At 47.4% G+C, this 57,671-nt stretch carries 50 protein-coding genes (2 of these 50 cut by a window edge); 13 read left to right on the top strand and 37 right to left on the bottom strand.

Features of this window, described 5'->3' with window-relative positions; translation table 11 throughout:
* From AOT11_RS10465 to AOT11_RS10450, 4 genes are all read left to right on the top strand, one after another.
* A protein-coding gene (locus tag AOT11_RS10465; RefSeq protein WP_026050281.1) for an amino acid permease crosses the window boundary here: on the top strand, positions 1–944 show its 3' portion. It extends 490 nt beyond the left edge of the window; the window shows 944 of its 1,434 coding nt (coding positions 491–1,434); its start codon lies off the left edge, out of view; its stop codon occupies positions 942–944.
* Between the two features lie 161 nt (positions 945–1,105).
* On the top strand, positions 1,106–2,542 hold the full coding sequence (locus AOT11_RS10460) for an amino acid permease (RefSeq protein WP_017428717.1): 1,437 nt from the start codon (positions 1,106–1,108) through the stop codon (positions 2,540–2,542).
* A gap of 65 nt (positions 2,543–2,607) precedes the next feature.
* Entirely contained in the window at positions 2,608–4,971 is a 2,364-nt protein-coding gene (gene ygjK / locus AOT11_RS10455; protein ID WP_017428716.1) for an alpha-glucosidase, read from the top strand.
* A gap of 145 nt (positions 4,972–5,116) precedes the next feature.
* On the top strand, positions 5,117–6,508 hold the full coding sequence (locus AOT11_RS10450; RefSeq protein ID WP_017428715.1) for an O-antigen ligase family protein: 1,392 nt from the start codon (positions 5,117–5,119) through the stop codon (positions 6,506–6,508).
* On the opposite strand, the gene AOT11_RS10445 is transcribed toward AOT11_RS10450, so the two are convergent.
* Positions 6,505–7,410, bottom strand: a complete 906-nt coding sequence (locus tag AOT11_RS10445) for a LysR family transcriptional regulator (RefSeq protein ID WP_017428714.1) — start codon at positions 7,408–7,410, stop codon at positions 6,505–6,507. The two genes, AOT11_RS10450 and AOT11_RS10445, sit on opposite strands and share 4 nt — an antisense overlap.
* A gap of 101 nt (positions 7,411–7,511) precedes the next feature.
* On the opposite strand from AOT11_RS10445, the gene chrA reads away from it, so the two are divergent.
* The gene (chrA, locus tag AOT11_RS10440; RefSeq protein WP_127446323.1) at positions 7,512–8,654 is read left to right on the top strand and encodes a chromate efflux transporter; all 1,143 of its coding nucleotides are present in this window, start codon (positions 7,512–7,514) and stop codon (positions 8,652–8,654) included.
* 191 nt (positions 8,655–8,845) lie between these two features.
* Here the strand turns inward: chrA and AOT11_RS10435 are convergent, their stop codons facing one another.
* The 16 genes from AOT11_RS10435 to AOT11_RS10360 all read right to left on the bottom strand — a co-directional run bounded on the left by AOT11_RS10435 (position 8,846) and on the right by AOT11_RS10360 (position 23,110).
* Positions 8,846–10,282, bottom strand: a complete 1,437-nt coding sequence (locus tag AOT11_RS10435; RefSeq protein ID WP_017428762.1) for an IS1182 family transposase — start codon at positions 10,280–10,282, stop codon at positions 8,846–8,848.
* Positions 10,283–10,425: 143 nt separating this feature from the next.
* Complete coding sequence (locus tag AOT11_RS10430; protein WP_017419824.1) at positions 10,426–11,466, bottom strand: tetratricopeptide repeat protein; 1,041 nt, start codon at positions 11,464–11,466, stop codon at positions 10,426–10,428.
* Positions 11,467–11,476: 10 nt separating this feature from the next.
* The gene (locus AOT11_RS10425) at positions 11,477–12,421 is read right to left on the bottom strand and encodes a type II secretion system F family protein (RefSeq protein ID WP_026050222.1); all 945 of its coding nucleotides are present in this window, start codon (positions 12,419–12,421) and stop codon (positions 11,477–11,479) included.
* A gap of 1 nt (position 12,422) precedes the next feature.
* Positions 12,423–13,388: a type II secretion system F family protein gene (locus AOT11_RS10420; protein ID WP_017419822.1), complete on the bottom strand. Its 966-nt coding sequence runs from the start codon at positions 13,386–13,388 to the stop codon at positions 12,423–12,425.
* A gap of 12 nt (positions 13,389–13,400) precedes the next feature.
* Positions 13,401–14,888: a CpaF family protein gene (locus AOT11_RS10415; protein ID WP_017419821.1), complete on the bottom strand. Its 1,488-nt coding sequence runs from the start codon at positions 14,886–14,888 to the stop codon at positions 13,401–13,403.
* Positions 14,889–14,923: 35 nt separating this feature from the next.
* Complete coding sequence (locus tag AOT11_RS10410; RefSeq protein ID WP_011151040.1) at positions 14,924–16,174, bottom strand: CpaE/TadZ family protein; 1,251 nt, start codon at positions 16,172–16,174, stop codon at positions 14,924–14,926.
* Positions 16,152–16,667 (bottom strand): TadE family protein, encoded by a 516-nt coding sequence (locus tag AOT11_RS10405; protein ID WP_172840609.1) that lies wholly within the window; start codon positions 16,665–16,667, stop codon positions 16,152–16,154. Before AOT11_RS10405 ends, AOT11_RS10410 begins: the two co-directional genes overlap by 23 nt.
* A complete protein-coding gene (locus tag AOT11_RS10400) occupies positions 16,667–17,119 on the bottom strand; it encodes a TadE/TadG family type IV pilus assembly protein (protein WP_017419819.1) in 453 nt (150 codons plus the stop codon). The genes AOT11_RS10405 and AOT11_RS10400 overlap by 1 nt, the downstream gene beginning before the upstream one ends.
* A complete protein-coding gene (locus tag AOT11_RS10395) occupies positions 17,106–18,326 on the bottom strand; it encodes a pilus assembly protein TadG-related protein (protein WP_017419818.1) in 1,221 nt (406 codons plus the stop codon). The genes AOT11_RS10400 and AOT11_RS10395 overlap by 14 nt, the downstream gene beginning before the upstream one ends.
* Before the next feature lie 19 nt (positions 18,327–18,345).
* Entirely contained in the window at positions 18,346–18,600 is a 255-nt protein-coding gene (locus tag AOT11_RS10390; protein ID WP_011151044.1) for a hypothetical protein, read from the bottom strand.
* Between the two features lie 10 nt (positions 18,601–18,610).
* On the bottom strand, positions 18,611–20,077 hold the full coding sequence (locus tag AOT11_RS10385) for a type II and III secretion system protein family protein (protein ID WP_013571202.1): 1,467 nt from the start codon (positions 20,075–20,077) through the stop codon (positions 18,611–18,613).
* Between the two features lie 10 nt (positions 20,078–20,087).
* Positions 20,088–20,834 (bottom strand): Flp pilus assembly protein CpaB, encoded by a 747-nt coding sequence (gene cpaB, locus AOT11_RS10380; protein WP_013571201.1) that lies wholly within the window; start codon positions 20,832–20,834, stop codon positions 20,088–20,090.
* A complete protein-coding gene (locus AOT11_RS10375; protein WP_017419817.1) occupies positions 20,831–22,177 on the bottom strand; it encodes an ATPase AAA in 1,347 nt (448 codons plus the stop codon). Before AOT11_RS10375 ends, cpaB begins: the two co-directional genes overlap by 4 nt.
* A 27-nt stretch (positions 22,178–22,204) precedes the next feature.
* The gene (locus AOT11_RS10370; RefSeq protein ID WP_017419816.1) at positions 22,205–22,723 is read right to left on the bottom strand and encodes an A24 family peptidase; all 519 of its coding nucleotides are present in this window, start codon (positions 22,721–22,723) and stop codon (positions 22,205–22,207) included.
* A 34-nt stretch (positions 22,724–22,757) separates the two neighbouring features.
* Positions 22,758–22,925 carry a Flp family type IVb pilin gene (locus AOT11_RS10365; RefSeq protein ID WP_011151049.1) on the bottom strand — a complete coding sequence of 56 codons (168 nt, stop codon included), beginning with the start codon at positions 22,923–22,925 and terminating at the stop codon, positions 22,758–22,760.
* A gap of 11 nt (positions 22,926–22,936) precedes the next feature.
* Positions 22,937–23,110 (bottom strand): Flp family type IVb pilin, encoded by a 174-nt coding sequence (locus tag AOT11_RS10360; RefSeq protein WP_011151050.1) that lies wholly within the window; start codon positions 23,108–23,110, stop codon positions 22,937–22,939.
* A gap of 444 nt (positions 23,111–23,554) precedes the next feature.
* Here AOT11_RS10360 and AOT11_RS10355 point away from each other — a divergent pair, with 444 nt between their 5' ends.
* The gene (locus AOT11_RS10355) at positions 23,555–24,283 is read left to right on the top strand and encodes a helix-turn-helix transcriptional regulator (protein ID WP_017419814.1); all 729 of its coding nucleotides are present in this window, start codon (positions 23,555–23,557) and stop codon (positions 24,281–24,283) included.
* 119 nt (positions 24,284–24,402) lie between these two features.
* Positions 24,403–26,088 (top strand): AMP-binding protein, encoded by a 1,686-nt coding sequence (locus AOT11_RS10350; protein WP_017419813.1) that lies wholly within the window; start codon positions 24,403–24,405, stop codon positions 26,086–26,088.
* Between the two features lie 142 nt (positions 26,089–26,230).
* On the opposite strand, the gene fusA is transcribed toward AOT11_RS10350, so the two are convergent.
* The 5 genes from fusA to radA all read right to left on the bottom strand — a co-directional run bounded on the left by fusA (position 26,231) and on the right by radA (position 33,660).
* Positions 26,231–28,318, bottom strand: a complete 2,088-nt coding sequence (gene fusA, locus AOT11_RS10345) for an elongation factor G (RefSeq protein ID WP_011079653.1) — start codon at positions 28,316–28,318, stop codon at positions 26,231–26,233.
* A gap of 124 nt (positions 28,319–28,442) precedes the next feature.
* On the bottom strand, positions 28,443–29,366 hold the full coding sequence (locus AOT11_RS10340) for a haloacid dehalogenase-like hydrolase (protein WP_017419812.1): 924 nt from the start codon (positions 29,364–29,366) through the stop codon (positions 28,443–28,445).
* Complete coding sequence (locus AOT11_RS10335; protein WP_017419811.1) at positions 29,367–30,578, bottom strand: hypothetical protein; 1,212 nt, start codon at positions 30,576–30,578, stop codon at positions 29,367–29,369.
* The gene (locus AOT11_RS10330) at positions 30,568–32,103 is read right to left on the bottom strand and encodes a diguanylate cyclase (protein WP_017419810.1); all 1,536 of its coding nucleotides are present in this window, start codon (positions 32,101–32,103) and stop codon (positions 30,568–30,570) included. Before AOT11_RS10330 ends, AOT11_RS10335 begins: the two co-directional genes overlap by 11 nt.
* Before the next feature lie 177 nt (positions 32,104–32,280).
* Positions 32,281–33,660 carry a DNA repair protein RadA gene (gene radA / locus AOT11_RS10325; protein ID WP_011151055.1) on the bottom strand — a complete coding sequence of 460 codons (1,380 nt, stop codon included), beginning with the start codon at positions 33,658–33,660 and terminating at the stop codon, positions 32,281–32,283.
* 134 nt (positions 33,661–33,794) lie between these two features.
* Between radA and AOT11_RS10320 the strand changes: the two genes are divergently transcribed.
* On the top strand, positions 33,795–36,143 hold the full coding sequence (locus AOT11_RS10320; protein WP_017419809.1) for a PilZ domain-containing protein: 2,349 nt from the start codon (positions 33,795–33,797) through the stop codon (positions 36,141–36,143).
* A gap of 92 nt (positions 36,144–36,235) precedes the next feature.
* On the opposite strand, the gene serB is transcribed toward AOT11_RS10320, so the two are convergent.
* Positions 36,236–37,216 (bottom strand): phosphoserine phosphatase, encoded by a 981-nt coding sequence (gene serB, locus AOT11_RS10315; protein WP_017419808.1) that lies wholly within the window; start codon positions 37,214–37,216, stop codon positions 36,236–36,238.
* 106 nt (positions 37,217–37,322) lie between these two features.
* Between serB and AOT11_RS10310 the strand changes: the two genes are divergently transcribed.
* On the top strand, positions 37,323–37,934 hold the full coding sequence (locus AOT11_RS10310) for a YtjB family periplasmic protein (protein ID WP_011079646.1): 612 nt from the start codon (positions 37,323–37,325) through the stop codon (positions 37,932–37,934).
* Between the two features lie 104 nt (positions 37,935–38,038).
* On the opposite strand, the gene deoD is transcribed toward AOT11_RS10310, so the two are convergent.
* The 9 genes from deoD to AOT11_RS10270 form a co-directional block, all read right to left on the bottom strand.
* On the bottom strand, positions 38,039–38,758 hold the full coding sequence (gene deoD / locus AOT11_RS10305; RefSeq protein ID WP_011079645.1) for a purine-nucleoside phosphorylase: 720 nt from the start codon (positions 38,756–38,758) through the stop codon (positions 38,039–38,041).
* A gap of 80 nt (positions 38,759–38,838) precedes the next feature.
* Positions 38,839–40,059, bottom strand: a complete 1,221-nt coding sequence (locus tag AOT11_RS10300; RefSeq protein WP_026050224.1) for a phosphopentomutase — start codon at positions 40,057–40,059, stop codon at positions 38,839–38,841.
* Between the two features lie 54 nt (positions 40,060–40,113).
* Positions 40,114–41,442, bottom strand: coding sequence for a thymidine phosphorylase (gene deoA, locus AOT11_RS10295; RefSeq protein WP_011079643.1), 1,329 nt, complete (start codon positions 41,440–41,442; stop codon positions 40,114–40,116).
* An 88-nt stretch (positions 41,443–41,530) separates the two neighbouring features.
* A complete protein-coding gene (gene deoC, locus AOT11_RS10290) occupies positions 41,531–42,307 on the bottom strand; it encodes a deoxyribose-phosphate aldolase (RefSeq protein ID WP_011151059.1) in 777 nt (258 codons plus the stop codon).
* A gap of 558 nt (positions 42,308–42,865) precedes the next feature.
* Positions 42,866–44,128: a NupC/NupG family nucleoside CNT transporter gene (locus AOT11_RS10285; RefSeq protein ID WP_017419805.1), complete on the bottom strand. Its 1,263-nt coding sequence runs from the start codon at positions 44,126–44,128 to the stop codon at positions 42,866–42,868.
* 205 nt (positions 44,129–44,333) lie between these two features.
* Positions 44,334–45,131: a TatD family hydrolase gene (locus tag AOT11_RS10280; protein WP_026050225.1), complete on the bottom strand. Its 798-nt coding sequence runs from the start codon at positions 45,129–45,131 to the stop codon at positions 44,334–44,336.
* Positions 45,118–45,255, bottom strand: coding sequence for a DUF5363 family protein (locus tag AOT11_RS23590; RefSeq protein ID WP_157839697.1), 138 nt, complete (start codon positions 45,253–45,255; stop codon positions 45,118–45,120). Before AOT11_RS23590 ends, AOT11_RS10280 begins: the two co-directional genes overlap by 14 nt.
* Before the next feature lie 130 nt (positions 45,256–45,385).
* Positions 45,386–46,975 carry a peptide chain release factor 3 gene (gene prfC, locus AOT11_RS10275; RefSeq protein ID WP_017419803.1) on the bottom strand — a complete coding sequence of 530 codons (1,590 nt, stop codon included), beginning with the start codon at positions 46,973–46,975 and terminating at the stop codon, positions 45,386–45,388.
* 132 nt (positions 46,976–47,107) lie between these two features.
* Positions 47,108–48,196: a GGDEF domain-containing protein gene (locus AOT11_RS10270; protein WP_017419802.1), complete on the bottom strand. Its 1,089-nt coding sequence runs from the start codon at positions 48,194–48,196 to the stop codon at positions 47,108–47,110.
* A gap of 286 nt (positions 48,197–48,482) precedes the next feature.
* Here AOT11_RS10270 and AOT11_RS10265 point away from each other — a divergent pair, with 286 nt between their 5' ends.
* Positions 48,483–50,546: a putative bifunctional diguanylate cyclase/phosphodiesterase gene (locus AOT11_RS10265; protein WP_017419801.1), complete on the top strand. Its 2,064-nt coding sequence runs from the start codon at positions 48,483–48,485 to the stop codon at positions 50,544–50,546.
* Here the strand turns inward: AOT11_RS10265 and rimI are convergent.
* From rimI to ubiT, 4 genes are all read right to left on the bottom strand, one after another.
* Positions 50,518–50,970, bottom strand: a complete 453-nt coding sequence (gene rimI, locus AOT11_RS10260) for a ribosomal protein S18-alanine N-acetyltransferase (protein WP_017419800.1) — start codon at positions 50,968–50,970, stop codon at positions 50,518–50,520. The genes AOT11_RS10265 and rimI overlap by 29 nt on opposite strands.
* Positions 50,971–50,976: 6 nt before the next feature.
* A complete protein-coding gene (locus tag AOT11_RS10255; RefSeq protein WP_026050226.1) occupies positions 50,977–51,378 on the bottom strand; it encodes a DNA polymerase III subunit psi in 402 nt (133 codons plus the stop codon).
* A 141-nt stretch (positions 51,379–51,519) separates the two neighbouring features.
* Positions 51,520–52,023 (bottom strand): GNAT family N-acetyltransferase, encoded by a 504-nt coding sequence (locus tag AOT11_RS10250; protein WP_011079634.1) that lies wholly within the window; start codon positions 52,021–52,023, stop codon positions 51,520–51,522.
* Positions 52,007–52,534, bottom strand: coding sequence for a ubiquinone anaerobic biosynthesis accessory factor UbiT (gene ubiT / locus AOT11_RS10245; RefSeq protein WP_011079633.1), 528 nt, complete (start codon positions 52,532–52,534; stop codon positions 52,007–52,009). Before ubiT ends, AOT11_RS10250 begins: the two co-directional genes overlap by 17 nt.
* A gap of 267 nt (positions 52,535–52,801) precedes the next feature.
* Between ubiT and AOT11_RS10240 the strand changes: the two genes are divergently transcribed.
* From AOT11_RS10240 to AOT11_RS10230, 3 genes are all read left to right on the top strand, one after another.
* Positions 52,802–54,841, top strand: coding sequence for an EAL domain-containing protein (locus AOT11_RS10240; protein ID WP_011151066.1), 2,040 nt, complete (start codon positions 52,802–52,804; stop codon positions 54,839–54,841).
* A 126-nt stretch (positions 54,842–54,967) separates the two neighbouring features.
* Positions 54,968–55,981: a ubiquinone anaerobic biosynthesis protein UbiU gene (ubiU, locus tag AOT11_RS10235; RefSeq protein ID WP_011151067.1), complete on the top strand. Its 1,014-nt coding sequence runs from the start codon at positions 54,968–54,970 to the stop codon at positions 55,979–55,981.
* Positions 55,982–55,998: 17 nt separating this feature from the next.
* Positions 55,999–56,877 carry a U32 family peptidase gene (locus tag AOT11_RS10230; protein ID WP_049797940.1) on the top strand — a complete coding sequence of 293 codons (879 nt, stop codon included), beginning with the start codon at positions 55,999–56,001 and terminating at the stop codon, positions 56,875–56,877.
* Between the two features lie 90 nt (positions 56,878–56,967).
* On the opposite strand, the gene AOT11_RS10225 is transcribed toward AOT11_RS10230, so the two are convergent.
* Positions 56,968–57,671, bottom strand: partial view of an MATE family efflux transporter gene (locus tag AOT11_RS10225; RefSeq protein ID WP_049797942.1) — the 3' portion only. It continues 628 nt past the right edge of the window; 704 of the gene's 1,332 nt are visible here — the last part of the coding sequence; the start codon falls outside the window, past its right edge — the gene reads right to left on this strand; the stop codon is at positions 56,968–56,970.

Below are 57,671 nucleotides of genomic sequence, written 5' to 3'. Positions count from 1 at the left end.
CACTCTCTTACATCTTGCTCTCTGGTGCTGCGCTGCTCGGTGGCGTGCAACCGGCGGACCCAATCACAGTGGAAGCGATGGTGCCAGAATTGAGTTGGGCCTTCCTCGGCATTACTACTTGGATCTTCATGGCTGCCGGCGGCGCTGAATCGGTCGCGGTCTACGTGAACGATGTGAAAGGCGGCTCAAAATCGTTCGTTAAAGTGATCATCGTGGCTGGCATCTTCATCGGTGTGCTTTACTCGGTTGCTTCCGTGTTGATTAACGTGTTTGTTTCCAGCAGCGAGCTGAAATTCACTGGCGGCTCAGTGCAAGTGTTTGAAGGGTTAGCGAGCTACTTTGGCTTACCTGAAATTATGATGAATCGCTTTGTTGGTTTGGTCTCATTCACCGCGATGTTTGGCTCGCTACTGATGTGGACTGCAACCCCGGTTAAGATCTTCTTCTCTGAGATTCCAGAAGGCATCTTTGGTAAGAAAACGGTGGAACTGAACGAAAATGGCGTGCCAGCGCGTGCCGCTTGGATTCAATACGCCATCGTTCTACCGCTCATGGTGATCCCAACATTGGGCTCAGACACCGCGCAAGATCTGATGAACACCGTGATCAACATGACCGCAGCCGCATCGATGCTACCACCGCTGTTCATCATGCTGGCGTATCTGAATCTGCGTCTGAAACTCGACCATCTCGAGCGCGATTTCAAAATGGGCTCTCGTATGACGGGCATTGTCGTGGTTTCGATTCTGATTGGCATCTTCACGGTTGGATTCTTGGCCTCCACCTTCCCAACCGGAGCCGACATCATGACCATCATCTTCTACAACGTTGGCGGCATTGTGATTTTCCTTGGCTTTGCTTGGTGGAAATACAGCCAGTACGAAAAGTCACTCAACAGTGAAGAACGCGCGAAAGAGGCCAGCCCAAGCGCCGTCCTTCCATAAATGACGCTCAACCATTCTAGGTTGATGACCGAAAACTTGGGCAGAGAAAAACGCTCTGCCCTTCACCCTGCCCGCCCCCATAACAACTCTAATGGCTGGCAGATTATTTTCATTCACTGATCCATTTTTTTGTTTTACTGCAGACGGATACGGGAGGAACTATGTCTGAATCACTGCGTGGCACCATAGGCAAATTTGCCTTGCTGTCGATGACCTTTGCGGCGGTTTTCAACGTGCGCAATATCGTCAACAACAACATCGAACTGGGGCTCAGCTCTGCCCCCATTTTTCTCTTAGCAACCGTGGTCTATTTCATTCCATTCGTGTTTATTATTGCCGAATTTGTTTCTGCTAATAAGAACTCAGAATCCGGCATGTATGACTGGTTGAAAAAGCCCTTAGGCAGCAAAGCCGCTTATTTGGGCTCCTTTCTCTACTGGTTTGTGAACCTGTTCTGGTTTGTTTCCTTACTGCCTAACGTCATTGCCTATGCGTCTTACGCCATGTTGGGTTACGAATACAGCTTCTCACCCATGGTGACGTCACTCATCTCGATTGTGTTGTTTGCCTTCGCCACTCACATCTCTACCAAAGGCGCGAGCTGGCTGGGCAAGATCTCTGAAATTGTCGCCTATGGCGTGTTTGCTTTGTTTGCCATTTATGTGTTGGGTGCGCTGATGGCCCTCGGTGGTGATCACACCCCCGCCGAGCCCATCACGTTACAAGCGATGACCCCAACCATCAACTGGGCAACCCTTGGCATCATGTGTTGGATTTTCCAAGCTGCCGGTGGTGCGGAAACCGCAGCCGCTTACCTTAACGACGTCAAAGGCGGCCATAAATCCTTTATCAAAGTGATCATCATCGCCGGTGTAGTGATCGGCGCGATGTACGCCATCGGCTCGCTCTTGGTCAACGTGTTTGTTGCGCGTGAAAACCTCACTTACGCAGGCGGCATGGTGGAAATTTTCACCGGCATGGCGAATTACTTTGGCATCTCACAAAGCTTGGTTGGCCGTTTCGTTGGCATCATTTTGTTCATTGCGATGTTTGGCTCAATGATGATGTGGACCGCCGCTCCGGTGAAAATTCACTTCTCTGAAATTCCAAAAGGCGTGTACGGCGAGAAAACCACGGAGCTGAACGAACACGGTGTTCCTGTACGCGCCGCGTGGTGGCAATTTGCCTTTGTGTTCGTGATGCTGGTGGTGAATGGCTTTGGTTCGGAATCGGTGCAAGACATGATGAATCAAGCCATCAACCTCACCGCAGGAACGGCGATGCTTCCACCCATCTTCATCATGGTGGCGTACTTTGTCTTCCGATTGAAGTTCGACGATACGCCACGAGATTTCCGTATGGGCTCACGCAAAGTGGGAATGAGCATCGTATCCGTGCTGATTGCCATCTTTGTTGTCAGCATGACGGCGTCTGCCTTCCCAACCGGTGTTGACTTGGTGAGAGCCTTCTTTATCAATGTCTTCATGACCGCGGTGTTCTCTGGCCTTGCTTGGTGGTGGATCTCTCGCTTTGAGAAAAAGCAGGCGATGAACTCCCATGAGCCAGAGGCCAAACACACCGCCTCGCAAACTCAATAACGTTAATAACAAAAGCGCCAATATCCTTTGGCGCTTAACCGTTTTCTCCTACCAGAGACTTTTCTATGAAGATGAAACCCCTTATTACTGCTATGACTCTGGCGATGCTAACAGCCGGCTGCTCAACCACCAACGACGCACCAACACGTGCTTCGCAGTTTAAAAACGTGATCGACCGCAGTGGTTCCCCTGAATACATGCGCGATTATGACTTTGATGATCACCAGCGCTTTAATCCATTTTTCGATATGGGCGCATGGCACGGCCACCTATTGCCTGACAATGCAGAAGGCATGGGCGGCTTTCCCGGCGCAGCACTGCTGACCGAAGAATACATCAACTTTATGGCCAATAACTTTGACCGCTTGAGTGTGTTTAAAGATGGCAAGCGAGTTGAATTTACGATGGAAGCCTATAGCCTTCCGGGCGCGTTAGTGCAAACACTGACAGCCGATGAGGTGACCGTCGAAATGACGCTGCGCTTTGTATCAAATCGCACCTCACTGCTAGAAACCCACATCATCACGGATTCGCCCCTCGAACTGGTTTGGGATGGTCAATTGTTGGAGAAATACCATGCCAAAGAGGGCCAATCGCAATCCGCTAAAACCATCGACGAGCAATACCCAGATTACAACCGCACCCTCGTTGCCACCGATGACGGATTAACCGTGACATTTGGCAAAGTGCGCTCAACCTGGGATCTGCTGACCTCTGGCGAGTCTGAGTACCAAATCCACAAATCCGTGAAGATGAACACTCAAGTAAATGGCCACCAATTTACCTCGACGGCAAAAATTGACGCGTCTACCAAGATTTACACCACCTACTCTCACGTCCTAACCGCAAAAGAGAACCAAGCTGAAAAAGCGAAGATTCAAGATATTTTGGCCAATCCACAAGCGTACCTTTCAGCTTCTGAGCAACGTTGGGAAGAATATCTCACCAAGGGCTTAACCAACCCGCACGCCACATCAGAGCAAGAACGCGTGGCGGTGAAAGCAATGGAAACGTTGAACGGCAACTGGCGCGGCGTTGCTGGGGCGATGAAGTTTGACTCCGTGACGCCATCGGTGACCGCACGTTGGTTCTCTGGAAACCAAACTTGGCCTTGGGACAGTTGGAAACAAGCCTATGCCATGGCGCATTTCAACCCTGATGTGGCGAAGAACAACATCCGCGCGATGTTCGCTTACCAGATACAAGCTGATGATGCGGTTCGTCCTTGGGATGTTGGCTATGTGCCCGATTTGCTCGCGTATAACCTTAGTCCAGAACGCGGCGGTGATGGCGGTAACTGGAATGAGCGCAACACCAAACCCAGCCTTGCAGCATGGGCGGTAATGGAAGTGTACAAGACGACCCAAGACAAAGCATGGCTTGAGGAGATGTACCCGAAATTGGTCGCTTACCACGATTGGTGGCTACGTAATCGAGACCACAATGGTAATGGTGTTCCTGAGTATGGCGCGGCGCGCGACAAAGCCCACAATAACGCCGCTGGAGAGATGTACTTTGAGGTCATCAAAGGCGATCGCACCACCACCATCACTGGCCAAGCGGCGTATGAGAAAGTGCTCAAGCAAGGCGATTACGATCGCATTGAAAGCCCTGCACAAACGGCGGCCTCTTGGGAGTCAGGTCGAGACGATGCGGCGGTATTTGGCTTCATCGACCAAGATCAGCTCGAAGCCTACCTTGCCAACGGCGGCCAGCGCTCAGATTGGGTGGTGAAATTCGCGCAAAACCGCGCTAAAGATGGCACCTTGCTGGGTTACTCGCTACTGCAAGAATCGGTAGACCAAGCCAGCTACATGTACAGTGATAACCAATATCTGGCGCAAATGGCCGATCTTCTTGGCAAGCCAGAGCAAGCAAAAACGTTTCGCGCCAAAGCAGACAAGCTCGCTGCCTACATCAACACTTGTATGTTTGATGAGAGCACGGGGTTCTTTTACGACATTCGCATTGAAGACCAACCGCTGGCTAACGGCTGTGCGGGCAAACCCATTATCGAGCGTGGCAAAGGGCCGGAAGGTTGGTCCCCCCTCTTTAATGGCGCAGCAACCCAAACGCACGCCGATGCGGTGGTGAAAGTGATGAAAGATCCGCAAGAGTTCAACAGCTATGTGCCATTAGGCACGGCAGCACTTTCCAGCCCGGCATTTGGCCCAGACATATACTGGCGTGGACGCGTTTGGGTCGACCAATTCTACTTTGGCTTAAAAGGCATGGAACGATACGGCTATCGCCAAGATGCGGTGGAGATGGCCAGCGCCTTCTTCAACCATGCTGACGGCTTAGTGCAAGACGGCCCAATTCGTGAGAACTACAACCCACTCACGGGGGAACAACAAGGCGCACCAAACTTCTCTTGGAGTGCGGCGCACTTATACATGCTGTACAACGATTTCTTTACTGCTGAATAAGCCTTACTGCTCAGTTAAAACCAACCAGCGACAATGCCCTTGATTGCCAAAATTAAGGGCGTTTTTGTATAAAAAACCAAGCAAAACCAGTCACTAAGACTAGACTCTAAATATCGCTGATCGTTTTAAAGGGCTCTATGGAGTGATGCCACCTTCGCCATTTTACACGCGCGCCTTATTGACACTGATCCTGTTAGGATTGGTGGTGTTTAGTTTTAATCCATTTCTCGATCGCAACGATCTGCTGCCACTTTACGACAGCAAACGCCTGTTTGTGCTGTTTCTGTTGCAAATCACCGCGCTCATCGTGCTGTTCTCCACTCAACAGCGGCAGCGTATCATCGATCATTGGTGCTCTCTCACGCTCCTCCACCGAGGTTTACTAAGCCTTTTTATTGCTTCGAGCTTACTGGCTACGTGGCTTGCTCGCTATCCACTGGCCGCTGTTTTGCAATGGTTTTATTTGGCAGGATTGGTTTTGATGCTGTTTGTACTGCGTGATGTGGTGAAAAAGCAGCAAGCCCGATGGTTTGAATACTCTCTTTGGCTCAGTGCGTTTCTATTTTTGAGCATTGCGCTGGCGTTTTGGATCCGCATTGTGCACCAGTTGAACGTCAACAACTTCACCCTGTTTGGCTTTGCCAACCCTCGTTTTCTCAACCAGATCCATATTTGGCTCATCTTCCCTGTCGTTTATCTTGCCGCTCTAGCGATGAAACGCGGCAAACATGGCGTTGTACCAAGAGCGATCCTCGCGATCGATTTCGCCATTTGTTTTGCCACCGATGCGCGAGGACCACTGGTGGCCATATTGGGTGGATTCACGCTGCTGATGTTTTGCGCCAGAGATCTGCGCTCTATTTGGTGGAAACTGTTGTGGCAAAGCGCTGTGGCCGGTGCACTGGTGAAACTCGCGCTGCTTTCCCCACTTCCCAGCATGATTTTTGGTGGGCCGATTGAGTGGCTCAACATTCGAACAGACAGCCCTGGACGCTTAGCGCTGTGGCGACACTCTTGGCAAATCTTCACCTTTACCGGATTGGGCGGGGATGCGTTTGTCTGCGAAGAGGTCAATCACGGCCGGCCACACAACTCTCTTCTCAACGTGTTGGTGCATTGGGGCGTGGTGGCCACTCTGTGCTACCTAGCGTTGATCGCTTCACTGTTGCGCCTCACCATCAGGCAGCGTTCGTTACGCACTAAGTTGCTTGGCGTCAGCCTGCTCTGCGGCATCGCGTACAGCTTGGTGTCTGGGGTGCTCGATTCACCTTTAAGTCAACTGATGGCGGTTGTCGCCTGCGCACTGTTTTGGTCACGTTGCTCGCTTGCGTCTGCCTCATTACCATTGCCAGCCAACAAACCTGGCCCATGGTGGGCGCACAGCGTGATACTGATTGTCGCTATCGGTTGTAGTGTGTCGGCCGGTTATCGCACCTTGGAGCGATTGGACAATTATCCGGTCTACCGCAGCGAGGTGATCATCAAAACGCAATTCTGGTTGGGGTATAACTGTTTAGCGAAACCTTGGCAGCCTTAATGGATTTGCTGGCGAATCACCTCACGTAACCACATGCCCTTTTCGCTGTTGCCAGTGGCGCTATGCCACACCAACGAGATATCAAAATCCGCCACCTCAATCGGCGGTTCAAACGAGGTTAGGCGATCATCAAAACCTTGTGCCAGCGCCATTCTCTCCGGCACGATGGCAATCAAAGCACGATGAGATAACAGGCTGCGGATGGTAAGAAAGTTGCGCGAGGCCACCGTCACTCGGCGGCTTAAACCTTGGCTGGCGAGCAGCTTATCCACTTGAGTGGAGAGCTGACCATCTGGGCTCACTAACGCCTGCTCAATAGCGGCAAACTGTTCGATGTTCATCCGCGTCACATCCACTTGCAGGGGATCGCACAAACACACGTGCTTTTCGGTGTATAAGCGTTGCGCCTCAAATGGTTCTTCCAATACAGGCATCGAGCCAATCACCACATCCAGCTTTTCCTGTTCAATCAAACTGACGTAGTTATTGCGATTGACGTTGATAAAGCTGACCTGCGCTTTAGGGGCTTGCTGGCGAATCGCATCATACAGCTTAGGGGCGAAAATAAACTCTGCGTAGTCCGTCATCCCAATGCGGCACACACCGTCAAACGCCTGAGGTGAAAAGGGCTGCTTTGCCAACAACTCACCCGAAATCACGCTTAGCAGTTGATGAATCTGTGGCGCAACCTGATGCGCTCGCTCACTGGGCTCCATCTTGTGGCCCTTACGGACAAACAGCACATCATCAAACAAACCGCGCAGACGATTGAGACTGTGGCTCATCGCCGATTGGCTGACAAAGCTTTTTTCCGCCGCCACGCTGACACTGCGATAACGGTATAGATAAGAGAACACCACCAGCAAATTGAGGTCGATATTCTTCCAATTAATCTCGTCCACACTTCATCCCATATGATTCATATAAATCATGAAAACTATCAATTTGAATCATTATAGGTTCTTTCGTAGAGTGAGCTCACCTTTTTGTTGAGATGTACAACATGCTGCAAATTTTTAAGACTTTTTTCTGGCTCGGCTGGATCAGCTTTGGCGGTCCTGCTGCGCACATTGGCTATTTCCGCCACACCTTTGTTGAAAAATTGAAATGGATTAGCGACGAAGAATACGCTCAGTTGGTTGCTCTAAGCCAGTTTCTGCCGGGCCCAGGCTCAAGCCAAGTCGGCTTTGGTTTAGGCTACAAAAAAGGCGGTCTGCCAGGCGCTTGCGCGGCATTCTTAGGCTTTACCCTGCCTTCAGTGGTGATCATGTTGCTACTGGCGCTGGTGAGTAGCCAAGTGACCGACACCGCACTGTTTCAAAATGTCGTACACGGCTTAAAACTGCTCGCCGTGGTGGTCGTGGCCGATGCCGCTTGGGGCATGTACAAAAACTTTTGTAAAACACCGCTGACCGTTGGCATCAGCGTTGCCACTGCTGTCGCCTTGTTAGTGTTCTCAGGCATCGCAACACAAATGGTCGTGCTGATCATAGCGGCGCTGATTGGGGTGATTGCGCTCAAAGGTGAAAACAAAGCCACTGAGCACAGCTTTAAACCATCACTAACCCCACTACTGACCTTTGCTGCTCTGTTGCTGCTGTTACCGCTACTCGCCACTGCTCAGCCGTTGGTTCAACTGTTCAATGAGTTCTACCAAGCTGGCAGCTTGGTGTTTGGCGGCGGGCATGTGGTGCTGCCTTTGCTGCAAAACATCGTGGGAGAGCAAATCAGCCAAGATGCGTTTCTAACTGGTTACGCTGCTGCCCAAGCAGTTCCAGGGCCGATGTTTACCTTCGCCACTTATATTGGTTATGTACTGCATCCAAGTTCGCCCATTCTTGGCGCAGTTGTCGCCACTTTGGCGGTGTTTTTGCCTGGATTCTTGTTGATGCTCGGCGTGCTGAAAAACTGGCAGCTGTTAGCCGCTAATCCTCGCGTTTCGGGAGCGTTGCAAGGCGTGAATGCCTCGGTGGTTGGCTTGCTGGTCGCCGCGTTGTATCAACCAGTGTTTACCAGCGCCGTGAGCAGCGGGCTGGATGTGGGTTTGATTTTAATTGGTTTCTATCTGCAAAAGCAGATCAAAGTGCCAATCTTGGCTCTGGTGCTGTTTTTCATGCTCTCAGGAGCCACGCTGGGCATGCTGTAATTGCTGCATGCACCACTTCGAATACCACGTTTTTAGAGACTACTGTTTCTAAATACTGCTGTTTCTCGGTACAAGCGTTCTAGATAAAACAAAGCGAGCCTGAGCTCGCTTCAGATTGATGACGAACCCCGCTTTTTAAGTGGGGTTCTTTTTTGGAAGCGACCGTAGGTCGCGATCGTGATTTTTTTTTGTTATATCGTGCGCAGAAGTTCCCATTCATTACATGGGTATACAGAAGCAAGTATCTGCCTTATTTCTGCCATATTTAAGCCCATTTTTCGTAGATAGTTCACCACCAACGCTATCTTCTTGATGTTTTGGGCTGCCGCTGCCAACCAACATTGCATTTGCACGTTGGCTAGACCTCGGAAGCGAGCATAACGATGACCATGATGTTGCTTGGCATCTGCAAAGCTCCGTTCTACTGTTTCACTTCGACGTCGATAGGTCTTCTTACCATAGGAAGAAAGCCGCATTTGATTTGCTCTCTCTACGGCATCGCTATAGATATGCCGAGTAATCACTTTCTTCATGTTTTTGCTTTGAGTACAGTCATCCCTCATTGGACAGAACGCACACTCTTTCGGGTCTGAGTGGTATTCTCGGTAGGCATCGCGTGACGTGGTTTTATAAAGCAACGCCTGACCATTCGGACACTGGTAGCAGTCTCTTTGCGCATCGTAAGTAAAGTGTTTCTTTTTGAACGCATTTTTCGTTCTCGATGGACGTCGATAACCGAACACGCCAAGAATACCTCGACGTTCAAGTGACTCCGCCACTGGAGCGGTAAAGTAGCCCGCATCCAGTCCAACGGCTATCGGGTTCAATTGGAATGTAGCAAGCGTGTAATCTAAGCGTTGAACGTAAGGCTGTGAGTCATTGATGTTGCCCGCGGTGGTATAGGTATCGAGGATAATTCCATGTTGACCATCAACGGTTCGATGGTCGAGGTAGAAGAAGCCTTGTGGCTTATTATCACGAGTCATGAAGCCACTCTCTGGGTCAGTGGTGCTGGTTTTGGTATTCTTTGTTTTTGACTCTGATTCACGAGCCTTAAGAGGCTTCTTACCCGCTTTTTCTCGGTCTAACGCGACGTCGTCATCCAGCATATCAAGATAGGCACTCGCGCGAACCGCCGTGACTTTATTGGTGTGTTTATTCTTGTTGGCGTTCGCTTTGAGATGAGTACTGTCCGTAAAGAGCTCTTGACCCGCGACCAAGCCTTTCGTCATGGCTTGCTCTACGATATTGATAAAAATACGTTCGAATACATCCGTGCCATTAAAGCGACGAATGCGGTTTTGGCTTAGAGTCGAAGCGTGGATGACTTTCTCTGTTAATGACATCCGTAAGAACCAACGGTAAGCGACATTCACTTCAATTTCTTTAACGAGCTGACGCTCACTTTTTATACCAAAGATATAACCAAGCAAGATGATTTTGAAGAGACGAACAGGGTCAACAGGTGGACGCCCATTATCTTTACAATAAAGATGAGCGACTTCATCACGAATGAATTCAAAGTCGATAGCATTATCGATTTTGCGCACTAAATGGTTTTTAGGAACTAACTGTTCCATCGTCACCATTTCCAGTTCGTATTGTTGCGGAGTCGGTTCTTGAAGCATATCGGAGTATCCATATTTCGATACCCCTATTAGATCAAAGGTCTAGCTCGAAAGCTAGACCTTTGTCAGCAGTCTGAAGCGAGCCTGAGCTCGCTTTGTTGCTTGACGATGACCATTATGGCACGAAATCTCAACGCTTCTTGCTAAGGTTTCACCATGGTCGTCGAGACCTCACCTTGCGTTTTTTCTTGCTCTTCACGAACCATCGCCAGAGCACGCTCTAAGTTTTCATTCGCCAGCTTGTAATAGGACGGTTTTTTATCAATCGCTTGTTGCAAGTAGGGAATCGCTTTGTCCGGCTTGCCTTGCAGAATCAAGAAGTAACCAACATTATTCAGCGCTTCTGGAGCCCCCATGCTGCGCATGAAAATGTTGATCGCTTTCTTCACTTCGTTCTTGCCAAGATAGATCAGAGCTAAATTGTTTTGCCCTTTTTGGTTATTGGGATCTTTTTCCAGCGCCGCTAAGGTGTAGCGCTCGGCTTTGCCATACTCGCCACTCATGTAATAGGAATAACCGAGATTCATCATCCCTTTCATCGAGTTGGGTTTGATCTCTAGCGCTTTGAGATAATAGGCTTCCGCTAACTTATGTTGTGAATCAACGTCGGAGAGCACGCCAAGCCCCATGTAAGCCATGGCGGGCGAGGCTTTGTCCACCTTCAATTGATTGATGTCTTGCACCATGACCAAACCACCCGCCAAGGTCTTGCTGTTTTTCAAGCGTACTTGGTCAGCATTCAAGGCTCGTAAGAAATAGCTTTTTCCTTCATCCACTCGCCCCTGTTTGCTGTAAATTGCCCCCAATTGCTCCAGCGCTTTCACATTGTCTGGGTTGTATTCCACCGCCATGGTGTAGGCTTTTTCCGCCAAAGCGATATTGCCGCGCGATTCATGAATACGGCCGATGTTGTACAAGGCTTTGTCTTGATATTGTGCATCGGGGAACGACAGCGCTCGAATGTATTCATACAGCGCTAAGTCGTTATTATTGTTGCGCAGAGCCACATCACCTCGTGTGATCGCCTCTTTTTCAGACACTGGCATCACGTCAGAGCTCAACGTATCAATCGGCCGGCCATCGTACAAACTGAGGTCATACTGTGGGCCTTGCGGCTCCTGGCTCGCACAACCATAAAGTGTTATGGCCACCAGCAAACCCAATAGCGTTTTTGTCATTTTCATTCCTTCCCCCTTACCCCAGCGCATCCGATAGCGATAGCAACGCAGGCCCAACGGCGACAATAAAGAAACAAGGCCATATAAATAACAGTAGTGGAAAAATCATTTTTGTCGGGATTTTTGCTGCAATTTCTTCCACTTCCTGATTGCGTTTATCGCGAAAATCTTCTGTGTAATCACGCAATGTTTGCGACAAACTACCACCAATTTTGGAGGCATGAGAGAGCATATTAACCAAGCCGTTGATCTCCGACAGACCCGTTCGCGTTACCAACTCTTCAAACGCCGTCGACATCTCAACCCCGGCTTTGATTTTGGCGCAAACCGTATCTAACTCATCGGCAAATTCCGGATGAGAAATGGCCAGCTCATCGGCCACCTTTCTCAGCGCAGCGTTAAAACCCAAACCAGACTCCGTACACACCACCAATAAATCCAGCGCATCTGGCACACCGGCCCGAATCATACGTTGACGCTTTTTCACAAAATGATTCAAACCGATGTTGGGGATGTATAAGCCCCCCGCAACGGCAACCACCATCACCAACGTACTGTTATCCATATCAGGCAATAAAAAGAACACCGCCGCTGCACCGCCAAAACCCAGCACCGCAAAAAAGGTTTTGATTGCGTAGAACACCGTCAACGCGTCACGGTTGTGAAAACCCGCATGCATTAACTGACTACGAATGCTCTCCCTTTCTTTCGAATCCTTGCCGACCACGATCGGCGCTAACGACTCCAACGTGTTTTCCACTTTGCGGCTTTTTTTCTTCAGCGCCTTACCCGACACTTCTTTGTGGATCTGTTCTAGTTTTTTCTTCACTGGCGCTCGGTTGCCAGAAAAGACCACAGCAACCGTGACCACCAACAAGCTGGTGGAGATCAGAATCAGTGCCAACAACACCCACTGTTCGTTCAACTGGATATCCCCAAAAGAAGCCAATAACTCGTCCATATCACACCTCGAAGTTGATGATATTGCGAATCCAAATAGCGCCAAAGAACAGGCTCACGATCCCCATGGTGACCAGCTCCATTCCCCGTTCATCTTGGTACAAGGGCTTCACGTATTCGGGGTTAATGAACATCAACCCCACAAACAGTACGAAGGGAGAGAGCACCAAAATCCATGCGGAAAGGCGACTTTCCGCGGAGATGGTTTTGATTTTTCGCGTCAATTTGAAGCGTTGACGCAGCACTTTCCCCACTTTTTCTAGGTTTTCAGAGAGATTACCACCCGTCTCTTTTTGCAATAACACCGCACTGGAAAACGCCAGCATCGATACGGTCGGAGTGCGTTCCGCCATCTGCATAATGGCCAAACGCATGTCGTAGCCGTAATTAAGCAGGTTGAAGGTGTTTTTGAACTCAATACCGATCGGCGGAGCCATCTCGTTGCCCACTTCATTGAACGCTTGAGTCACAGGCTGACCGGCTTGCAACATACGGCGAATAATATCGAGCGCATCAGGCAATTGTTCTTCAAAACGATTGAGGCGATCGGTAATGCGTTTTTGCAGGAAGAATTGCAAGGCAAACCAAATTGCAGAGCCGCCCGCAACGGCGATATACCAAGGTTGAGCCAGAATCACCATAGTGACAATGGTGGTCAAACTGATGATTAAACAGACCATTAATGTCTGCGCCAAAGACCAGTCGAGCCCAGAGAGTTCGATCGATTTTTTCAGCGAAGCAAAGGCCGCCACTTTGACCAAACTACGATCTAACGGAGATAAGCTTTTTAAGTAATGCTCTTGGAGTAAAGAACGCGCCTCTTCATCCAAGTTCATCTGCGTCTCTTTCAAACGCTGAGAGAGCTCTTTATGTTTTGCCTTGCTGCCTGCCGCTGGCAGGATCAGGGCTTGCGAAATAAAGACAACAGCAAAAAAGAGCAGGACGAAGAAATAGGTAATGTCATCCATGCTTGCCTCCCGCTATGAAAAGCTTTCGTTAAACAGTTCGAAGGGCAAATCTAATCCACGCTTCGTTAATTGATCATGACACGCGGGCACCACTCCCGTTGCGGTGTAAAAACCAAGGATATTGCCATCGGCATCGAGCCCTTGACGTTTAAAGTGAAAAATCTCCGACATGGTGATGATTTCCCCCTCCATGCCGTTGATCTCTTGAATACTCACCATGCGGCGCTTACCGTCTTCTTGGCGCTCCATTTGCACCACTAAGTGAATCGCAGAGGCGATCTGCGCACGCAAGTTTTTGGTCGAGATATTCCAGCCAGCCATGGCAAACATGTTTTCCACCCGACTCAACGCATCGCGCGGGGTATTAGCATGGATAGTCGCCAGAGAGCCATCGTGACCGGTGTTCATCGCCGCTAACATATCCACCGCTTCAGCGCCACGCACCTCCCCCAGCACAATGCGATCGGGGCGCATCCGCAGCGCATTTTTCACCAAATCGCGCTGAGTAATTTCGCCTTTGCCTTCCAAGTTGGGCGGGCGCGTTTCCAATCTCACCACATGCGGTTGTTGCAGTTGCAGCTCTGCCGAGTCTTCAATGGTGATAATGCGATCGTCAGAAGGGATAAAACCGGAGAAGATATTGAGAGTGGTGGTTTTCCCAGAACCCGTACCACCCGCAATCAGAATGTTCAGCTCCCCTGTTACCGCCGCTTCGACAAACTTAGCCATTTGTGGCGATAACGAGTTGTAGCCGAGCATGTTGTCCATGGTGAGCTTGTCAACCGCAAAACGACGAATCGACACCGAGGCTCCATCGAGAGCCAAGGGTGGGATGATGGCATTGACTCGCGAACCATCCAGCAAACGCGCATCCACCATTGGCGAGGCTTCATCAATACGACGCCCTACCTGGCTAACAATGCGGTCGATGATGTTGCGTAAGTGGCGGTCATCCAAAAAGGTATAGGGGGTCTTTTCCAACTTACCGCGACGTTCCACAAAGATGTTTTTCGGGCCATTGACCAAAATATCCGACACGGTTTTGTCATGCAGTAATGGCTCTAGTGGCCCCAGACCAAACACTTCATCTTCAATCTGCTTGATCACCCGCTTACGACCTTCTGAGCTCATTGGGTGAGTTTGGTCTTCCGCCATGAGCTGGACGATGGCATCGTGCAAATCTTTCTTTGCTCGCTCTTTTTCCAAACTCGACAGCAAACCCAAATCCAATGTTTCCAACAAGCGTTGATGATAGTAGTGCTTAATCGCCAACTCTTGTTCGAGTTGTTTACGTGCCTCTTCAACCGCTTTGTCTTTCGCCTGACGCTCCAGCAGTTTTTTGTCTTGTTGCATCGGCTCGACTCTGTTTGAGTCTATTGGCTGCACATTGGACTCAATGTCAGAAATAACCTCATCACTGATCGTTGAACTGGGTTGCGCTTCTAATGCCGCTGCTTTTTCCTGAAACTCTGGGTTGATATTTTTTCTTTTAAAAAACATAACCTTGTCCTTTCGTTTCTAAATTTTCGCACTCTCTAAGAAAATATTTTCTTGAGCCAACTTTTTTTCTCTTCCTCAGGTTTCGCGATGTGATGAGAAAACTCGACAATGGAACGGGTAATCGCACTGTTTTTTTTGTTCTCAACAAAAGGTCGCCCTAAATTGGCACTTTCAATCGCAACACGGTAATCATTCGGGATCATGAAAACCGGAATGCCTGTGATGGTGTGCTCAATGTCTTTTAACTTGATTGATGCTCGTTTCTCGTAACGATTAACAATCAACTCAATCTGCTCTCGGGTAACGCCATACTCAAAGGTCAACATGCGCAGAATGCGCGAGGTGTTCTTAATCGCGGCAAGGTTTTGCTGCGTAATCAAGAAAACCTTAGTCGCGGGCGCGACCACGGCCGAGAAAATACGATCCACCCCGCGGGACAGATCGATAATGACGTAAGGATAAATTTCGCGAAGAACAGGCAGTAAACGGCCAATTTCCTTCGCTTTATCAAAATCTTCTGCGGTGTTTTCGTGAAAAAAGCCCAACACATGCAAACCACTCTCCATCTTGGTCACCATGGCGGTGAGCGAATCGTGGTCAAGATCCTTAGAGTGCTCGATGACGTCCGTTAAGCTGTACTGCGGTGAAATGTTGAGGTATTCAGAGATGACACCAAATGGGATGTCCACATCCAGCAGAAGTACTTTTCCCGGATGAGAACCGGCTATTTCTAAGGCGGTATTCAAGGCCAGTGTCGAGGCACCACAACCGCCTTTGGTGTTAATAAATAAGTGCAGTTCTCCAAGCTCTCGGCTGGAAAACTTCTCATCGGAAACATTTTTGAGTAAGTGGAAAAAGTCCCCCACTAAGGCTTTATCAGAAACAAAGTCTGCCGCACCCAGACGCAAAGCAATTTTCAATGCGCCGTTGTCACTTTCGTCACCAAACACAATCAACGAGGCTTCGAAATCATCGCTGGGTGCCTCATATTCTTGCAACGACAGTACTTTTTGTGCCCAATTTGGCCCAGTTTCAACAAAAATAAGATCGGGTGGCGTCACGTGCGTCAGCCCAGAGACATTGAAGTTGTGCATTGAAATCAGATCAAAACTGAGGTTTTTACACAACTTGAGTTGTGCCCCCATATGAAGCTGAAATCGGTCGCTACTGTACAACACCCAGATATGTAGACTGGTCTTTAAGCGAGCAAAACTTTCATCATTGTTCCTATTTAGCTTCACAGCTTCTCCCATATACCGTCCCCTAGCAGTCAGTTGTGGAACCATCCGAATCGTTTTTAGTTGGTCTCACCACCCCTAAACTCTCGACAGGTAGCGTGGTTTCAAATTGCGGAATGGTCACTAAGCCGTTGTTTCCTAAAAAATTAAGAACTGAAACAAATTGAAATTGATAATTACTCACTCTAGCTCTAACGTATTTTATGGTTATAAAAACATCATTGTCGGTTAAGTCCCCGCTGACCACATCGCCATTGGCATCGAGATACTCAATCACCAAATGCTGATCGCTGAAATTACCGGGCAAACTGCTATCAATGACGACGTCTTTGATGTTTTGGTGCGCGCTCGAGGTGACATAGCAAACCGTCGCTAAGCGTGCCGCTTTACGTGTCGCCTCATTAATCATCTGCATCGAAAACATGTAGTAACCAACAGAGAAGATTGACAGCAGTATCAACATCAACACGGTTGAGACAATGGTCAGTTCAATCACGGCCAGCCCTTGGCTATTTCTTCTCTTCCATTCCTTAACTCGCATCACAAGCCGCTCCTCATCACAGAAGACGCTGTGAAAGTGATGCCTAATTCCGTGTTGGTGTACGGAATTTTGCTAAACGATGGGACGTAAGTGTAAGACGCCGTCACCGTGACATAACCGCTATTGTGGGTAACGGTAATATCGTCTGCGGTTAAGTTGTCTAAAATGGTGTAGCTGCCGCCCGAGACTTGGCCGTGTAACACCATGTTTTTAATGTCTGCTTCGTTGGCAATTTGGTCATAGCTAATTGTTCCATAGACATCATTGACGGCAAAACGAGCACCATTTTGTACTCCTTTGGCGAGGGTGTTGTACTGGGTAAACATATGCCCGACTTCCACCACGCCCACTAGAATCAACAAAATCACTGGCAGAGTGGCGACCATTTCGACCGCTGCAAACCCACGCACTTTTTGGTTGTTCATCTCTCTTTTCATCTCACGAATCTCCATTGTTTGGATCTTCATAGATGACGATCTTATAAGCGCCTTGGTTTCCCGGTGTGTTACCAATTGAGCCGTTTTCCACCACACAAGAATCAACAAACTCACCAAACACGACTTGTCCGATACCTGAGTTGTTCGTTGGTACAGTTTGTAAGAGGAAGAAGCAGCCAACTTCCACCACGGTATAGGTCGTGGTACCACCACTCGAACCTGAGCAATCCACCATAGGAATCGGTAACACACGTCGCCAAGGCTGCCCCCCAGACTCGCAATCACCAGAGCTACTATCGGCAATACAAGCTTCGGTCTTTGCTTTGTATTCCGCATATGTGAGATCACCGGCGTAGTCGTAAACGACATTGCCATCACTATCGAGCGTCGCTGGTGTGTCTGGGAGGTCAGTGATGTAATCTGGCGGGTAGTCACTACTGGATACACCGCCTTGATAGATGCCAAGGCGAGTATTCGCCCCCTGCCCTACAGGACCCGCTGCGACCCCTGTCTGGGTATTTATGCTGCCACCAATTTGCACAGTACCATCGTAACCACCTCCTAACGCTTCGCGCACCGTGTCGGCACCCGAGCCAAAATCAAGTAGATGGTAGTTCCCCGCCCCCATGCTGGATAAGCTGGAATCGCCTACTTTCAGGACATACACCTCACCGGCGTTGTAACCGTAGATACCACCAGTTTCATCACCTTTGCACACTCCTATTGGCACGACATTGCTGATGGTATTGATGTCGGAGCTTGGGCCAGCCACTGCTGAGGCCGATACTTCTTTACTCATGCCCAACGCTTGCATAAAAAATTCGCTCAAACTGAGGTCATCAACCGACACGCGCACATAAATATCGCCCGTATCGTCAAAGCTGCTGTCAGGAAAAGTAAGAGGATCGTTGGAATAATCAATACTGAAGATAGCCGAGTCGATATCCAGCTCACTGTTGCCAGAGGCGCTATGCATGGAGTTAAGTGTTGTTTTGGCGGCCGCCGTTGCGGTGGGAGTATCGTGAGTGGCGTCTGCCACCATGGCCGCTGCTAAGGCCGCCGCATCGACGGCATTTTGCAATTTGGTGCGATTCACCACTTGATGAGTGACGTCAATCGCCAATGCCGCCATGATAACAAAACTCAACATCGCCACCGTCACCAAGACCAGCACTAAGCCTTGTTGCTTACGTTTTCCCTTGCAGTGTCTGGTCATGTCCATAATGCATCCTTAACGGCCGTTATTTAAAACCGTTGATAACTTGGCTACTACTACTCGACATGCTTTCAGTTTTCTTACCGAGGTAAAGCTGATAAGCACTGTCCATTTTATCGCCACTGCCGTAAGGAATAAGGTCCAGGTTTTCCTGGGTTGCGTCTGGATTATAGGTTTGCTCTGCTTTAAGTTTAGCCACATGTTGGCCCAAAGGCGCATCATTTGCACAGCCACTTAAAAAAGAGACAGCCATAAAAAGTAGTGCAAAATAGGTTTTCATCTCTCTCTCCTTACAGGCTGTGGCCAAATTCGCCTTCAGTGCCACCCTGCCCATTTTGTAAAAACTCGGGCTCAGGTTGCACAGCCGCATTCGCGTTGGTGGGCGATTCTGCGATATAAGCGCCGACACCAAGTAAGTAATATTTCAGATCGCTCGGTTCGACAAAGGCATCGGTCGGCAGCGTAATTTTGCTACGGTCGATTGGCTTCGCGAGCCTTGGCGTCACCAAAATCACCAGTTCGGTTTCACCGGAAATATAATCTTGGCTACTAAAGAGTTGTCCCAAGACTGGAATATCGCCAAAGCCGGGCATTTTGCTACTGACATCGCGTACATTTTCACTCAAGAGACCCGCAATACCGATGGTTTGACCATCCGCAAGCTCTAAGGTTGAAGACGCCGAGCGACGTGTGATGGGGGGAATAAAATAGCTGGCATTGGTGCCACCCGGGCTTAAGGTCAGCGTATTGGAAGCCGCGATTTCACTCACGTCCACCGCCAAGTTCAGATTGATACGTTTGTCACTCAAGATGGTCGGAACAAACTTCAATCCCACCCCATACTCTTTGTATTCAATGGTGACACCATCGCTGTCTGGTACTGGAATCGGGAACTCCCCACCAGCGAGAAACTCCGCTTTCGCGCCACTTAACGCCGTCAAATTCGGCTCTGCCAATACTTTGGCCACGCCATTTTCTTTGGCAATGTCTAATGCAAAAGTAAACAGGGTGTCGCCATCAATGAAGGTGCTCAATAGCCCGGTGCTGTCGATCCCCGGCACGTTGAAGATAGGGCCTACACCGCCACCGATGTCATCAATGATGCCGCCAGCGGAAGTTGCCCCCCATGAGAAGCTGCCGTTGTTTTCGAAAAAGTGGAAGTTAGAGTCAAAACGTCTGACCAAGCTGCGCTGCACTTCTGCTACGGTCACTTCTAGCATCACCTGCTGGGCACCGCCGATCGTCATTAAGTTGATCACGCCACTTTTTTCTACCTGACTGTTTAACGAGGCCGTGGCTTCATCCGCTTGTTGCCCCGCCGCATAGGTTTCTGCCACACGCAGAGCGATGTTCATTTTTTCTTGAGTGCTGACCATACCACTTAAAATTAAGCGATTTTGCGCACTGTGGACTTGAATCGGTTCCTCTGGCAGAAACTCATAAAGCTTTTGCTTGAGGCTATTGAGATCGTGTGTGACTTCAATGTTGATCGATTCAATTAAGTTCCCACGGCTGTCCCATGCCATTAGGTTTGTTGAGCCTAACTTACGACCGATCAAGAACAGTTCATCGGATTTCAACATCACGATGTCTAACACTTCAGGATCGCCAAGCGAGACGCGTTTTGCTTTACCTGACAACGCAACAAACGTCGATTTGTGATGCGGTACCGTGACCACTTTCCCCGTTTGTGTCGCTCCGTAAGCGGTAAAGACACTCAGCACGCCTAACGTAAAGACTAAAATCAAAATTTTCATGCGTCACACCTTATTCTTTTACCTGAATCTTCGATGACTCCGTCCCTTTGATTATGGTGACACTAGGGGCGACATAACGACGAACCACTTTTTCCTCAGGCTCGTGTGGATTACGCAAGGTGAGTTGGATTTCACCTTTGCTCTTGGCACTCAACAGTTTTTCCGCCTGATCCGGTGTGACTTCCAATGTCACCGCTCGAACGATGATCGGCTTGTTCTCTTTGGTTCTGGCCGTTTGGTCCACCGCCAACACCTTAATATCTTTCAGTACGGTTTTAGTGACCGCTGAACCTTTGCTGTAAGAGATGGTATTGAGTACATCAACACGGTTTCCCGGCAGCAAGAAACCCGCCACGCCAATCACATCATTCACGCGAATGGTAATGGCTCGTTTGTTCTCTGGAATTAACGCAGCAAGCGTCGAGCCCTCACCAGGCACGGTTAAACGCTGCTCTATGATGATTTCACCAGGGTAAATTGCTCCCGCAACGATTTGCCCCACCAGCTCTTTAGGATCGGTATATTGCGAGAGCTCACGCCACGATTTTTCCAACAGTTTCGTCGTGAGATGTTGTGGCTCAATCACACTGCCAGCCGGAATTTCTATGGCCGCAATCACCACAGGTTCTCGCTCAACCACTTCAACATCTTGTTGAGGCGTCAGCTGCTTATCCATCCACTGCTTGGCAAAAAATACGGCCGCCAAACCAAATAAGATTGAGAGTAAGAAAAGTAATATGATTTGGTTACGACTCATCGTGCACCTCCGCCTTTACCATCTGCGGTAAAGTAGACTTGCCATGCCCGTTCAAGGACTTGTGTTGTGATTACCGGTTCTGACTCTTCGAATGCCACGATATCGCGGCTGATACCTGCAATATCTTTCGGCAAACAAGGGTAATAACCAACATTATGTTGTTCATGTAGTTCAGTAAGACGCTCAAACAACCCAGCTTCCAAACTCAGCGCTTTACCACGTGCCATAATTTGCCAAAGTTCTTGGTACTCATCTTTCATCAAGGGTTGGAATTGAATCTTATAACCCAGACGACGTAAGAATGCAGGGTCGCTGATTTTTTCAGGGTCTAAGTTGGTCGAAAACGCCAGCGTCAAAATAAATGGAATGGTGATTTGTTGGCCATTCGGCAAAGAGAGGTAATCGTAGAAATACTCCATCGGCACAATCCAGCGGTTGAGCAGTGTCGCCACCGGCATGGGTTGACGGCCCAAGTCATCGATAATGAAGATGCCATTATTGGCCATCATTTGCAGTGGTGCCATCCAGACTCGATTGTGTTGTGAGTGGTTCACTTCCAGCATTTCCATGGTGAGCTCCCCGCCCACCTGAATACTGGGTCGCTCACACAGCGCCCAGCGCTTATCAAACTGATCCTTAAACACCAACGATTGCTGGCTACTGTCTTCTTCCACTTTTTTATGATGCTGAGGGGTAAACACCTTGATAATGTTACCTGCGGCATAGACGGAGTAAGGAATAAACACGGATGTATTCAAAGAGTTAAGTAACCGAGTGGCCACAAAAGTTTTTCCTGTACCAGCATCACCATAGAGGAGCAATGCTCGACCTGAATTAATGGCAGGGCCTAATACCGCGACCATACGATGCGCACCAAGCACATCTTTAAACGCGTATTCCACATCGGCTCGATTGACGATTTTTGCTCGGACGTCTTGCGCTTTAACCATCTCAGAGTATTCCACCACCGAAACAGGACACGGGCCTAAGTACGCATCTTTAATAAACGCATCGTCCGCTTCTTCCATACCCGATTCCGATAGAGCATATAGAATTCTCGTGCCTTGGTTAGCCTCTCCAAATGCTGCGGGATCCGATTGAAACACTTCAACAAGGGATTTTTTTCGTAAAACAGCCAGCACTTCATCGACAATGTGACTGTTGAGCCCCATCAAACGCGTCAACGTCAGTAGGTCCGATTTGGGGTATGCCGCCAATTGCTTGATCAGCAAATTCTCAACCACGACAGGTGGAATTTTCAATTGATTTAATGAGGTCGGCACCTTCGGTGGAGCGGCTTGAGGCGTCAGTTTATCTCTGTGTTTCGCTGTGGGTTCTGCCATGAAAGCCCCCTACTTATTATGTTCATACTAAAAGTAATGAAACAGCGCTAACCCAATTACAACGGCGGGTGCAAACGGCATGGTGAGTTTTCCTTGGACAGCAACTTCTGATGGATAAACAGAAAGTAAAGGAACCTGACCTGACATTGCTTGAAACGAATATCGACCAACCAATTTCTGCAAAGAATCAGGATATCGGGCGTAGTGAAGCATCATGAAAAACAGCGCAACGAGCCCGGCTGAAAGTGTAATCCAGTAGGCAACTTCGCCCATGGCATCCCAGCCGATCACCATACCCACTGCGCCAAGAAGCTTTACATCACCCGGCGACATCGCCTTAAGGAAAAAAAGGACCAAGCCACTGCCAAAATAGATTGCACCTGCACCTATCGCTAAAAACAGCTGACTGGAATCCCCCTTGAGCCCCCAATGTAAGCAAGCAAGAAGAGTCAGGGGCAAAAGCCATGCATTTGGTATTCGGTTATCTCTGGCATCGTAAACGGCAACCACCAGCAAACAAAACCATATCAAACTGTTTATAACCACCTGCCTCTCCTTCCATAGAGTGGAACGTCAGCGACTAGCTAAGAGCACCATCGATCTTGTTATTTAGCTTAGTGTCGTATCCGGAAAAGAGAGTCCCTATGGCTAACACCAGTAGCGCCGCCCCGACGACGTATTCCACAACACTTAATCCTTCCTCATCGAGAAGAAAATCGACGCTAGCTTTCATATGTCTAAGCAACATCTTAAGCCTCTCTATGAACCGCTACCTACAGCTCCATCCAGTTTGCTCTGAAGGTTATCACCTAAATTGTTAAACACTAGCCCTAGAGCAACAACCAGTAACGCTGCACCCACAACGTATTCAACAACCGACAAACCTTCTTCATCTTGCATAAACGCTTTCGCTTTGTGTAATAGATTGCTCATTGTGTCTCTCCTTCCATAAGCAACGAACTTGCCCTTTAAAGTTAGAGGTTGCTAAATAAAGACGTTAGGACTTTTTTGTCTTTTACTAGTACTTTTTTACGACTTTCATCAAGAAACTCATTGTTTATTGATTCGCAAAAAGAAATACCTGAGTTGCCACTACTTAGAAAAAGTTAATAAAAGCGTATGAAAACAATTGTAATTACCTGGCATTTCTATCCAGCTATCTTTCTCAATTTAAAAAAATAAAATCGATCACTTTTTTTGTTGGCACTTTTTTGTGGCAGCACTAACCTTTTTGTATGAGAGCAGAATATGCAGAAGCACCACCAAGGTGACCACACTGAGGCACAAAGAGATGATTTGAGACAACACACTCTTCGCTCTTTGAAAGGCAAACAATAGCTGCTTGATACTCATATTTCAGTTTGAGGGGGAATCAGCATGGAAGTGAGACGTACCGCTCATTGGCTGGGAAGCTCAGTCCGCCTGCTTGAGAAAACCGAAAAAGATCTTATTCTCAATACGTTTACTCTGATTGAACATGACACCGACGTCTCTATTCTCAGTGAACCGAGTACCCAGTTTGCCTTTTTTTTCATCCATTCAGAAGAGCAGTACCCGCTACTGCTGACGGCGCTAAAACTCAGTATCAATCTGAATAAGAAGTTAATTTTAATCCACTCTCGGCCTATTGAGTTGGGCTCTTACTATCACTCTGCCGTTTTCGACCATCTCAATCTTTCTTTACAAAACACCCAAGAATGGTTGAAACAGCTTATCTCAAGAATGAATCTACGATGGTATGTTGAGCTCGGTGGCAACACTTCTACACAAGCAGCCGCCCCTATGATTAGCCAAGCGTTACAATCTCTGCTAAATCATATCGACAACAACATCAGCAATGTCATTCGCGAAGAAGATGCCGCCTCGTTTTGCCACTACTCTGTTACCTATTTTTCTAAAGTGTTTCACAAAGAGATTGGACTCAGCTTCCGAGATTACTTGTCCAACAAACGCATCAATCTTGCCAAACAACTGTTGCTCGAAGATCGCCATGCGAAAATCGCCTTTATCGCGTATCAATGTGGTTATCGAGACGTGTCGTATTTTTCGCGCATATTCAAAAAGAAAACCGGGGTAAGTCCAGGGAGATATCGACTTTCTAACTAGCTCAAATTCTTGTCTCACATCCGTTTTTTTTTATTTCTGATGAGCATAAAGCATGCTATGGTTAACAATAAATTAACATAACAATAATACTTGTTTTGCCAATAACATGGAGTTAGAGAATGATTCAACCTAACGAGTTAAGCAAACCGCAACTTGCTCTCCCTACCCCAAGCGATATGATCCTGAAATGGGCAAAGGAACGCCCACATGAGGTATATCTAAAACAAATCATCAACCGACAGTTTGTTGAATTCACCTATTCAGAAGTGGCCGACAAAGCCCTTCGCTTAGTCACCGCACTCAAAGAACTGGGAGCGGAACCTGGCGATAGAATCGCACTGATCTCTAAAAACTGCGCGGAGTGGTTTATTTGTGACTTAGCCATGATGCTAGGTGACTATGTGAGCGTACCGATTTTCCCAACCGCCGGAGCGGATACGATTGAATACTGCATCACGCACAGTGAAAGTAAAATCCTCATTGCAGGTAAACTTGATGATGCCGCCGCGACTCAGAAAGTGATCGATGATCTAGTGGACGTGAAAAGCATTGCTCTTCCATACGATAGCGCCCCACATTGCCAATACCAATTTACCACGCTCATTTTGCAATCGGAGCCGAGCAGCGACAGGCCTCAGCACTACGACGATAAATTGATGTCACTGGTTTACACCTCGGGAACGTCCGGTCTACCAAAAGGGGCAATGCTCACGTACGGCGCGTTTTCATGGTCTGTTCAGCAGTTAATTAACCATATTGGCATTCAGCCCAACGATCGATTGTTCTCCTATTTGCCACTGGCACATATCACAGAACGCGTCTATATCTTCGGTTCTTCCATTATGGGAGGGGTACCTACCGCCTTCCCTGAATCTTTGGATACCTTTATCGAAGACGTAAAAATGCAGCGTCCAACACTGTTTATTTCTGTACCACGCTTATGGACCTTATTCCAGCAACGTATTCAAGACAAACTGCCCCAAAAACGCCTCAACTTCCTACTCAAAATCCCATTTGTCAGCGGTTTGATTAAGAAGAAGTTGGCCGATGGCCTTGGCCTGGATCAAGCCCGAGTGCTGGGTTGTGGCTCTGCTCCAGTCTCTCCAGCCTTACTCGCGTGGTATCACAGTGTTGGTTTGAACATTACCGAAGCTTGGGGGATGACAGAATCGTTCGCTTATAGCACCTTAAACTACCCCTTTAGAGCCGACAAAATAGGCTCGGTTGGCAACGCAGGGCCCGGTATTGAGCTCAAAATCGCCGCTGATGATGAGATCATGGTTCGTGGCAAGGGGCTATTTTCTGGATACTACAAAAACGACATTGCCACTCAAGAAGCTTTTGATAAAGAAGGCTGGCTACACACTGGCGATATTGGTCGACTGGATGCCGAAGGGTATCTCACCATTCAAGGTCGTAAGAAAGACACCTTTAAAACGGCCAAAGGCAAGTTTGTTTCACCTGTCCCTATTGAGAACAAACTCTTTGAATACAGCCGAGTAGAAATGATGTGTTTGATTGGCCTCGGCTTGCCAGCGCCAATCTTATTGGTGGTTCCGCACAACTTCCCGAACTTCGATCGCGATCGCTATGAACGAACGACAAAACGTGTGATAGCCAAAATGAACGCAGAACTCGAATCGCACGAGCAGATCAAAGGGGTGTTGATGATTAAAGACCCTTGGAGTATCGACAATGGCATCCTAACGCCAACGTTAAAAATCAAACGACACGCCTTGGAACAGAAATACCACGAAGTGGGGCAAAATTGGCCAAAAGATAAGCTCGTGGTGTGGGAAGAGTAATTTTGATGTGAGTCGGCCATTCCGACTCACCACTTGATAGCATCAGCTTTAAAGGCTCGTCATAAAACCTTTTTACGATTCTCAGACAATAAAAAACCCGCAGCATGCTGCGGGTTTTATTGTTATTGAGTTAACTTAAGAATTACTTCTTAGCGTTACGCTCTTTAACTTCAGCAATTACTTGCTCTGCTACGTTGCTTGGACAAGCTGAGTAGTGAGAGAACTCCATAGAGAACTGACCACGACCAGAAGTCATTGTACGTAGAGTACCGATGTAGCCGAACATTTCTGAAAGTGGTACGTCTGCTTTAACGCGGACGCCAGTTGCACCCATTTCTTGGTTCTTGATCATGCCGCGACGACGGTTCAAGTCACCGATTACGTCACCAACGTGGTCTTCTGGAGTGAACACGTCAACTTTCATGATTGGCTCAAGAAGCTGAGGACCTGCTTTAGGCATTGATTGACGGAATGCGCCTTTCGCTGCGATTTCAAATGCGATTGCAGATGAGTCAACTGCGTGGAAGCCACCGTCGAATAGCTCAACTTCAACGTCTAGCGTTGGGAAGCCAGCTAGAACACCGTTCTGCATCATGCCTTCGAAGCCTTTCTCTACTGCAGGCCAGAATTCTTTAGGTACGTTACCACCAACAACGGTTGACTTGAACGTGAAGCCAGAGTTTGGCTCACCTGGTTTGATGCGGTAGTCGATCTTACCGAACTGACCAGAACCACCAGACTGCTTCTTGTGCGTGTAGCTGTCTTCAACTGCTTTCGTGATAGTTTCACGGTAAGCTACCTGTGGAGCACCTACTTCTAGCTCAACGCCGTAAGTACGCTTCAGGATGTCAACTTTGATGTCTAGGTGAAGTTCGCCCATACCTTTAAGGATGGTTTCGCCAGAATCTTCGTCAGTTTCAACTTGGAATGATGGATCTTCTGCAACCATTTTACCGATCGCGATACCCATTTTCTCAGAACCGTTTTTATCTTTAGGCTTAACAGCGATAGAGATTACTGGTTCTGGGAAGATCATTGGCTCAAGAGTACATTCATGCTTAGGATCACATAGAGTGTGACCAGTTTGAACGTTCTTCATACCAACAACAGCGATGATGTCACCCGCTTGAGCTGCTTCAAGTTCGTTACGGTCGTTTGCGTGCATTTCCACCATACGGCCGATACGCTCAGTCTTACCAGTTGCACTGTTAAGAACTGTGTCACCTTTCTTCAGACGACCTGAGTAGATACGGATGAAGGTTAGAGCACCGAAACGGTCGTCCATGATCTTGAACGCTAGCGCTTTTAGAGGCGCGTCAACAGATACTGTTGCAACTTCACCAGTTGGTTCACCCGTTTCTGGGTTAGTCAGTGGTTGAGGCTCAACTTCTGTTGGAGACGGTAGGTAATCGACAACTGCGTCTAGTACAAGTTGCATACCTTTGTTTTTGAATGCAGAACCACAGTACGTTGGGAAGAACGCTAGATCACGAGTACCTTTACGGATACAAGCTTTGATTTGCTCGATAGATGGCTCTTCGCCTTCCATGTAAGCCATCATTAGCTCATCGTCTTGCTCAACAGCAGATTCGATCATCATCTCACGGTATTCTTCAACTTGATCTACCATGTCTGCTGGGATTTCTTTGATTTCGTAGTTTTCTGGAAGACCTGAGTCATCCCATACGAATGCTTGACGAGTCAATACGTCAACTACACCTACGAACTCGTCTTCACGGCCGATAGGTAGAGTCATAACTAGAGGGTTAGCGCCTAGTACTTTCTTCACTTGCTCAACAACGCGGAAGAAGTCTGCACCCATACGGTCTAGTTTGTTTACGAAGATCAGACGAGATACTTCTGATTCGTTCGCGTAACGCCAGTTAGTTTCTGACTGAGGCTCAACGCCGCCAGAACCACAGAATACACCGATACCACCATCAAGAACTTTAAGAGAACGGTAAACTTCAACAGTGAAGTCAACGTGTCCCGGGGTGTCGATTACGTTAAAACGGTGGTCTTTCCAGAAACAAGTAGTCGCAGCAGACTGGATAGTGATACCGCGCTCTGCTTCCTGATCCATGAAGTCCATGGTTGATGCGCCGTCGTGTACTTCGCCTAGACGGTGGATTTTACCAGTAAGCTTCAAGATACGCTCAGTGGTAGTGGTTTTACCCGCGTCAACGTGCGCGAAAATACCAATGTTTCTGTATTTTGATAAATCTGCCATTGTCTTACTCTGTTAATAAGGTATAAAGTGCGCGCAGAGTATATCACAATCTGTCAAGACTGATACCCTTGCGAGCAATTAGGTGAGAAAAATTTTCTTCCACCTCAGTAAAGCCTATCAAGACCTAGATTGCAAAAGGGATTCTCTCTTTTTTTACTGGATTTTCAAACGCAAAAATCTCACACCAGTGGTCTCGAATAGAGACAATCTCCACTCGCTGTAAACGCGTTTTTAGCTCCAGTTTCAATAGGGGGTCAAACGCATATGAATACTCTCGGTTTGGGTCATCATGATGAATGCAGCAAGCGATCGCTCTATCATTCCCTTCCAATACATAGTGAAGCTGCTCCGCATCCCCCAGCGTATTGCCAAATGCCATTAATGGTTTGATAGCAAATTTTGCTTTCAACTGTTTGACCTTTTCCGGCCCAATATTAATAACGAACGGATGCGGTTCATCAAACAAGCCTATTTGGGAACCGATGACATCTTCTTCATTAATAGCTAACCAAGGCTGACACCAAGCTTGAACAAACGCTGTTGTACTGCCTGAATTAATCACGCAACGAAAGTTATGCCGCCGTAAGTAATCCATTAACGCAAGCATTGGGGTATAAAAGAGTTGTTGATAGCTCACTTGGAATCTTGGATGCCGCGTCTCACTGAGCCATGTTTTCACCTTCTGCTGATAGGCTTCGACGGTGATATCCGAGAAAACTCGACGAAATAAAGAGGCATATTGCTCAGCCAATAATACTGGATTGTCATGTTGACTTGCTGGCTGCACACTATTTATCAGTGATCGGATGCTGGGGTGATGCTGTTGATGCTGTGGCAGCGTCAGAGCATTGGTTAACTCCGAGCGCCAAAACACCAGTTCATTAATGCCGGGTTTTTCGCACCAAAGCGTGCCATCCAAATCAAATACAGCGACTCTTTTGTCTTGAGGAACAAAATCAGACAGGCTTGGGTCACACCAACTCTCGACTTGTTGCTGAATACGAGGCCAAACAGAGTCAGGAGTCCAACCATGATTAAACGGATTCATCTAGACCTCCGCTCGACAAGGAGTGTCAAATTGTGCCTTCTGCTCCGAAATCAAATACCAATCAGTCACCTCTCGCAAATCAGTATTAATCCCCATAATTTTTCCGCTCCAAATGAGCACTTGCCAAACAAGAATGCCAAAAGGCACATAGCCCATGTACCCCAACAAAGGCATTTCTGTTGGTAGAGGGAGCCAAGTTAAGTTTACGAAAGGAATGTCATAAACCCAGTAGTTCGGATTGGTGATCAACTGCGTGTCTGGATGAGCACTGCCAAAGTTCCACATTTCCCAGAAGAAGCCATTGATCAATGAAGCCATACCAACCAACGCTGCTGCCGTCCAATTACCCGATGTCAAAATGCCGTGGAAGGGATTCCAAATACCATATCGCTCGAGTATCCCGGTCATGACTGCCATCGGACCAATCCACACAGCCCAGAACAGCAGTTTCGGAAAGAACACCATGAGAAAGATCGACGCCAACCCACCATAGATAAGCCAATTCGGCTTGAGATGCCAAACAGGCCCAAAACGATAACGCTTTCTGATGGAAGGAAAGGTACAAAGTAAGGTGTACCACTGCATAATAGCGGGCGTCACTGTGGTATAAGAGAAACAAAAGAGTAATAAGATAATCTCTCGGCTCAATGACGTTTTTTCTGCATTTGGGTAGTACCAGTTTTCTAATACAAAATAATCGTAATACTCAAAATACATCCAACCAAAAAACGACACGCCAGCCATAAAGAGAAGAAGACCCGGTTTGGTTGCGCATAGTGAACGGCCGCCATTAAATCGATAGACGATACCATCCAACAGAATAATAAAGCTCCACCAAAGTGGCGTGAAAGCATAGTAAACCCAAGGTAACATCGCCTCACTTCTGCTCCACATTAACCACCAACATAAACCCGTTCCACCAAGCCCGATGTAAAACCACCATGGCAAATTGGCTCTAGTCGGTGAAGGCATCGGTTGTGTGTTGCGTTTGAATCCAACCTTCTCTGGCCAAAACAGTACTAATAAGGCCCAAATAACAGCAACGAGCATCAACAAGAAATAAATCAGGTTAAAACTCGGTTCTTCAACGATAAATTGAGGGGGAAAAACAAGAAAACCAGGGGGAATATGGGTGTCGGGATATTTGAAGAAAGCGGCAGCCAGCGGTACTAACATCGTGGCTAGGACAGGTAAAATCAGTTTAAGTCGCATGTGATTGTTTATTCCTTTTATACAAATACATGTTGTGATCGGCTTCCTCTATCGTTTTGCGATAGTTCTTATGATCTTTAAAATAGGCCACGCCAAAGCTCACACCAACAAACAGCGCTACCTCTTCCCGAAGTTGTTTATCAATAAAATGAACCATATCGACCAGCTCTTGTAACTGAGAATTCGGTAAAATAACGCCAAATTCATCGCCAGAGATCCTAAATAACTCGCAGCTAGGAGGAAGCATTTTTCTCATTTTCTCGCTGAAGACCAGCAACAGCTTGTCCCCCATGTCATGACCGTACTGATCGTTACAGATTTTCAAGCCATCTAAGTCGAGATAGATAAACGCTTCATTTTTGTTGGTTTTAGGCAGTCGATTTTCTAAAGCATATCGATTAGGTAGCCCGGTCAGCGTGTCGGTACTTGCCAGCTCTAGCATTTGTTGAGCATGAGCAAGCGCGGCATTGCGCTCCTCTTCCACTCGGGTCATTTGATACGCAACCACGCAGGAGAGCAACATCACCTCAACCACAACCGCAATAAGGCCGATGTGAGACATATAAATGGTTTGTAATCCAGCAATCTGCTCTTGGGAAATAGCAACCGCCGCCAAGACAAAGAAGCCTAAGTTAGCCAATACATACCAACGAGCAACTTTGCTCCCTTTGAAAATCATGCGAATACCGGCAAACATGCCGAAGAAAATAAACAAACCAACGGCGTGGCGATTAAATTCATTTTGCCAATTCGGTAAGAAGAAAGAGGCACTAAAGAACATCGCAAACAGAACGAGCAACCCACAACCAACGTAGTAAACCACTGGCGTTTCTTTCGATTTCACCTCTAGCAACTGCATGACAAACACCAGGTAAGCCATGTTTGAACATAAGATTGGCCAGCTAGCCCCACCAAACCACTGAATACCTAATAGATGATGAGCAACCAATAACGAAGTGCTGTTAAACAATAAATTGCCGAGAATAAACATCGCATAGCTAAAATCGACCAAGTTTTTGCGCGCAATCGACAAAACCAGATAATAGAAAAACAGCGAAAGGAGGATGCCTATGCCAGTGAGAGTAATCGCATTCCCAATACGAATATCCTCGAGATAAAGGCTCTTTTCCATGACAAAAGTGGTGGGCGGCGCGATATTAAACTGTGAACGTTGTGCCGTGACAAGAGAGTATCGACCGGGCGCCAATTCAACTTCCTGCCCATGACGCAAAAAGAAATGGGCCGATTCAACAGAGTCAATCCCACCTCGAGAAGACGCCACCAACTGGTTATTGGCATCATAAAGATAATGTTGGTAGCGACCGATTAACGTGGAATTTCTGAAATCAATGACATACAAGCCCAGCTTGTTGACATCAAAGTTAAGTAAGCTGACATGATCGCCCCCTGTTAGGCTGAAAGCCTCAACAGGTGTCAATGATTGCGATACCCAAAGTGGTGTAGGCTGGCTGGTATTAAGCGGCCCTTGAAACCACTGGATAGCCTGCAACTCGACGGCAGCCATCTCCTTTGCAGCCGAAACAGTTGAAAAGCACAAACAAAAAAACAGTCCAAGATATCTTAGTAACATTTCTATCCATAAAAACGTCATTCTCCAAATACATTATGCAATATCTCAATAGAACTGACTAATTTCACACGACAAAGAAAGCAACGCAATTCATGCTTCAATTCACAAAAATCATAATTCATCGAAGGCTGATATAGCATCGGCTAATTTTTTAACCCCATGGATCTGCATTCCGGGGATCCCACCTTTGGGCATATTCGCCAACGGCACGATGGCTTTCTTAAAGCCATGCTTGAAAGCTTCGTTTAAACGCTCTTGGCCACTGGGGACAGGGCGAATTTCGCCAGCCAAGCCCACTTCACCAAATATCACCACATCTTTTGGTAAGGCTCTATCTCTAAAACTGGACAGTAGCGCCATAATAAGCGCCAGATCCGCACTGGTTTCCGTTACTTTCACGCCACCAACAACGTTGACAAACACGTCTTGGTCCGCCATTTGTAACCCCCCATGCTTATGCAGCACCGCCAACAGGAGTGACAAACGGTTTTGCTCAAGGCCCACAGCAACGCGTCTCGGGTTGGCGAGTTGTGAGTAATCGACCAGCGCTTGGATCTCCACTAACAAAGGTCGGGTGCCTTCCCAAATCACCATAACAGAACTGCCTGACGTTTCTTCTTCGCCACGAGACAAGAAAATTGCCGAAGGGTTACTCACCTCACGCAATCCCTGCCCTGTCATGGCAAACACCCCAAGCTCGTTCACGGCGCCAAAACGGTTTTTATGGCTGCGAAGGGTACGAAAACGGCTATCCGCGTCACCATCCAGCAGCACAGAACAGTCAATAATGTGCTCCAACACTTTCGGCCCCGCCAAAGTGCCATCTTTCGTCACGTGGCCAACAATAAATACCGCCACATTGTTTTGCTTCGCGTAACGAGTGAGCGCGGTGGCAGACTCACGTACTTGCGCCACACTGCCCGGAGAAGATTGAACATCAGAGACATGCATCACCTGAATCGAGTCAATAACCATGATCTTAGGTTGAATTTGCTCAGCCACTTGGCAAATTTTATCGACATTGGTTTCTGACAGCATTTTAAGATGTTCTTTCGGTAGACCCAGTCGAGAAGCACGCATTGCAACTTGTTGTAACGACTCTTCCCCTGTGACATAGAGTGCGTTCATGTTGGCGGAAAGCTGACACATGGTTTGCAACAACAGCGTCGATTTACCCGCACCAGGGTTACCACCAATCAAGATCGCCGCTCCGGGGACAATGCCGCCCCCCAAGACGCGATCAAGCTCTTTGAAGCCACTGGAAAAGCGGGGAACTTCTTGCAAATCAATCTCAGACAGCACCTGAACCTTTGATTCTGTTGCCGAGCCCGCATATCCAGATAAACGCTCGTTTCTCGCAACACTTGGCGATGCGGCCAATCTCACTTCGGTAATGGTATTCCATGAGCCACAGGCATTACATTGCCCTTGCCAACGCGGAAAATCCGCTCCACAGTCATTACATACATAAGCGCGTTTTGCTTTCGACATGCTGCCTCAAATTCTCAAGCTTGTGACCTAGTTAGACCACTGATCCGTTAAACCTCAAGCAATGTGCTGTTATACTTAAGTTTATTAACACTTTGCCGATACTCTTTTAATAAGCAGCTACTTTAACAGAAAAAATGGAACAAGCTGAAATTCTCTCAATCGCAGAAAGGCTTATCCCGGTTTATCACGCGGAAGACTTTGATTTTGTCCTTGGTCAATTGACCGAAGGCTACCCTCCTTCCGCTAAGTTACTGGTAAAAATGGAATTAAATCGTGTCATGGCGCCTTGCAAAAAGAGCGTAGACTTGCGTGGCCGAGTCCAGGGCGATTGTCGGGAATACGAAATTGACGGTATCAAACATTGGTTTGATGATGTCGCCTTTAATGCTTACTACAAAAACACGCGCAAATTTGGTGGCTATACCGAAGGCGTTTGGGAAGCGTTAATTAACACACGCAACAGTTTCCGTGCCTTAGGCAAAAGCGGTCAACCGGCCAGCAGCCAAGGGCTGAGTGATGCCAGCAGTCCATTTGAGGCCGAGGCGGTCCATCTGGGCTACGATCTCAAACGCCAAGAAAAGCGGCTCAGAGTGCACTCTCAAGTCGACATTACGTTATCAAAGGGGCAATTGCTCCACGGCGTCAGCGTTGATCTTTCTGCTTCTGGTGCGAAGTTCAAAGTACCGAGTGCATTTAACTACAGCCTTGGCGAAGTGATTCAAATTACCTTTAGTGAGCTGGCCAAAACCTCAGAAATTTCTCATATCAACAAGCCGATCGAGTACCGAGTTTTGGCCGTTGAAGACTCATACGAAAACGATGCAGTTAAGTTTCTTCGCTGCCTACGCCTGACAGACACCAATGTTGTCTCAAGAGTGATCGATGAATCTTTAAATAGCTCAGCGAAACGCGCCCGACACGATAACCAAGATAAAATCATTCGAGCAAGAACGCGTGGCTACGAACATATCTATCTAAAACACACTTGCAACTTACCGCTGTTTTTCCAAGGCGATGAGCTCAAGCTCGCCATGCTTACGCCAAACAATATGCCAATTTGGCAATACTGGCATGATGAGCGTAATCAACAGGTCTTTGGTTCACTGTTTAACTCACAGCGAATGTCGATGCTTATGCGGCCGGGGCTCAAAGGTGCCAGTAATGTGATTTATGCGTTTACTCACGAACATGAAGGGAAAAACTTTTTCTACTCCATGCTCATGCCCGAGGCCACACGAGAACAAAGACAGCTGTTTTGGCATCTTGGCGCAAAACGCGCCAGTTGGCGGGCGTTCCGTATTTCCATTTTTGAACTCAGTGAAAACGAACGCCAACAACTCGGCAGTTTCTCGCAAGAGTTAGCCGAAGCCTCTTCAGGGTTAACGCATTGTGGGATTTTGCAAGAAATTGCGGACAACTCGAATGGCGCAGACTATCTCTTTACCGAAAAACCTCGACTGCCATCGAGCACCTTAAATGCTTTTCGTCATACGCGGAAAATCATCGGCTCCCCAAAAGGGATTTTCTTTGATGCCCAATCTCGTAGAAAAGAGCCTCGCTATCGTTTTCAATCTCCGCTTACGCTGACCAAAGCAGACGGTTTGGCGATGAGAGGTAAGACGATCGACCTCTCCAAGCGAGGGTTGAGTCTCACCTTGGACGCGCCACTTGAGTTGGTATCGTCTGAAGAGGTCGAGATCAACCTACATGAATTGCAGCTCTACGATAAAAAGCTGCCATTGGACAAAATTCCTTATCGTGTGGTTCGCGTCAGCCCAGACAACAAGCAAGTGCAACTGGTGATTGATGAAAACAGCCAAACGATGAAAACCATTGCGTTTTTTAATAGCATCATCGAACACAACCAAGATAAGCTCAAACCACAGAATGAGATCCTACCAAGTAATGAGCTGCTCGAATCGTTGCACGGCATTTTGCTGTCCAAAATGGTTAGTACGCCAGTGTTCATCAGTAAGATGCCATCAGGCTACAGAACTAAAGCCATCGGTGTTAACTTCCCACTGGAAAAGCACTTAATGGTATTGGCAAAGCTAGGGCACAAAGAGAATTTTTCTTTAGAACCCATCTATAAAGGCCGTTCAAATACCTTAATCGCCAATCCGACGAAACGTATTGAAGGGGCAGAGCCACACCACCACGACATTTACATTGCAGTGGCAAAATTTGGCGACAAAATCAAAGCCGTACAAACAAAGCTGACGAATGAGTTTGACAGCGTCAAGGAACGCATCCTATTCATTAAAAAAGCACAGATGTCGGGCGAGTTTTATGTGCTGAGGCTGTCCACCTCACCGATTTTCAGCCCGATGACTTCCCTGTTACAAAAAGATCTGAATGAACTTTCTCAACTCAGCATGCATCAGGCCAGCAAACTGGAAAAGGAACTGGCAACATTGGTTGGCTATTGTGAAATAGAGGAAGTGACAGAAGAGATTTTAGTACGACTTGAACTGACAAATTAAGCGACTCAGTGGCGCTGCTTTGAGATAGTTTTTCTTTAGAGATAATTATGGGCAGAACGATTCTGCCCATGTTTGTGTTTAACACTCTTCAGTTACGGTTTGCTTTGCCAACTGATTTTTTGTTGCTTGGCGAGAATACCGGAAAGAATACACAAAATTCCGCCAAGCCCGGCAAAACGCACTGCCGTTTGTGCTTGCTGCTCGACTTTCGGTTTTGCGTGATATGCGATACCCAGCCCGGCCGCATTCATCATCACCAAGTCATTCGCCCCATCACCGACAGCAATGGTGTTGTGCATCTCCACCTCAAACTGCTCCGCCAACTCGATTAAAATATCCGCTTTAGTTTGCGCAGAGACCACTTCACCCAAGACGTTTCCAGTCAGCTTACCTTGCACAATTTCCAACTGATTCGATTGTGCATGATCCAGTTGTAATGTTTCTTTCAAATAGTCTGAGAAATAGGTAAAGCCACCTGACGCAATGGCGGTTTTCCAACCAAAGCCTTTTAAGGTGTGAATTAATGCCACCAAATCCGGCATAAAAGGCAGTGTCTGACGAACACTGTCGAGAATGGACTCGTCCGCGCCTGTTAATTTGCCGACTCGCTGACGCAGACTCTGCTCAAAATCGAGCTCACCTTGCATCGCGCGTTCTGTCACTTCGGCCACCTCTTCACCGACGCCCGCCAGTTTGGCGATCTCATCAATACACTCGATTTGTATTGCTGTGGAATCCATGTCTAACACAATTAGCCCAGGTTTAGAGAGGTCGGGCACATCGGTCAAGCAAGCGTAATCAAGTTGGAGCGCTTGAAGAATCTTTTCATGCTCTGGAGTCAGTTCTCCTGCCATGAGCGCCACTTCGTAATAGCCAACTTTCCAAGTATCAATAACCGGGTTATAGCCCCCCGTAAAAAAATCGATATCCTCAAAGTGTCCGGGCGCTAAATACTCGGCATAAACAATCCAGTTAGCTTTACTTTTGTCCCATTGCGTGGCAAAACGAGTTTCTGGCAAACGAGTTAACAGTTGTGTGTGCCTTCTAAATGGCAAGGTTTTTAACGCTTCCATGGTATTAATCCTTTATGAACCTTCACAAACGTTACCCTATTGCAATTTAAAAAGGCAAGCCCCAAACTTGTATTTATTCAGATATTAAAAGAGTTCATGTCGCGATATGAAAGAGTCTCTGTTTTCACTGCGAAATGCCCTAAGAGTCATCGCTTTACTGCTGCTAGGTGTCATGTTTTTTGTCACCATTAAAAACAGTGTGGTGATCAGTAAAGGTAACGAAAAAATTCAAGCACAGCAGTTGGAAACCTTAACCAAAGTGCTCAGCTCTCAAGCGGCGTTATCTGCCAGCGAAATGATTGTGCAAAAAGACCAAGAGAAGCTGCTCAAACTAACGAATCAACTGGCCAAAGAACGTTTGGTTTTTGATGCGACAGTTTATGATTCAGAAGGTGTGCGTTTAGCGTCCAGTGACAAAGCACTCACTGCGAGAGAAGTCCTGGGGTTAGACACCCCTCTTGCCACTGCAGGCATTGGGCGCCAACAGCTCGTTGAACCCGTTTTTGCCGATAACAGCATTGTGGGTTTCATTCGGATCACGTTTGAAACCGGTAAAGTCACGGCATTTTCTGACCATCACTACCGCAAAATTGACCGTTATATGTTTTTGATGATTTTGATGAGTTTTGTCAGTGGTATGCTGTTTATTCTGATTTTACGTAAAAAACCGCAAACTAAAGTCGAAAACTTGCTGCTCAGTCATAAAGAACCGTCTTAATGGACCAAAGTTTTTATAGACTAAAGTTTTTATAGACCAAAGCCTCATAAAAAAGCCTGCACAATGGGTGCAGGCTTTCTTTTTACATCTTTTCTTGAAGCGAATTATTCTGCATCACCAAGCAATACAGAATCCAACGCAACAATCATCATGTCGTTAAAAGTATTCTGACGCTCTTCTGATGTGGTTTGCTCGCCTGTCTTGATGTGGTCAGAAACCGTACAAATCGTCAGTGCTTTTGCGCCATATTCCGCAGCAACCCCGTAGATGCCCGCAGCTTCCATTTCTACGCCGACAATGCCGTATTTGTCCATCACGTCGAACATTTCTGGATCTGGCGTGTAGAACAGCTCTGCTGAGAACAGGTTGCCCACTTTCACATCGATACCGCGAGCTTTCGCCGCTTCTTCTGCTGCTTTGACCATTTTGTAGTCTGCAATCGCCGCAAAGTCATGACCTTTGAAACGGATGCGGTTTACTTTGGAATCGGTACATGCCCCCATGCCGATCACAACATCGCGTACTTTGATGTCCGTGCTTACAGCACCACAGCTACCCACACGGATGATCTTCTTCACACCGTAGTCTTTGATAAGCTCAGTGGCGTAAATTGAGCACGATGGGATACCCATGCCATGACCCATTACCGATACTTTACGACCTTTGTAAGTACCAGTGAAACCATACATATTACGTACATCACAAACCTGAACCACGTCTTCCAGGAAGGTTTCTGCAATGTATTTTGCACGTAGTGGGTCACCCGGCATCAGTACGACATCTGCAAAATCACCCATTTCAGCATTAATATGTGGAGTTGCCATGTTTTCGTTTCCTTGTATTTCAATCACAAAAGAATAGAGAGGCATGCTCTCTATTCGATAAGTTCAATTATAGTTCTGGATTACAAAAAGTTTTTGCCGTAATCCATTGGCGATGTGCCAAAGTAGCTTGCCAGAGTTTGACCGATATCGGCGAACGTTTCACGACGGCCAAGTGAACCAACTGGGACTTTTTGACCGTAGACTAGCACAGGGATATGCTCGCGAGTGTGGTCAGTACCTGGCCAAGTTGGGTCACAACCGTGGTCAGCCGTCAGGATCAGGATGTCATCTTCTTGCATCAGTTCCATCACTTCGTGGATACGACCATCGAAGTACTCCAGTGCCGCTGCGTAACCCGCAACATCACGACGGTGGCCGTAAGCCGAGTCAAAATCAACAAAGTTGGTGAACACGATGGTGTTGTCACCCGCTTGTTTAATTTGCTCAAGTGTCGCTTCAAACAGTGCAGGAATGCCTGTTGCTTTCACTTTCTTGGTGATACCGCAGTTTGCGTAGATATCCGCAATCTTACCAATAGACACCACTTGGCCTTGTTTTTCCTCAGCCAACTTCTGCAGAACGGTCGCTGATGGTGGCTCAACAGAAAGATCGCGACGGTTACCGGTACGCTCAAACTGACCTTTACCCGGGCCAATGAACGGACGCGCAATAACACGACCAATGTTGTAGTCTGCGAGTTCTTCACGAGCGATTTGGCAAAGCTCAAGTAGACGATCAAGGCCGAATGTCTCTTCGTGACATGCGATTTGGAATACAGAGTCCGCAGAGGTGTAGAAAATTGGCTGACCAGTCTTCATGTGCTCTTCGCCTAGATCATCCAGAACTTGCGTACCAGAGGCGTGGCAGTTACCTAGGAATCCATCAATACCTGCACGAGCAAGAATGCGATCCGTTAACTCTTTCGGGAAGCTGTTGGCTTTGTCAGTGAAGTAACCCCATTCAAACAAAACAGGGACGCCAGCAATTTCCCAGTGGCCAGACGGGGTGTCTTTACCAGAAGAAAGCTCCGCGGCATGGCCGTAGGCACCGATGATTTCTGCATCCGCATCTAAACCCGGCGCAAAACGACCCGTTGACTCTTTGTGCGCCATCGCCAGACCGAGTTTAGACAGATTTGGCAGACGAAGAGCCCCTTGGCGTTGATCATTATTTGCCAAACCCTGCTCACATTGGTCAGCAATATGGCCTAGGGTATCTGAACCGACATCACCAAACTCTTTCGCATCTGCGGTTGCACCAATACCAAAGGAGTCTAGTACTAAAATAAATGCTCTTTTCATTGCTTCTTCCTCAGACCTATTACCGCCCCATGACAGTAATAGGCCCAATAGTCATTAAATATCTTCTTGGCGAATTTGACGATATACGTCTGGCGTTGGTGTGTACTCACCACCAACCTTAATCGCGGCTTGCAGTGCATTCGCAGCTTCTTGCCACTGTGCTTCGTTACGAGCGTGAATCATCGCCAATGGTTTTTCGCTGCTTGCGATTTCACCCAAACGGATAAACTGATCAAAACCTACCGCGTAGTCGATGCTGTCTGTCGCAACGCGGCGTCCGCCGCCCATCGCCACCACAGCCATACCAATAGCGCGAGTATCCATTGCAGACACCACACCGGTCTCTTTGGCGTAAACAGGCTTAATGATTTCAGCTTTATCAAGGTAGTTGTCGTAGTTGTCCATAAAGTCAACCGGACCACCCAAACCAGCCACCATTTTACCAAAACATTCGGCCGCTTTACCGTTATCCAGCACTTCCATCAATTTCGCACGTGCATCTTCAGTATTCTCAGCCAATTTACCAAGTACCAACATTTCTGCACATGACGCCATGGTGACTTCAAGCAAACGAGGGTTACGATATTCACCTTTGAGGAAACGAACCGCTTCACGAACTTCGACAGCGTTACCCGCAGAAGAAGCCAATACTTGGTTCATGTCGGTCAAAATCGCCGTCGTTTTAGTGCCCGCGCCATTCGCCACCGCCACAATGGATTTCGCCAATTCTTCTGAAGCTTCGTAAGTCGGCATAAAGGCGCCAGAACCGACTTTCACATCCATCACTAAAGATTCAAGACCTGCCGCCAACTTCTTAGACAGAATAGAAGCGGTGATCAGTGAGATGTTGTCCACCGTCGCCGTAATATCACGAGTGGCATAAACTCGTTTGTCTGCTGGTGCAAGATCGCCCGTTTGGCCGATGATCGCTACACCTGCTTCTTTGGTCACTTGACCGAATACGTCGTTACTTGGTGTGATGTTGTAGCCAGGAATCGCTTCCAGTTTGTCTAACGTACCGCCAGTATGGCCCAAGCCACGACCCGAGATCATCGGCACGAAACCACCACATGCTGCCACCATAGGGCCAAGCATTAGAGAGGTCACATCGCCCACACCGCCGGTTGAGTGTTTATCAACGATTGGGCCACCAAAGTTCATGTGGCTCCAATCAATCACCATGCCAGAATCTCGCATTGCACACGTTAGGGCAATACGTTCAGGCATCGTCATTTCATTGAAAAAGATGGTCATCGCGAACGCGGCAATCTGACCTTCAGAGACCGTATTGTTCGCCACACCTTGGATAAAAAAGTTAATTTCGTCAGCAGTCAGCGCTTCGCCGTCGCGTTTTTTACGAATAATTTCTTGAGGTAAATACATTAGAGCCTCCCAAGCCCAATGGGCCATGGTAAAAGTAGGATAAGAAGGTAACGTGGTGCTTTCACACCACGTTCAGACGTTATTAGAATTAGTACGCTGCAGGATCAGCGACTTGGTCTGTTACTTCTAATGTATTTAGTAGGTTGGTTAGCAAGCTAGACGCACCAAAACGGTAGTGCATATTATCCGCCCACTCAGAACCTAGGATGTCATCTGCCATTGCTAGGTAAGCCGCTGCGTCTTCCGCAGTGCGTACACCACCAGCAGGTTTAAAGCCAACTTTCTCAGCCACACCCATGTCACGAATCACTTCAAGCATCATGCGTGCGTATTCTGGCGTTGCGTTAACTGGCACTTTACCTGTTGATGTTTTGATAAAGTCTGCACCCGCTTCAATACAGATTTGCGATGCTTTCTTGATCAACGCTTCTTCTTTCAGTTCGCCGGTTTCGATGATGACTTTCAAAAGAATGTCGCCACATGCTTCTTTACATTGCTTAACCAATTCGAAGCCCACTTTCTCATCACCAGCCATCAATGCGCGGTATGGGAAAACTACGTCAACTTCATCGGCACCGTAAGCGACCGCTGCTTTGGTTTCAGCGACTGCGATTTCGATGTCGTCATTGCCGTGTGGGAAGTTCGTTACCGTTGCAATGCGAACTTCTGGTGTACCTTGCTCACGAAGTGTCTTCTTAGCAATAGGAATAAAGCGAGGGTAAATACAAATCGCTGCCGTGTTACCTACAGGCGTTTTGGCGTCGTGACAAAGTGCGATCACTTTTGCATCAGTGTCGTCGTCATTTAGCGTTGTTAGGTCCATAAGTTTCAGTGCACGTAGCGCTGCTGCTTTCAAATCGCTCATTTCTATCTCCGATCAATATTCAAAAATTTCACTACTCAGCCCCTTTTTCTGTTCACATCACAACGATAAAACAGCAAAAAAGGTCTTTGCTAAACAGTCATTGATGAACGGACTTGGTTCCTTGAAGACTCGGTAATCATTACAACTACCAATTGCTATCCCTGTCACCGCACAGTACCAATTTGGCCTATGGCACAACAATCTATGATTGCGGTGTCTTGCATATCAGAAGTTAAGCAAGGCATCCTACCTTGTTATTCAACTCTGTTATGTTTGGGCATTTCATTGCCCTTACAAACTCATCTATTCAGCAGGTGATTGGCTCAGCAAGCCTAATCCCTCTGGTCTGATTACTACATTATAGATATTCATCGCAAAACTGTAGTGCCAAATAGAGCGCAAACGGTTTGTATCTCAAAAAAACTCAGCCTCTCGCACAAGTGAACGTTTGCTCAATGCATCACCTTCACTGGCGCTAAAAACTGAAAACGCCCCGCAGCAATCTCTTGCTACGGGGCGGATTTAAACGGCGTCTATAAATGCTTTCTCTTAACTAAATTAGAAAGACAGGAAGAAGCCAGCAATGGTCGCTGCCATTAGGTTAGATAGCGTACCCGCTGCAACCGCTTTAACACCCATACGAGCGATGTCGTGACGACGGTTTGGCGCTAGACCACCTAGACCACCTAGTAGAATCGCGATAGAAGAAAGGTTTGCGAAACCACATAGTGCGAAAGCGATGATTGCTTGAGTTTTCTCAGACATTACAGCACCAGTTGCTGGAATGATTTGAGCGTTTTCACCAACGTAAGGAACAAAGTTTAGGTACGCAACGAACTCGTTTACCACCAGTTTTTGACCGATGAAAGAACCTGCGACATCAGCTTCTGCCCATGGCACACCGATTAGGAATGCAAGTGGTGAGAAGACTTTACCTAGAATCCACTCCAGTGTCAGACTTTCCATGCCGAACCAACCACCAACACTACCAAGGATACCGTTGATCAGAGCGATCAAACCGATGAATGCCAATAGCATTGCACCTACGTTAAGTGCTAGTTGTAGACCAACTGATGCGCCGCCAGCAGCTGCATCGATTACGTTTGCAGGCTTATCGTCACCGCCGTCGATCTCAGCGCCAAGATCTTCTTTTGGCGTATCAACTTCAGGTTTGATGATTTTTGCGAACAGTAGACCACCCGGTGCCGCCATGAATGATGCCGCAACTAGGTATTCTAGTGGCACACCCATTGAGGCGTAACCAGCCAGCACACCACCAGCAACAGAAGCAAGACCACCACACATTACTGCAAACAGTTCAGATTGCGTCATGTGAGGAACAAATGGACGAACCACAAGTGGCGCTTCAGTTTGACCTACGAAGATGTTTGCTGCAGCAGACATTGACTCGGCGCGAGACGTGCCCAGTGCTTTCTGCAGGCCACCACCAAGGATCTTGATAACCCACTGCATCACACCAATGTAGTAAAGTACAGAGATAAGTGCTGAGAAGAAAATCAGTGTTGGTAGTACTTGGAAGGCAAAAATAAAGCCGATACCGTCAACTGAGAAGTTAACTAGGCTGCCGAACAAGAAACCAGTACCGTCTTTACCGAAGTCGATAACGCTTTGAACACCAGCAGAGAAACCCGCTAGTAGATCACGACCCCATGGTACGTAAAGAACGAAACCACCGATGATGAATTGGATAGCAAAAGCGCCACCCACAGTTCTTAGATTGATAGCTTTGCGGTTGTCAGACAGTAAGAATGCAATTCCTAGCAATACTGCCATACCGACTAGGCTCATAAACAGGCTCATAGTTTATGACTTCCTTATTAAGTTATTTATTGGCGTGTTACAAAATGGAGCTATTAAGCGGGGGCCATTATACTCATGCCCCAATAATTAAAGTAATGCCACCTTCACACTTTCCCATAAGATTCATCGCTAATTCACCTCCATTTGTGAGTAAACTCACAATAACATACCGAACGAGATTTTCTTTAAACAAGTTTTTTAGATTTCATTCACAGATAGAGAACAGAGAATTGCTATTTTTCCAGATTTGAGAGGCAATCGTTTGCTTTGTTTGATTATGCAACAAACTCAACTCATTTAGTGGGTGAATAATCTGAGCAGGTGTATTGAGCTTTCCTTGAAAGCCAAATATCGGCATATCTGGCGCATCGGTTTCAAGCAGCAGTTTTTCTAAAGGGAGTCGACTGATCGCTTGGCGCGTTTTGTTCGCTCTGGGGTAGGTAATGGTTCCGCCGACCCCAAGATAAAAACCCAAACGTATCCACTCCATTCCCTGTTCATAGCTACCAGAAAACGCATGGATAACGCCGCCTTTTGGCAGCCGAGCCGCTTTGACTAATTGAATGAGTCGATTGTGACATCGTCGATTGTGTAAAATAACCGGCAGTTGATACTGCTTGGCCAAATCGAGCTGGTAGTTCAACGCCTGCTCTTGCAATGCAGCGTCTTGTTCAACCCCATCATCCAAACCGCATTCCCCGATAGCTACGCAGCGCGTGTCACGCTCGTCCAACAAAGCCACGAGCGCACTTTGTTTTTGCTGATAATCCGACGTCAGAAAATAGGGATGAAAGCCCAACGCGTAAAAGATTTCTGGCTGAGCCTCCTCAGAGAGCATTGCAGACCATTGCGCCAGTGTTTTTACTTTTTGCCAGTTATCGGGACCAACGGATGGCAGTAACAAACGTTCCACACCGGCCTCTAGCCCTCTTTGAAAATGCTGCGAGCGCGCTGGTTCAAAAACGTCAAAATCGAGGTGGCAATGCGTATCAAACAGTTTCATCGCTTTTCTTTTCTCGCGCCGGATCTTTTTTGTATGGTACACAACTGCGCTTTTGTTCTGGTGTTAATCCCATCTCTTTGCACCAGTCATCGTAACGTTTTAACCACTTTCGCCACCATTGCATATGCACTTCCTTATTGTGATGATTGCCCTTTCATTATCATCTTTTACCGCAGATAAAAAAGAGCCCTAAGCGACAAACTTAGGGCTCTTAGCAAACAGGTTATGCGAACCAAACGCACACATTCGCGTGATTAGTGTTCACGAGTCGCTCGGAATTCCACTTCAGGGAAACGCTCTTTTGCAAGATTGAGGTTTACCATGGTTGGCGCAATGTACGTTAAGTTATCGCCACCATCCAGTGCTAGGTTAGTTTGGTTCTTACGTTGGAACTCGTCTAGCTTCTTCGCATCACCACACTCAACCCAACGCGCTGTCGCTACGTTCACACTCTCGTAAATCGCTTCAACGTTATATTCAGACTTCAAACGCGCCACAACAACATCAAACTGAAGCACACCGACCGCGCCCACGATCAAGTCGTTGTTCTGTAGAGGACGGAATACCTGTACTGCACCTTCTTCTGAAAGCTGAACAAGACCTTTTAACAGTTGTTTTTGCTTCAGCGGATCGCGCAGGCGAATACGACGGAATAGCTCAGGCGCAAAGTTTGGAATACCAGAGAACTTCAGCGATTCACCTTGTGTAAAGGTGTCACCAATTTGAATGGTGCCATGGTTATGCAAACCAATGATGTCACCGGCATACGCAGCTTCCGCGCGAGAACGATCGCCCGCCATGAAGGTCACGGCATCAGAAATGTTCACTTGTTTACCCAAGCGAACGTGATTCATCTTCATGCCTTGAGTATACGTGCCCGACACAATACGCATAAACGCGATACGGTCGCGGTGCTTAGGATCCATATTCGCCTGAATCTTAAAGACGAAACCGCTGAACTTGTCTTCAGTGGCTTCCACTTCACGTTCATTGGCTTGGCGCGGTAGCGGCGCTGGCGCCCAGTCCGTCAGACCATCAAGCATGTGGTCAACACCAAAGTTACCTAATGCCGTACCAAAGAATACCGGAGTCAATTCACCCTTTAGGAACATCTCTTGATCAAACTCGTGAGACGCACCAAGAACCAGTTCCAGTTCTTCACGCAGTTGCTCAGCGAGATCTGCACCAATCTCAGCATCCAAATCCGGGTTATCAAGACCTTTAATGATACGCTGCTCTTGAATTGTGTGCCCCTGCCCCGTTGAGTACAAAATGGTCTCATCACGATGGATGTGATAAACGCCTTTGAACTCTTTACCACAGCCAATTGGCCAAGAAACCGGTGCACAAGCAATATTCAGCTCGCTCTCGACTTCATCAAGCAGTTCCATTGGATCGCGAATATCGCGGTCCAATTTGTTCATGAAGGTCACGATCGGCGTATCACGCAGACGGGTAACTTCCATAAGCTTGCGAGTACGATCCTCAACACCTTTCGCGGCGTCGATCACCATCAAACACGAGTCAACCGCCGTTAGTGTGCGGTAAGTATCTTCCGAGAAGTCTTCGTGCCCCGGAGTATCGAGTAGGTTCACTAAGCAATCGTTGTACGGGAACTGCATCACCGATGTCGTCACCGAGATACCACGTTCTTTTTCCATTTCCATCCAGTCAGACTTAGCGTGCTGGCTAGAACCACGACCTTTTACTGTACCGGCGGTTTGAATCGCACGTCCGAAAAGCAGGACTTTTTCTGTGATAGTTGTTTTACCCGCATCTGGGTGCGAGATGATCGCGAACGTTCTACGTTTAGACACTTCGCTTAAAAAAGGAGCATTTGACATGAAACTGGTCTTCTGTGTTTTATCTGAGCCGGAAATCGGTGCACGTCATGTGAGGTGACTAACCAGATTCCTGAGTAGATTCAATTTTGCGCGGTATTCTCGCTTATTCTCGACCAATCGGCAACTTTGATCCTAACGACTGACATGATCGCCCGTTGTCGTTTGCCTAAACGGGGGCCAATCAGTCTCCTCTTTTGCGTGACGATGCAGGCTGTGCGGCTCAGAGAGTGTCACCCTATCCCGACCATTCTCTTTGCTCTGATACAGCGCTACATCAGCTCGCTTCAACCACGACTCAACATCATCCCCCTCCAGACATTCCGCAATACCTGCACTCAGTGTCACACTGGCGTGCTTTGGATAGGCTTGCTTACGTACTCTTTGGCAAAGATGGCTGACAATCAACAATGCTGACGAGGCCGAAGTGTTTTCAAACAGCAGCAGAAATTCATCGCCTCCTAAGCGAAACAGCAGATCCACTTCCCGCGTATTGTGCTGAATCGTCTCGACAACTAAATTGATTACCTCATCACCAACATCATGACCATAACGGTCATTGACCTGCTTAAAAAAATCAATATCGATGATTGCAATGGATGACGCGGTGTATCGCTTGTGGCCATCAAGTGCTCGCTGCAAAAACAGATCCAATTGATGTCGATTCAGTGCCCCTGTCATGACATCGCGTGTCGAGAGATAACGCAGCTTGCTCTGTAGCCGAACAATCAACCACACAGCAAAATGGGCAATGACAGCGCAAAACGCCAAGGCGATAGCAAAACGATACATAATCTCGAGGTCTTGCTTCATCGCCGCAGCCCAAGTGCAGCCAATAATCATCAGCACATTAGTCACAATGGCATCATGGTGAGGAATGATAAACACCAAAGCGATGATGATGGGAAACACCCAATAGGTCGCCAATGTACCAAAAATGGCCACACTGCAAACAATGGAAGCCAACAAAAAGCCAAGTGGGATACGGTGGCCAATCACACTTCGTTTTAAGCAACAAACCCCGACGACTTCGATAACAAAACCGATCTCAAAGGCCACCATCAGCAGCGCAAGATACCAATGACCAATGTAAAAATTCTTTATCGCGAGAGGAATAAAGGTCAGTAGCGTTAACACCACCACTAATTGAAGTACTTTTTGTGCGCTGTTTGGATCCAGCAAAGCGTTGGAGGCGTTGAAAGGTTTTTCGTTCAAGTTCATCATGGTTCACCATCCTACATCCCCACTACTTACGTTGTAATGCACTCGAATTCCTTTCAAGATTTCACATTACGTATCAATAGATATTTACTCGAGTATCATTAAGCATACAAAGTGATCCCGTTTCCTCGTCGAAAAAGCCGAGATGTTTGCATTCTGTCTCAATGATAATACAGCACACTCGACACAAACTTAGAGAAACAGCACTGATTCTTAATTTCAGGTTGAGAATTAACCAAACGGTAAATATCGTCTATAACTAAAAGAGTAATTCACTGCGGTCATCAGTATGCTCAGAAACAAAAAAGTGCATTCATTAGCTTTCAAGCAAGCCAGAACCGTTTTTCTGGTTTCCGTTGTCTTGGGACTGTGCTTCAGCTTGTACCACATTTTGGCTGACCTGCACCAAGAGCAACGCCGTATTGAAGAGCACTACCAGTTTAAGCTTCTGCAAAACTATTCCAATGCCAGTCAAGCGGCATATCATCTGAACCATCTGCTCGCCGAGCAGGTTGCCTCGACCCTAATGATGGACAATGCCATCTACCGAGTAAAAATTGTCGACGATTTTGGTGATGTGCTGACCCAAAAGCATCGTGAAATTGATTCTCAAAGCCTGACGACTCAGTTGTTGTCTAAAATATTGACTCCCGCTCAGCCGTTTTACAAAACAGAGCTGCATCAACCCAACGCCAATGCAATTGTTGGTGAGTTAAGTTTCTCTGTTGATGGCTCTAGTATCGCCGATGCCTTTATTAAGAAATCGACTCGAATTGTCTTGTTCGATCTGTTTCGCAATATATTACTCACCTCTATCTTGTTGTTTTTCTTTTATTTTAAGTTATCAAAGCCAATTATTACGCTGATTAATTGGGTGAATTCGCTGCAAAATCGAAAAAACGCCTTGGAACTGCCCCCCGGTAACAACAATGACGAACTGGGTCGCCTCGCGCTTTCATTTCACAATCTCTGGCAAGCGCGCGCGGCAGCAGAAAGCCAACTCAACCAATTGGCTTACTTCGATACGTTAACAGGCTTGGCCAACCGCAGCTTGCTGCTCAAAAGCCTCAATGAAACTCTTAAAGAATCACAAAGCGAGCAATATCCAGGAGTGCTGTTTTATCTCGACCTCGACCGTTTCAAAACCATTAACGACTCCCTAGGGCATACCATTGGCGACAACTTAATGCGCACCATTGCGAAACGTTTAGAAGCATGGCTACAACCCGGAGAAATAGCCGCGCGCATCGGTGGGGATGAGTTCGCCATTTTGATCCCGAAACTCAGTAAGGAAGATGCTGCCAACAAAGCAAAGCAGTTACTAACCTTAATCTCAAACCCTTACTCCATTGACGATCACCAACTGTATTGCACGGTCAGTATCGGTATTTCCACGTTTGCCGACAAAGGCATCTCGAGCATTGATGTGCTTCGTCAGGCCGATACGGCGCTCTATCGCGCCAAAGTCGCCGGACGCAATAAATACATGTTTTATGAGCCAGAAATGCAGGCGCAAGTGGAGTCTTTTTTGGAGATAGAGAAAGGCCTGCATGAAGCACTGCACAAAGGGCAACTTGAGCTTTACTACCAACCTCAGGTCAACGCGCAGCAACAAATCATCGGAGTGGAAGCCCTCATCCGTTGGAACCATCCAGAAAAAGGCGTGCTTCCTCCCGGAGTCTTTATGCCCATAGCAGAGGAAACGGGGCAAATTCTGCAAATTGGTGATTGGATTATTGAGCAAGCGTGTTTTCAATACGCTCAGTGGAAAAAAGAACAAGTTTTGCCTGAAACGTTCCATCGACTTGCCATCAACATCAGCCCATTGCAGTTCTCTAAAAATGCCTTTGTCGAACACATCACTCACGCATTGAAACAAGCCAATATCACGGGTGAGCATATTGAATTGGAGATCACTGAGAGCTTGCTATTGGAAAACGTCGAAAGCGCGATCAATAAAATGGCAGAGCTGAAAGAACTGGATCTCAAAATCTCGATCGATGACTTTGGCACCGGTTATTCCTCACTCCGCTATCTCAAACATCTGGCGGTGGATGTACTGAAAATTGACCGCTCCTTTGTCACTCAGTTGCATCTTGATCAAAGCGACCAAGCCATTGTTTCAACCATCATTATGATTGCTGAGCGCTTGAGTTTAGAAGTCATCGCCGAAGGGGTAGAAACAGAAGAAGAGTTCAACACGCTGGTCGAACTCGGTTGTGAACAATTCCAGGGGTATCTCTTTGGCAAACCGCTCCCTGTGGAGATGATCACGCAGAAATTACGTGAAAGCCGTCAGCACCAAGGCAGTCATGCAAGCAAAGTTAAAAGCAACCAAATAAGTAACTCATAATGATCGCGTCTTCCTTCCCTGACTGAGTAGGATAGTAATTGCGGCGACGATCCACTTCGTTAAACCCCATCTCTTGATAGAGATGAATGGCGTTCACATTGCTCTCACGCACTTCTAGCCACGCACTTTCCGCGTTTGCCGCTTCACCTTCATCAATAAATGCGTCTAACAACTGGCGGCCATAGCCTTTGCCTTGTTGTTTGGGGCACACCGCGATGTTAAGTAAGGTGAGTTCGCCAACGATATTTTGCGCATAGAAGTAGCCGACGACTTCGCCATCCACCAGCAATACACGATGCATCGCACCGCGATTGGAGAGATCCTTCACCAGGCTCTCTGCCCAGGGGTGCGAATGTGCACGACCTTCAATATGGTAAACAGCCTCAAGGTGCTCCTGAGACATAGGGACGATCATACAACTCATATTGGATTACTCATAAGAACGGATCTGTTGCCACAGCGCACGACGATGCTCATTATGACCATCAATTTGAGCCAACTCTGGCGATTGGAGCACTTTGGCTACCATAGGAAGAGGTTGAACAGGACAGCCCGCAAACCAAACCCATTGCAGAGAGTGCGGTTCGAGCGCGCTTAATTGCTCTGGGGTAATGTGCCTTGCTTGAGACAATTCCAGTTGCAGGCTTTTGAGCACTTTTTCAAAAAATAGTGCCGTTTGCGAAATGGGGCAACTCGGTGCGATCAACAGTAACTGGCACTCTTCAGGCAGGGAGAAGGTTGGCATTTCATAGCCCATCATCCGTTCTGGGTGATGCAATTGCCAAAGCGAAATGCCCATTTCCTGTAAATACAACTTTTCGTTTTCAGTCATCGTTTCGTTACTCAAAGATACCGCGGCATACTAACAAAAAAGCCCAGGAAAGTAATAACGAGATTGAGGAAATCACCTCAACTTAGGATAGCGCACCTAAGTTAAGGGTCATTCATTGAATCAGCAACTAAGCCGATTTCATCAAAGAGCAGCGAACTCTGGCGCGTATTCCACTCGCCCTTGCTTGGCATCAAACTCACCCGCCGCCATGGCAAATGCTTGAAACGCACCTTCTGGCACTGGCCATTGGCACTCAAAGCCCATCTCGCTGGCGGCAGTAAAACCAAAACGCTGATAGTACTGAGGATCACCCAAGACAAAACACGCTGGATAGCCAAACTCCAACAGCGAAGTTAATCCTTCTTTGACTAACGATGCGGCGATGCCTTGCTTTTGGTATTCCGCTTTGACCGCTAGTGGCGCAAGCCCCTGCCAGCCATTTTCTTCGCCATTCAACGTCATCGGCGTAAACATGACATGGCCAACCACTTCCCCTTCGTCGGTACAAGCCACCAACGACAGCGTCAGACGACCATTCTCTCTTAGTGTCATGACCAAGTTGGCTTCCGCGTCTGTTGGAAATACCTGTTTTAGCAGACTATCGATAACCAATATATCGGCCGGTGCTTCAGTTCGAATAAGCATTTGTTACCCCAATTTGTGTTTGAGGCGATTGTACTCCTTTATGAACAAAATCTGCTAACTGATTTAGCGCCAACTGCATGGCTTTTGGCAATTGCTCCAAATCAACGCTGTCCATTAGGTTTTTAACCTCTAGGCCAAGCTCGGTATCGCCTTCAATCGTCAAACGACGTTGGAAAAATAGCGTATCAGGATCTTCTTTTCTGCCAGCAATCAGCACTAAGTCATTTAAATTGCCTGAGAAGCACACATCTTCCGAAACGGGCTGTTCGGCAATAACAAGTTGATCATTTTGATAACTTATGAACCAATGCAGCTTGAGATCTTTCACCTCTACCTTCAACCACTTATCTTCCAAAAATTCAAAATCGCCATCTTCTAAAGCTTCTTTGAAGACCAGTTTGAGCCCTTCAAGCAAGACTTTTTTATGTACAATTTGAGGCAATAACTGGACTGGAGATCGCAAAATTGATGCGGCATTTTGAACTAGTTGACTGCGAATCTTGTTTATCACGCTTATTTTCCGTTACTTTGTCATAAATGCGACTATCTTAGTTGATAGCATGTGATGAATTACTGTTGTGCGTCAAAAAACAATTTCATATCGCGTTGTTTAAAATAATAACAATCAGCGACGTTTTTTTGACCTTGAATGAAATATTGTCACACTTGTACTGATAAAGCCTTTAATAACGCTATTATCACAGTTATAGTGATTGCGTTTCAGCGATTTCATGACATGGACGATTAATTACGCTCTCTGGAGACGGGTAGTACTTTGATGCCTTCCAAGCAAATGCACCATTGGTTTAATAAACTGACTTCTAATAGCCCTTTTTTCTTCGCTATTCTTGATAAGCAACATAACTATTGCTTGGTGAATGAACGTTATTGCGACGTTGCGGGGTTAGCTCAGGAAGAGCTAATAGGGATGAATGATGCGCAAATTTTAGGTGACAACTTTTACCAAAAGCTAAAGCCTTACTACGACCGAGCTCTGCTCGGTGAAAGTATTGAGGCCGAAATCACCCTAGATGAAACCGATCTTGAAACCAGTTTGCATTTTAGTTTGTCCCCAGTGGAAGGCGGTGAACAGATTTCTCACCTCCTTTTTCAAGCGATTGACACCTCTGAAAAACACATTCTCGTCAAATCCCTAGAAGAGTCAGAAACCAAGTTTTCTCGTTTAACGCAGTTGCTGCCCGATGGTTTACTACTGGTAGAAGAAGACACCATTCTCTCTGCAAACCCCGCTGCAGCTAGGCTGCTTGGTTTCAACTCGCAGCATGACTTGCTTGGTGAAGAGCTCAGTCGATTATTTATGGATGAGAAGAGCAAGATGGTGTTTAGCCATAAACTCTGCTCACTGCTTTCCGAAAAAGCGTTTGTCTGTATGACCAGTGCACGCTGTGGCTTTGAGCGCCGCGTTCAGTTGCATGCAGATTTCACCACCGTACTGGGCAACCAATCTCAAATCATCTTGATCCAAGATGCTGATGAAACGCCAAAACATCTTTCGGTGAAAAACAGCGATGATATTCATATCGATTCCCTGACGAAGCTCTACAACCGCTTCGGTTTTACCAAACGTCTGGAGCAGTTGATTAAGAGCCAAACGCCCTTGTTGTTGTTTTATCTCGATATCGATAACTTCAAAAATATCAATGACTCACTAGGCCACCACATCGGTGACAAAGTGATTCTTGAAGTGGCAGCTCGTCTGAAACGCCTGTTGCCACAACACTCGGTGATTGGCCATCTTGGCGGTGATGAATTTGGCGTGATCTTGCCAGAGCCAGAAAACAACCGCATGGCCGAGTTGCTCTCTGAGCGCATCATCTCCTTAATTAATCAGCCATTTGATTTACACCATTTCAGCAAGCGTCTTGCCTGTTCTATCGGCAGTGTTCGTTATCCTGAAGATGGCCAAGATGCACGCGTACTGTTGCAAAATGCCGATACCGCGATGTACGAAGCCAAAGATCGTGGCCGTAACCGACTCATCAAGTTTAACGACCAGATGAACAAAGAAGCACGTATGCGCCTCTGGTTGGAGATCGAACTGCAAAAAGCGCTACAGCAAAATGGCCTTGAAGTATGGTATCAGCCGAAAGTTAATGCGCGTGACTTCAGCATTAATGGCGCCGAAGCGTTAGTACGCTGGAAGCACCCTGTCGAAGGATATATTAGCCCTGCAGCCTTCATTCCTGTCGCTGAAAAAGCAGGTCTGATTGAGCACTTAGGTCGTGTGGTCATGCGTGATGTCTTCAATACGGTCAAACGCTGGAAACTCCAAGGAATTCTGCCGGGTCGCGTTGCGATTAACTTATCGCCAGAGCAATTTGGCAACCCTCAGTTGATCGACTTTATGGAAAAACTCCTGCGAACCACAGAGTTAGACCCAAACTGCATCACCTTCGAGCTGACCGAAAGTGCGGTAATGAGTGACAGTGACCACACCATTCAGATGCTCAACGCGATTAAGAAACTGGGCTTCTCACTCTCCATCGATGACTTTGGGACCGGCTATTCCTCACTGGCATATTTGGCCCGCTTCCCAATTGATGAGCTGAAGATCGACCGCGCATTTATCAACGACATTGACGTTTTACCAAAGCAGGTCACGGTGATTGAAAACATCATTAATCTCGGTAAATCTCTCAATCTCACCGTGGTGGCCGAAGGGGTAGAAACTCATCAGCAAGCAGCACTCCTGTCAAATTTGCGCTGCCACTCGATCCAAGGGTTTCATTTCCATCGCCCTCAGCCTAAACATGAGATAGAAGAACTGTTTGCACAAAATCGTCGCCATAAAAACTGACCTTCTCCCCTCTCCAAAAGAGGTAAATCTCAATTTATTGCGTCAAACCTAACTTACATCAATTCTGCTATTCATATTCCTTCATAAAATGCCCACACCCTTTTCGTCTCAATTTGTAGTGAGCATATGGAACTCCTTTGCCCAGCAGGTAATCTTCCTGCTCTAAAAACCGCCATCGACTGCGGTGCCGATGCGGTGTATATCGGCTTTAAAGATGATACAAATGCCCGTCATTTCGCTGGACTGAACTTCAGCGGGAAAAAACTCGAGAAAGCGGTTCAATACGTCCACGATCACCAGAAAAAAATTCACGTCGCCTTGAACACATTTGCGCATCCCGATGGCTTTGAGCGTTGGACAAACGCGGTCGATATGGCGGCGGCATTGGGTATCGATGCTCTGATCGTTGCCGACATCGCGGTGTTAGAATATGCAGCACGAAAATACCCGCACCTTGAACTGCATTTATCGGTTCAAGCCTCGGCAACCAATGTTGCAGCCGTCGAGTTTTATCAGCAGAATTTCAATGTTAAACGCGTTGTACTACCTCGCGTGCTGTCGATTCATCAAGTGAAGCAACTGTCACGCAATATCCCACAAGGGGTCGAGTTGGAGGTATTTGCCTTTGGTAGCTTGTGCATCATGTCAGAAGGCCGCTGCTACTTGTCTTCCTATTTAACGGGAGAGTCTCCCAATACCGTCGGTGCTTGCTCACCCGCCAAATATGTGCGCTGGCAAGAAACTCCAACGGGGTTAGAGTCACGTCTCAACAACATTTTAATCGACAAGTATGGCCATGGTGAAAACGCAGGCTATCCGACGCTATGTAAAGGCCGCTTTGATGCCCACATAGAGGGGGAATCCAAACGCTACCACGCACTAGAAGAGCCAACCAGCCTCAACACGCTGTCGTTGCTGCCTGAACTGTTTGCCGCGAATGTCGCCTCGGTAAAAATCGAAGGCCGTCAGCGTAGCCCTGCCTATGTAGAACAAGTGACCCGAACTTGGCGAGCGGCGATTGATCGTTACCAAGCGAATCCGCAAGCCTACCAAGTGGAAGAGGCTTGGAATGCCGCACTGGCGAACGTCTCAGAAGGGACACAAACCACGCTCGGTGCTTATCATCGTCAATGGCAATAAGGATTCAAGGAAACAAGATGAAATACTCACTCGGTCCGCTACTTTACTTCTGGCCCAAACAGAACGTTGAAGACTTTTACCATCAAGCGAAAAACAGCTCTGCCGACATCATCTATTTGGGGGAATCGGTCTGCTCTAAACGCCGTGAAATGAAACCTGCGCACTGGTTTGAGTTAGCGAAAGAGCTTTCCGCTGCAGGCAAACAAGTTGTACTTTCTACCATGGCACTGCTCGAAGCCCCAAGCGAAATCAACGTGATGAAAAAGTACATCGACAACGGTGACTTTGCCATTGAAGCGAACGACGTATCCGCTATTCAGCTGGCGTTTGAAAAGCGTGTTCCCTTTGTTGTTGGCCCAGCAGTCAATACATACAATGCGCACACGCTCAAATTGTTTCTTAAACAAGGGATGATTCGTTGGTGCATGCCTGTCGAGTTGTCTCGAGAATGGTTGCAAAATGTATTGACCCAATGCGATGAAGTGGGCATTCGCAACCAGTTTGAAGTAGAAGTCTTTAGCCATGGCTATTTGCCACTCGCGTATTCCGCGCGCTGCTTTACCGCCCGCGCAGAAAACAAAGCCAAAGACGACTGTGAAACCTGCTGCATCAAATACCCAACGGGCATTCAAGTGCACAGCCAAGAAGGCCAAGCGGTATTCAATCTCAATGGCATCCAGACGCAATCCGGTTACTGCTACAACCTGATTAATGATCTCCCTGCCATGCAAGGATTGGTGGATGTGGTGCGTGTCAGCCCATTGGGGCTAGAAACATTTACGACCGTAGATCAATTTCGCGCCAACGAACAAGGTGCACAGCCGCGCCAAATCGAAGATCGTCAATGCAATGGCTACTGGCACCAAATTGCAGGCCTAGAGGTGAAAAATCTCTAGGTTTATCTCGCTCCAACAACAAAGAGGGCTTGCGCCCTCTTTGCTATCTTATCGCTCTATTTCCCTACTCTTCCATGTTCTTTCATATACCTACGCTTCAACCCACTGATTTTTAGGCATTCGTTTGATATCGCGCCATAGCATAACCGCCACCACTAAGGTCAGTGCAATATTTGACAATGGGAAAGCCAGCCAAACCCCAGTAATACCGAGCAATTTAGGCATAATGAAGAGAAACGGCAGTTGCACCATCATGTTGCCAATACTGACGAACAACGCCTTTCCACCACGGTTCACCGATTGATAGTAGGCCGCTGTCACCACCAGAAAGCCATCTAAAAACATGGCAAACATATGGAGTCGTATTCCCGTAATGGTGTGCTGAGTCAGTTCAGCGTCGTTCGCATTAAACACCGCCACCACTTGCTCAGGGAATAGATTCAATAAACCAATAAACACCATGCCCGTCAGCACCGCAGAGCTCATCGCAATTTTGAGTAACTTTTTGATATGGTCACTGTGCCCAGCCCCATGATAGAAACTCGCCAACGGCTGCATACCATTGGCAATCCCTTCTGCAATCAAATAATAGACAACGATGATGTAACCAAGAATCGCATAAGCCCCCACCAACACAGGGCTACCATAGCTCAGCAACAAGCTATTGTGCAGCGCCACCATCATGGAGCCATAGGCGTACATAAAAAAGCTCGATGTCCCGATAGCGAAAATTTGTGGCAACAAACGCCATTGAAACGAGAAATTGCACTTCGACAAACGCAGTTTGGCTTTGC

This window comes from Vibrio vulnificus NBRC 15645 = ATCC 27562 (genome assembly GCF_002224265.1).
Lineage (GTDB): Bacteria > Pseudomonadota > Gammaproteobacteria > Enterobacterales > Vibrionaceae > Vibrio > Vibrio vulnificus.
The sequence above is the reverse complement of the archived record's forward strand: the minus strand, read 5'-3'. Positions and strand labels throughout refer to the sequence as shown.

What these genes read in the sequence shown, in the direction of transcription:
- AOT11_RS10460 (WP_017428717.1), top strand. Translation starts at nt 1,106, where the DNA reads ATGTCTGAATCACTGCGTGGCACCATAGGCAAATTTGCCTTGCTGTCG.
- AOT11_RS10410 (WP_011151040.1), bottom strand. Translation starts at nt 16,174, where the DNA reads ATGGTTCCACAACTGACTGCTAGGGGACGGTATATGGGAGAAGCTGTG.
- AOT11_RS10230 (WP_049797940.1), top strand. Translation starts at nt 55,999, where the DNA reads ATGAAATACTCACTCGGTCCGCTACTTTACTTCTGGCCCAAACAGAAC.
- rimI (WP_017419800.1), bottom strand. Translation starts at nt 50,970, where the DNA reads ATGAGTTGTATGATCGTCCCTATGTCTCAGGAGCACCTTGAGGCTGTT.
- AOT11_RS10420 (WP_017419822.1), bottom strand. Translation starts at nt 13,388, where the DNA reads ATGGATGACATTACCTATTTCTTCGTCCTGCTCTTTTTTGCTGTTGTC.
- cpaB (WP_013571201.1), bottom strand. Translation starts at nt 20,834, where the DNA reads ATGAGTCGTAACCAAATCATATTACTTTTCTTACTCTCAATCTTATTT.
- AOT11_RS10400 (WP_017419819.1), bottom strand. Translation starts at nt 17,119, where the DNA reads ATGGAGATTCGTGAGATGAAAAGAGAGATGAACAACCAAAAAGTGCGT.
- AOT11_RS10360 (WP_011151050.1), bottom strand. Translation starts at nt 23,110, where the DNA reads ATGAGCAATCTATTACACAAAGCGAAAGCGTTTATGCAAGATGAAGAA.
- chrA (WP_127446323.1), top strand. Translation starts at nt 7,512, where the DNA reads ATGCTGCAAATTTTTAAGACTTTTTTCTGGCTCGGCTGGATCAGCTTT.
- AOT11_RS10280 (WP_026050225.1), bottom strand. Translation starts at nt 45,131, where the DNA reads ATGAAACTGTTTGATACGCATTGCCACCTCGATTTTGACGTTTTTGAA.
- ubiU (WP_011151067.1), top strand. Translation starts at nt 54,968, where the DNA reads ATGGAACTCCTTTGCCCAGCAGGTAATCTTCCTGCTCTAAAAACCGCC.
- AOT11_RS10425 (WP_026050222.1), bottom strand. Translation starts at nt 12,421, where the DNA reads ATGGACGAGTTATTGGCTTCTTTTGGGGATATCCAGTTGAACGAACAG.
- AOT11_RS10270 (WP_017419802.1), bottom strand. Translation starts at nt 48,196, where the DNA reads ATGATGAACTTGAACGAAAAACCTTTCAACGCCTCCAACGCTTTGCTG.
- AOT11_RS10250 (WP_011079634.1), bottom strand. Translation starts at nt 52,023, where the DNA reads ATGCTTATTCGAACTGAAGCACCGGCCGATATATTGGTTATCGATAGT.
- AOT11_RS10310 (WP_011079646.1), top strand. Translation starts at nt 37,323, where the DNA reads ATGAAAGAGTCTCTGTTTTCACTGCGAAATGCCCTAAGAGTCATCGCT.
- AOT11_RS10365 (WP_011151049.1), bottom strand. Translation starts at nt 22,925, where the DNA reads ATGTTGCTTAGACATATGAAAGCTAGCGTCGATTTTCTTCTCGATGAG.
- deoD (WP_011079645.1), bottom strand. Translation starts at nt 38,758, where the DNA reads ATGGCAACTCCACATATTAATGCTGAAATGGGTGATTTTGCAGATGTC.
- AOT11_RS10255 (WP_026050226.1), bottom strand. Translation starts at nt 51,378, where the DNA reads ATGACTGAAAACGAAAAGTTGTATTTACAGGAAATGGGCATTTCGCTT.
- radA (WP_011151055.1), bottom strand. Translation starts at nt 33,660, where the DNA reads ATGTCGAAAGCAAAACGCGCTTATGTATGTAATGACTGTGGAGCGGAT.
- ygjK (WP_017428716.1), top strand. Translation starts at nt 2,608, where the DNA reads ATGAAGATGAAACCCCTTATTACTGCTATGACTCTGGCGATGCTAACA.
- prfC (WP_017419803.1), bottom strand. Translation starts at nt 46,975, where the DNA reads ATGTCAAATGCTCCTTTTTTAAGCGAAGTGTCTAAACGTAGAACGTTC.
- AOT11_RS10450 (WP_017428715.1), top strand. Translation starts at nt 5,117, where the DNA reads ATGCCACCTTCGCCATTTTACACGCGCGCCTTATTGACACTGATCCTG.
- AOT11_RS10385 (WP_013571202.1), bottom strand. Translation starts at nt 20,077, where the DNA reads ATGAAAATTTTGATTTTAGTCTTTACGTTAGGCGTGCTGAGTGTCTTT.
- AOT11_RS10375 (WP_017419817.1), bottom strand. Translation starts at nt 22,177, where the DNA reads ATGGCAGAACCCACAGCGAAACACAGAGATAAACTGACGCCTCAAGCC.
- AOT11_RS10430 (WP_017419824.1), bottom strand. Translation starts at nt 11,466, where the DNA reads ATGAAAATGACAAAAACGCTATTGGGTTTGCTGGTGGCCATAACACTT.
- AOT11_RS10285 (WP_017419805.1), bottom strand. Translation starts at nt 44,128, where the DNA reads ATGAGCCTGTTTATGAGCCTAGTCGGTATGGCAGTATTGCTAGGAATT.
- AOT11_RS10300 (WP_026050224.1), bottom strand. Translation starts at nt 40,059, where the DNA reads ATGAAAAGAGCATTTATTTTAGTACTAGACTCCTTTGGTATTGGTGCA.
- AOT11_RS10335 (WP_017419811.1), bottom strand. Translation starts at nt 30,578, where the DNA reads ATGCGACTTAAACTGATTTTACCTGTCCTAGCCACGATGTTAGTACCG.
- AOT11_RS10350 (WP_017419813.1), top strand. Translation starts at nt 24,403, where the DNA reads ATGATTCAACCTAACGAGTTAAGCAAACCGCAACTTGCTCTCCCTACC.
- AOT11_RS10355 (WP_017419814.1), top strand. Translation starts at nt 23,555, where the DNA reads ATGGAAGTGAGACGTACCGCTCATTGGCTGGGAAGCTCAGTCCGCCTG.
- fusA (WP_011079653.1), bottom strand. Translation starts at nt 28,318, where the DNA reads ATGGCAGATTTATCAAAATACAGAAACATTGGTATTTTCGCGCACGTT.
- AOT11_RS10330 (WP_017419810.1), bottom strand. Translation starts at nt 32,103, where the DNA reads ATGGCTGCCGTCGAGTTGCAGGCTATCCAGTGGTTTCAAGGGCCGCTT.
- AOT11_RS10240 (WP_011151066.1), top strand. Translation starts at nt 52,802, where the DNA reads ATGCCTTCCAAGCAAATGCACCATTGGTTTAATAAACTGACTTCTAAT.
- AOT11_RS10340 (WP_017419812.1), bottom strand. Translation starts at nt 29,366, where the DNA reads ATGAATCCGTTTAATCATGGTTGGACTCCTGACTCTGTTTGGCCTCGT.
- AOT11_RS10415 (WP_017419821.1), bottom strand. Translation starts at nt 14,888, where the DNA reads ATGTTTTTTAAAAGAAAAAATATCAACCCAGAGTTTCAGGAAAAAGCA.
- deoC (WP_011151059.1), bottom strand. Translation starts at nt 42,307, where the DNA reads ATGAGCGATTTGAAAGCAGCAGCGCTACGTGCACTGAAACTTATGGAC.
- deoA (WP_011079643.1), bottom strand. Translation starts at nt 41,442, where the DNA reads ATGTATTTACCTCAAGAAATTATTCGTAAAAAACGCGACGGCGAAGCG.
- AOT11_RS10405 (WP_172840609.1), bottom strand. Translation starts at nt 16,667, where the DNA reads ATGCGAGTTAAGGAATGGAAGAGAAGAAATAGCCAAGGGCTGGCCGTG.
- AOT11_RS10395 (WP_017419818.1), bottom strand. Translation starts at nt 18,326, where the DNA reads ATGGACATGACCAGACACTGCAAGGGAAAACGTAAGCAACAAGGCTTA.
- AOT11_RS23590 (WP_157839697.1), bottom strand. Translation starts at nt 45,255, where the DNA reads ATGCAATGGTGGCGAAAGTGGTTAAAACGTTACGATGACTGGTGCAAA.
- AOT11_RS10265 (WP_017419801.1), top strand. Translation starts at nt 48,483, where the DNA reads ATGCTCAGAAACAAAAAAGTGCATTCATTAGCTTTCAAGCAAGCCAGA.
- AOT11_RS10390 (WP_011151044.1), bottom strand. Translation starts at nt 18,600, where the DNA reads ATGAAAACCTATTTTGCACTACTTTTTATGGCTGTCTCTTTTTTAAGT.
- AOT11_RS10320 (WP_017419809.1), top strand. Translation starts at nt 33,795, where the DNA reads ATGGAACAAGCTGAAATTCTCTCAATCGCAGAAAGGCTTATCCCGGTT.
- AOT11_RS10435 (WP_017428762.1), bottom strand. Translation starts at nt 10,282, where the DNA reads ATGCTTCAAGAACCGACTCCGCAACAATACGAACTGGAAATGGTGACG.
- serB (WP_017419808.1), bottom strand. Translation starts at nt 37,216, where the DNA reads ATGGAAGCGTTAAAAACCTTGCCATTTAGAAGGCACACACAACTGTTA.